The following is a 56,341-nucleotide window of genomic DNA, read 5'->3' on the forward strand; positions in this document are numbered from 1 at the left end:
CGCCCAAGACCGGACCGAACAGCGAACCCATGCCGCCGAGGATGACCATGACCATCAGGTCGCCGGAACGGGTCCAGTACATCACCGCCGGGCTGATGAAGTCGGTGTTGTTGGCCAACAGCGCACCGGCCAGGCCGCACATCGTGCCCGCGACGACGAAGCACACCAGCCGGTAGCGCGTGACCGGAAAGCCGATCGCCTGCATGCGCTGCTCATTGGAGCGCAGGCCCTGCACCACCAGGCCGAAGCGCGAATTGACGATGCGCCAGACCAGATAGATCCCGCCGAACAAACAACCCGTACAGAGGTAATAGAACTGCACGCGGCTCGACAGATTGATCAGGCCGCTAAAATCGCTGCGCTTGTAGATGGTGAGACCATCGTCGCCGCCGTAGCGCGCCAATCCGGCTGCGACGTAATAGGCCATCTGCGCGAAGGCGAGCGTGATCATGATGAAATAGACGCCGCGGGTGCGCAGCGACAACGCTCCGATCACGAGCGCGAACAGCGCCGAGGCCAAGAGCGCCACCGGCCACTGGATGAAACCGGAGCCGATCCCCTCGGCGGCGAGAATGCCGACGGCATAGCCGCCGATGCCGAGATAGGCGGCGTGGCCGAAACTCATCATGCCGCCATAGCCCATGATGAGATTGAGGCTGACCGCCGCCAGCGCGAAGATGACGATGCGGGTGAACAAGGTCAGCACGAACATGTTTCCGCTGAACTGCGCATAGAGCGGCAGCAACAGCAGGCCGGCGACGATCAGCGCCGCGACCACATTGCGGGCATTGAGCGAAGCGGTCATCGACGGTTGGCTGGAAACAGCCCCTCCGGTCTTACCACCAGCACGATCGCCATCAACAGATAGATCAGCATCGAGGACAGTGCCGGCGCTGCGGTCGACGCCGCCGCCGAACTCAGGATCTTTCGCAACAGGTCAGGCAGGAAGGCGCGGCCGAGCGTGTCGATCATCCCGACCAGGATCGAGGCAACGAACGCGCCGCGGATCGAACCGATGCCTCCGATCACGATGATGACGAAGGCGAGTATCAGGATGTTCTCGCCCATCCCGATCTGGACCGTCAAAATCGGCGCCTGCATCAGCCCGGCGAGGCCGGCCAGCGCCGCCCCGAGCCCGAACACCAGCGTATAGAGCAGCTTGATGTTGATGCCGAGCGCCCCGATCATTTCCCGGTTGGAGGCGCCGGCGCGGATCAGCATGCCGAGCCGGGTTCGCATCACGACGACGTACAACATCAGGGCGACCGCGAGCGCGACCACAATGATCGCCAGCCGGTAGGCGGGATAGAACACGCCGGGCACGATCTGGATCGGCACTGTCAGCCAGGCCGGCAGCGGCAGCGCGAGGCCCGCCGGACCCCAGATCAACCGCACCGCGTCATTGAAAAACAGGATCAGCCCGAACGTCGCCAGCACGTGATCGAGATGATCGCGGCCGTAGAGATGCCGAAGCGCGATGAATTCCAGCGCGATCCCGAGCAGCAGCGTGGCGCCGAGCGCCAGGACGATGCCGCCGATGAAACTCCCGGTCCACGCCACGAAGGTCGCCGCGAAATAGGCGCCCATCATGTAGAGCGAACCATGCGCGAGATTGACGAGGTCCATGATGCCGAATACCAGCGTCAATCCCGCCGCCAGCAGAAACAGCAGCAGGCCGAGCTGCAGACCATTGAGGAATTGTTCGACGACAAGCAGCATGGACTAGGTCGTTTTCCGGTTAGGACGCGTCATCAACCTGCGCACCAGGAATTATTTTAAGCATAAAGCAATTTGCCGACAAGTATTATCGCAGCATAGGGGATGGGATAGCCTTGTGGCTCGATACGGGCGTCGTTGCCGCGCTCCTCACCATGAGGGTTTGGAGCACTTCATCCTGAGACGACGCGCAACGCCGTGCCGAGGGATGAAGCCAATAGACTGCAAGACATGTGCCGACAGGAAAACAGCGGCAGCGCGAACGCCGCCGCTGTTTTGGGCAGGGTTGATAATCATTTCATCGGGCATTTGTCGTGGAAGCGATCCTGGTCGTCCTTGACGATGGTGGCGACGGTTTTCAGCGACAATACGCCGTCCGCATCCTTGACCACGTCCTGCAGATAGAAATTCTGGACCGGGATGTGGTTGCTGCCGTATTTGAACGGGCCGCGCAGCGATTTGAAATTCGCTTTCTCCATCTCCGCCTTCATCGCGTCCTTCTTGCTGGTGTCGCCCTTGACCGCGACCACGGCGCTGTTGATCAGCTGCGCTGCGTCATAGGCCTGCGCGCCGTAATAGGTCGGGCGCAGCCCCGGGTATTTCTTGCGGTAGTCGGCGACGAACCGCTTGTTCTCGTCATTGGGCAGATCGTTCACCCACTCCTGGGCGCCGGGAACGCCGAGCGCATTGTCCTTCTGCAACGGCAGGGACAGCTCATCGATGGTGAAAGCCGTATAAAGCGGGATCTGCTGCTTGATGCCGGCCTGCACATATTGATTGAGGAACTGCACCCCGGCGGCGCCCGGATAGAACACGAAGATCGACTCGGCTTTTGAGGCGCGCGCCTTGGAGAGCTCGGCCGAGAAGTCGAGCTGGCTCGGCCACACCGTGTATTCCTCGCCCAGCACCTCGCCCTTGAACGTGCTCTTGACGCCGGCCAGCATGTCCTTGCCGGCGGCATAGTTCGGGCCGATCAGGAACACCGACTTGACGCCCTTCTGATTCATGTACAGGCCCATGGCCGCCGGGGTCTGGTCGTTTTGCCAGGAGGTCGAAAACACATAAGGCGAGCACAGATCACCGGCGAGTTGCGACGGTCCGGCGTTGGCCGAGATCAGGAAGGTCTGCGAATCCACCGCGGTCTTGAGCGAAGCCAGCAGCACGTTCGACCAGATATAACCGGCGATGAAGTCGACCTTGTCGGACTGCACCAGCTTCTCGGTCTTCTGCTTGCCGACGTCGGGTTTCTGCTGGTCGTCCTCATAGATCACCTCGACCGGCAGTCCGCCCATCTTGCGGCCCAGATGATCGAGCGCCAGCTCGAACGAATTGCGCATGTCGTTGCCGATCACGGCGGTCGGCCCGCTGAACGTCGAGACAAAGCCGATCTTGATGGTGTCAGCCGCATCAGCGGGATTTGCCAGCGCCAGAACCGTCGCGCCCGCCAGCCAGAATGCCGATTTCATGTCCGTTCTACTCCCCTTATGACGCCAGCCCATGCCCGTGCGCAATTACCAGTCCAGTTCTCATCGCGCGGGCTTTAACGGTATTCGACACTGTAGTGTGATCCTGCGCGGTCTTAAAGACCGTTGCAACGGCTTTTGGCATGCGACTTCCGTCCAATTCAGATTCGGGGCAATCTGGTCGCCGCATATTGCTGCGGCGACGGCGATATCCATTCCTAGAGGATGATGCTGGGATTGCGGATAGATTGGTCGCATACCAGCAAATTCACCTGCTTGGCAGATATTTTCCAATCCCCGCCGATCCTCCGGAACCGGTGTCCGGCCCAGCCGGCCAGCGTGCGGGTTTCGTCGTCCCAGAACTCGCTGATCAGAAAGTTCGAGCGCACCAGGCGCTGGTCGCGATTTTCGGATGCTAAAACCTCGACGTTGGAAACAAGCCGTACCGTGCGGGACGACGGCGCTTGCGACCACGCAAAGCCGGTCGATAGACGAAACACCCGATCTTCGAGCCTTCGGCGATCATCGAACATCACCGCGATCTCGCGCCGCGGATCGCCGCCATTGGGCGTGCTCGGTACCCAGTAAAGGCACTCATCGGCGTAAAACTTAAGCCACTGCTTGAACTGAAGCCGGTCGAGCAGGCGGGCTTCGCGCTCGACAAGGCCGCGAAACAAATCGCGCTCCGCGCTGTCCTCGACGGTCGGGCCATCCTGTCGCAATGTTTCGAAATCGGCGATCAATTCAGAATAGAGCGCGTCATCGACATAATACGAGTAGCGCGATGGATCGTGGGCCGGCTGTGCCATGGTCATGGCTCCCGCCGGATCGTCAACGCAGGCTCGGCTTTCATCAACCGCTTCCATTCCTTGATGTACTCCCGCATGAACATTTCATCGGTCGCCGGGGCCTTGATGGTGCCGTCCTCCAGGGTACGAATACGTCCGGGAATGCCGAGACCCCTGTTCATGTAGATCCACTCGTCCTCCTGGCAGCGCAGTCCGCGCTGGATTTGCTCGAAGTTCGTCACGTCGTCGACCTCGCCGAAGTTCGGAAACCCCTCCTGGGTTCGCATCCGCAATGTGTTGATGTCGTTCAACACCTCTTCGCCGATCGTACCGTCGATGTCTTCGATTTTGGTGCCGTACCAGATCGTATCGGTCTCTTCGAACGACAGCGGCTGAAACACCTGGATGTGGTTTCCGAGCAGCGACAGATTCGGAAACACGTTGATGTTGACGGGCTCCGAGCCTGCCAGATCGAGCAGTGCTTCGGCACCATCGCCGAACCTGGTCCGCAGCTTGTGCGCGACGTGCTCCATCCCGGGGTGCAGCGATTCGATCGACCACAAGCCGCCGTTGCGTGGTTGCAGGTTGGGCCGCTTGTCCTTGAAATGGTGGCCGTTGCCCATGTATTGCATGTACATCGGCTGCTCATCGGGCGCGACCTTGTAATAAGACATGCCTTTTTCGGCAGTTTCGTCGGCGAAGCGATTTTCCGTTTCCAGCAGCGAACGGTGCGAATACAGCACATGGTAACCGTCACCGGAATTATCGTAAGCGAGCTTCCAGTTGCCCTTGTATTTGATCCGGTTGGCCTCGCAGACCACGACCTTGCCGCCGGGATTGCGGTCCAGCCACTCGTCGATCGGCTTTCTGATCGGACCGAGGTGATCGCCGATCGAGGCAGCATCGGCGTTCAGCGTTCCGAATATGAAGCCGCGATACGATTCCACGCGCGGCACCTGCGCGAGGTTGAACTTGGGATCCTTTGCCGGATTTTGCCCATAGCCGTCGGCCCATGGCACCCCGCGCAACTGGCCATTGTTGAGAAAATTCCAACCGTGATAGGGGCATTGAAATGAGCGCTTGTTGCCCTTTTCAAACCGGCACAACGTCGTCCCACGATGGCTGCAGCGGTTGTAGAGCGCACGAATAATCCCGTCGCCGTCGCGCGTCATGATCAGCGGACGCAGGCCGAGCTTGGCGGTAATGTAATCATCGACATCGGGAATCTGGCTTTCGTGGGCGAGATAGACCCAGGTGCCGCCAAAAACGTTGCGCATCTCGGCGTCGAAGATCGCCGCGTCGGTATAGAGCCGTTGATGAACGCGATCTTCCTGAACCAGGTGGTCCCAGTCGAATGCGCCGCCGAAATTGCCCAGCCGCGCGGCTTGCGCGCTTTCAATTTGCGTCATCGTGGTCCCCATTCCGGCAATTTCCGCGCTGCCAGTTGCGGCATGTCAGAAGAAATCGAAATATTCATCCTGTTCCCAATCGGTAACTTCATCGTTCGACGGATCGAGATTGTTGTTGTTCACGTACCGCGTGAAGCGGCCTGCTTCGACCCGCTTGAAGGCCAGGTAGTAGTCAATGAAGCGGTCACCCAGTTCGCGGCGAAACAGCGGATCCTGCTCCAGCATTTCAAGCGCGACGAGGAGGCGGTTCGGAAGCCTCGATCCGCCGGCGCTGTAGGGATCGGTGTCCGGCGCGCCGGGATCGCGCGCATTGTCGATGCCATCAAGGCCGCTGATGATCTGCGAGGCAATATAAAGATAGGGATTGGCGGCCGGCTCGCCGATCCGGTTCTCGATGCGCGTGGCGGGACTGCCGACCTCACCGAGAACGCGCAGCAGCACGCCGCGGTGGTCGATACCCCACGCCAACCGATCCGGCGCAAGGGAGTTGGCGCGAAACCGGCGATAGGCGTTCACCGTTGGGTTCGCCAATACGGCTGCCGCAAGTGCATGCTGCAACAGGCCTCCCAGATATGCCTTGCCGACCGGCGACAGGCTCTCGCCCGGGTTGCTCGGCGTGAAAATGTTGGCGCCGCCGCTGGTCTCGACGACGGATTGGTGCAGATGCCAGCCGCTTGGATAGGCCCCCTTCAGCTTGGGGCGGCACATGAAGCTCGCGAGATATCCCATCCGGCGACAAAGTTGCCGGGTCGCGGTCCGAAACAGCACCATATTATCGGCGGCCTGCAGGGCCTCGGCCGGCGCGAAGGTGCATTCGACCTGACCGGGTCCCCATTCGTTTTCGAACGACCTTACCGGCAGATCCAGCTTCTGGTAGGCGCGCGCCAACTCCGAGAGCGGACCGTGCATCAAGTCGAGGCCAGTTTCGGAATGCAATGAATATCCGGCCTCGACGGGATGGGCGCGCAGCGCGCGCCCTTTGATGCCGGGAGCGCCGATATGCTGGTCGGCCAGGCGCTCTTCGGACAGACGAAGCAAGTACCATTCGACCTCAAGTCCCACGACAAGACGCAGCGATCGCTCTCGTAATCGCTGCAGCTGGTTGCGAAGCAAATGCCGGGGCGAGAAGTAAAATGGCTGGCCGGAGCTGAAATAGTCATCGCACAATATCCAGCCGACGTCGGGCTCCCATGGCAGCACGCGAAATGTCGCTGGATCCGGCACGATAACAAGATTGGGCGACCCGGTCATTTCCTCGAGGCCCATGCCGCCACCGCGGGTAAACGACGAGAATATGCGGGCGCCCGAGCCGTCCAGCATGGCCGTCGCCACGTTGATATTGTAACCGCCGCTCAGCGCCGCCTTGAACGCCTGCGTCGTCACCATTTTTACCCGCGACGCGCCGTGCGGATCGGTCCAGGCCACCCGCACCAGGCGGATGCCATCGCTGTCGAGCCGCGCCATGACTTCCCGGGCCTGCCGGCGCTGATCATCAGCCCAAAGCCCGTGCTTCTCGATGAATTCGGCCGGATCGCCCATATGCTGCCCATGATCAGACCGGCTTGCCCGTCGATCGGTACAATGTTGTGGTTTTTAAGCTATCATATCCAATGAATTGTCAGCGACAACACATACCATTTTTGGAATGTCTCGATGAAGAGTCCCCGCAAACCGAAAGCCCGACTATTGAGCCGTCTTCGCATGTCACAGATCGAACTGCTCGCGGCAATGCAGCGGACCGAGACCTTGAGCGCGGCTGCCCGCGAGGTGAATCTCACCCAGCCGGCGGCATCGCGCCTGCTGAGGACACTGGCAGGCGACCTGAATATCGACCTGTTCGAGCGCGTTGGGCGGACGCTGAAGCCGACAACTGCCGGATGGACCCTGGTTCGCAGAGCCGCGGGGCTCATTGCCGATATCGATCGCACCCAGCAGGAGCTTGAGGCAATCGATGGCGGCTTGATCGGCACAGCGAGCATCGGCGCCGGTGTAAGCTCCTGTTACGTCATCGTGCCCCGCGCGCTGACACTGCTCTTGAACGAGGCGCCGCGCATTACCGTCACCGTCCGCGAAGGGCCGATGGATGAACTTCTCGGCAAATTGCATACCGGCCAGATTGACATCCTGGTCGGGCGCTTCAACAGCGGCGTCCAGAGTTCCGACATCACCGCTCGGGAATTGTACCGCCCTGCCGTCAGGGCGGTTTGCGGACCGCATCATCCCTTGGGCAGGAAGCGGGCGGTCACCTGGAACGACTTGATTGAACAACCCTGGATACTGCCGGAAAACGGTACCGCGATGCGCAGCGCCGCCGAGGCGGTTTTTCGAAAGCAGCGCCGCAGACCCGAGCGCTGCCTGGTGGAATCATCATCGATTCAAACCAATGTCGCGTTGATGAACAGTTCGGACCTGATCTGGATGTTGTCGGCCGATGTAGCGGAATACTTCCATAATCTCGGTGCCCTTCGCCTGCCCAATGTTCCCGAACTGGCCGCGCCCGGCGCTTTCGTTATGGCGCATCTTCGCGGACGAAGTCTCTCGCCCGCGGCGCAGCGATTGTCCGACTGCCTGATGAAAGCATCCAGACCGTAGATCTCCTCAGATCAGATATTCCGCGCCGTCGATGACATAGGCCGCGTGGCGGAAATCGCGGATGGCCAGGACCTTGTCGGCCGACCAGTTCAGCAACATGAAGTATTTCGGCCCGGCGCCGGGCTCATTGGGATCGAACACCAGGATGGCCGGATGTCCCTCGACCTGTCCCGGCACCAGATGCCAGTCGCTGAGCCTGGAATAGTTTCCGAAATATCGGGACACCTCGGCCTTGCCATTGACCCGCGCTTTGTTGACGAGATCGAGCCGCACATCGTCCGAGATCATGGCGCGGATGGCGTCGAAATCCCTTGCGTTGAAATGCGCGACATAGGCGCCGAGCCGGTCGCGTTCGGCGCTCGACAATTCCGGGCGCGGCGCGTCATCCGGCTCCTCCGCCAGTTCACGAAGCCGGGCGCGCCCGCGATGCAGCGCCGCCTTGACCGCCGGCAGGCTGTAATCCATGACGTCGCCGACTTCCTGCAACGAGCAGCCGAGCACGTCCATCAGGATGACGCTGGAGCGCTGGGCCACCGGCAGCCGCATGAAGGTGCGAAGGCTGGCACGCGCGATCTCGCGGCTGGCGACGGTATCGGCCGGGTCGGCAATCATGTCCACCTCCTCGCCCGATCGCAGCGCTTCCTGCCGGTTGCGGCGGCGCAGGAAGTCCAGCGCGGTGTTGTGCGCGATCCGGAACAGCCAGCCCTCGGGATTGCCGATCGGACCGGCCGACGCAAACGCTTCCACCGCCTTGATCAGCGTATCCTGCAGCACGTCTTCGCCGTCGATCACCGAGCCGACCATGCGCGCGCAATAGCGATGCAGCCTCGGCCGCAGCGCAATCAGCAAACCATCGATGCTATCGGTGGCCGACATTTCCGGAACCGGTTTCATTCTGCCTCAGGTTTCACCCATTGGTCCGATTCTAACGTGGCGGCATCTTGTCGAATTTCGGCAAGGCCGGATCGACATGGTCCCAGGCATGACCGCGCACAGTATACGTCACCGCCTGCGGTTTGTATCGGCCGGGGTCATCAAGGCTCGCCGCGTGCACGGTGAACAGGTCCGGCATCGCCGCGAACGTCATATACACCGGTGAACCGCAACTGGGGCAGAAGGCGCGGGTCTTCACATTCCCGGAATCGCCAACAATGTCCCAATGCGTCGCTTCGCCTGCGAGCTTCACGCGGCTCTTGCCGGGGAAGGACAAATAGGAGCCGTGCCCGGTGCCGCTCTTGCGCTGACAGTCGCGGCACTGGCACTCGTTCATGAACACCGGCTCGGCAGAGATTTCATAGCGGATCGCACCACAGGCGCATCCGCCGCTATAGGTCTCGCTCATGTCTTCTCTCCTGTCCTATTCCCAACTGTCGAGCTTGATCTCGTTTGGCCAGGGCGCACCCTTCCCGGTCTCGAGAAGCGACTTCAGGCTCAGCAGAAAGACGCCCCATTTGGTGCTGCAATGGTGCATGAACTCCACCGGCTCCTTCCAGCCCTGGTGCTTGAACAGGATGATGGTCCAGTCGCCGTCCTGCCTGAGCTCCCAATCTACCTTGGTGCCGATCCATTCCTGCGGCCCGTCGACCACTTGCCACAGCACGTGTCTGCCGGGATCAAGCTCGAGAACCTTCATGTCGAAACCGCCGGCGCCGAAGCGGAATTGCAGTACGCCACCGACTTTGCTTTCGCCTTGCGTGTCGCTGGTCCACCAGCCGGAAAGACCCTCGCGCGTGGTCAAGGCCTGATAAACATCCTTCAGCGACGACGATTTGATTCCGACCTTGTGTAAAATATCGACCATCTGCGATTTCTCCTTCCAATGTTGTCTCGCGTACAATCTCATGCATCGAGCGAAACGATGCCAAGGTCACCCTTCATGCCGAACGCCACGCCAGCCGCGTAGCGCGGATCGGTCAGGATCGACACCACATTGTCGCCGACCTTGCGCGGCGGCATCGGCGCGCCGAACCCTGCAAAGAAGGCCTCAACGCTGACGCCCTTGCTCCTCGCGTAAGCCTCGCCCGCTGCGCGCCCGAGTTCGGTGTCGCCGATGATCTGCTGGGGCAGGATCGCCTGGAAACGGATGCCGAGATCGAGCTGCCGGGCCACGTCGTTGGCATAGAGCGCCATCAGCCACAGCATCCGCTTGGCGCCGGCATAGCTGCCGGATAATGGCGAGCCGTTCAGCGCCGCCCCGCTCGATGCGATGATCACGCGGCTGTCGCGCGGCAAGGGAAGGCGTAACGCCTCCTGCACCCAGTGAAAGCCGGCCTTGACGTCGACGTTCCACACCCGGCTGAAGTCTTCCCAACTGAGCTCGTGCAGCGGACCCATCGGCGGCGTCGCGCCGGCATTGAGCACCAGCACCGACGGCCGAACGCCCGAAACAACGTCCCGTGCCAGCTTTTCGTCGGTGACATCGCCACCAACAACATCCACGCCGAGCCGTTGCGAGACTTCGGCGAGACGCACCGGATCGCGCGCGACGACCGTCACCTTTGCCTTCTGGGCCACCAGCGCCTCGACAATGCCGAGCCCGAGCCCGCGGCTTCCTCCGGTGACGACGACCTTCTGCCCTTCGAGGGTTTCCATGGCGCTTTTTCCTTCTTCAATGCGTCTCGATCCCAAGACGTTCGGCCACGGCAAAAGGATTCGGGCTGAACGAAAAAATTTCGACCGCATCCCTGGCCCGCTCCGGAGGCCGCCAGCCGCTTGTTTGCGGCCTATAGCTCACCGAGCATGCGATAATTGCCGACGACGGTCACACTGCCGACCTGCGGCGGCTCAGCACAGCGGTCGCGAATTCCGCTCTGAAATGTCTTGAAAGCGGCCAGAGTCGGGAGCGCGCTGGAGCCGTCGCTGGCTTCAGTCTCGACCAAATGAATAAAACTGTTGTCGTCGAGCCGCAGCGAAAGATAGCGAACGCCATCGGGCCTCGCGGTTTTCAGTTCCGCAAACACCCCGGCGATCAGTTCGGCGTTCTTGTCCGCCATTTCCGGCTTGGTCTTGTACCTGATCAAGGTTCGTTTCATCGTCCTCTCCATCGCAGGTTCCGCGAACCGGGATCGTCGCGTCTCGTGCCCATAGACGTTCGACCCTCACAAAAGGATTCGGCCGGAAAAAATATTTTTCATGTTGCGGAACGCCAGCCTTGTCGACCGGCGATACGTTTTCGCTATCGATCGATTGGGAAACCGGCCTTGGCCCTGAACCGTTAAACGTCTACATCCATGGAGCCTGAAGAAATCTCAACCGAAGGCGGCCTCACATGACCACCGAGCAGCCCCGTACCGAAAAGCTTCATCGCGTGATGATCGTCGGCGCCGGCTTTGGCGGCTTGGAAACGGCGCATCGGCTTGCCGGCGCGCCGGTCTCGATCACGCTGGTCGACCGCCGCAACCATCATCTGTTCCAGCCGCTTTTATATCAGGTCGCCACGGCCTCACTGGCGACTTCGGAGATCGCCTGGCCGATCCGCTATCTGTTGCGCGGCCGCCCCGAGGTCACGACCTTGTTCGCCACCGTGACCGGCGTCGATGCGGACGGCCATCGGGTGCTGCTCGATGACGGCGACGCCTTGCCCTATGACACACTGGTTCTCGCCACCGGCGCCCGTCACGCCTATTTCGGCCATGACGAATGGGAGCCGTTCGCGCCCGGCCTGAAAACGCTTGAGGACGCCACCACGCTGCGGCGGCGTATTCTGGTCGCCTTCGAGCGCGCCGAGCGCGAGACCGATCCGCAGCGGCGCGCGGCGCTTCTTACGTTTGTCATTGTCGGCGCCGGGCCGACCGGCGTCGAACTAGCCGGCACCATCGCCGAGCTGGCCCAGGACACGCTGCCGCCTGATTTCCGCAACATCGACACCCAGAAGGCGCGTGTCGTTCTGATCGAGGCCGGGCCCCGGGTATTGGCCGGCTTTGCCGACGACCTCTCCGCCTATGCCCAGCGCGCGCTGGAAAGCATCGGTGTCGAAGTGGTGCTGGGACAGCCCGTCACCGAATGCTCGGCCGACGGCGTCGTGTATGGCGGCCACAGCCTGCAGGCCAAGACGCTGATCTGGGCCGCCGGCGTGCGCGCGTCGCCCGCTGCCGAATGGCTCAATGCGGCGTCGGACCGCGCCGGCCGTTTGCAGGTGCAGCCTGATCTTACGGTCTCTGGCCATCCCGATATATTCGCGATCGGCGATACCGTTACTGTCGCGGACGCCGATGGAAAGCCGGTGCCCGGGATTGCCCCCGCCGCCAAGCAGCAGGGACGCTATGTCGCCAATTGCATCAAGGCGCGGCTGCGCGGCGAAACACCCGCGCCGTTTCGCTACCGGCACGCCGGCAGCCTGGCGCAGATCGGCAAGCGCAAGGCGGTGATCGATTTCGGATCGATCAAGCTGCGCGGCACCCTCGCCTGGTGGATATGGGGCATCGCCCACATCTACTTCCTGATCGGGCTGCGCAACCGGCTCAGCGTCGCCATCAGCTGGCTGTGGATCCACGCCCGCGATCAGCGCGCCGCGCGCCTGATCACGCAAGGCAGCAGCAAGGTGGTGCGGTGACGGGTAGGCCTGCGCTCAATCGCCGTTCACGCTCCTGCCGATCAGGCCATACAATTATAGATTGACATCATATATGACGCACCTTTAGCGTGGAAGGCCTTGAGGGAGGCCCGCGCCATGGCGAGAGCAGCAGCACCCAAAAAGAAAGCCGCAAAAAAGAAGGCTTCGAAAAAGAAGGCTTCGAAAAAGAAAGCACCGGCAAAAAAAAGAACGCCGGCCATGTCAGCGCCGGTGTCCACAGCGGTGTCCGCGCCGCAAGCCACTCCGGCGCCGGTAGCAGCGCCCGCCGCCGTGGCAACGTCAGATTCAACCACACCGCCCAAATCCACCGTCACCAACGTTATCGACGATCCGTCCATAAGTCTGCAGCGGTTCGACCTGCAGGACCTGCAGCCCTATACCCAGGAGAAGGTTTACGCGACCACGGCGAGCAAGGACTTTCATCTGTTTTATGTTGGGCGTGACGACGTCCACGCCATCCTCAAACACGTTCTGTCCCGCGTCAGCGTCTCGCTCTATCTGAACATGTTCGGGTTCGATGACGATGAACTCAACGAGATCCTGAAGAAAATCGCGGTCGACAAAACGATCACGATGCTGGTGACGCTGGACAAAAGCCAGGCCGGCGGAAAGCACGAGAAAGCCTTGCTGGACGCCGACAGAAGGGAGGACCTCGCGCTGTTCAACACCCACGTGGCCATTGGCCAGTCCCTCACACATCAGATCAGCCACACCAAGGGTTTTGTCGCCGACGGCAAGGTCGCCGGTGAGGGATCGACCAACTGGTCGGTCTCGGGCGAAGGCCAGGCCGTGGGCAGCACTTTCGACGTCAAGGCCGCGGGTTTCAAAGCGCAGAACAATACCCAGTCGATCATCACCGATCCCGACACGATCAGCCGCTTCACGGCCGAGTTGATCGCCGAACACATGGTTGCGCAGGATCAGGCTTCAAACGTCAGGACGGCGAAGGCCGTCCGGGCTGTCAAGGCGGCCGCCAGGAAATAGTCCAGCACGATCGCGCGCCGCCTGACCCTCGCGGCGCATCGATCACATCACTTCACGAGCGAACAACCGCCGTCGGCGATCGGCCGGAACGCCTGATCGGCTGATGTGGTCGAAACCAGTTTGTAATAGTCGTAGGGATATTTCGATTCCTCCGGCTTCTTGACCTCGAACAGATACATCGGATGGATGACGCGGCCATCCTGGCGGATGGTGACATCGCCGAACAATTTGTCCTTGCCCTTGAATTTTTTCATCTGCGGCACGACGTCCCTGGCGTCATCACTGCCGGTCGCCGCCGCCGCGTTGAGATACGCCAGCGTCGAGGCGTAGACGCCGGCCTGATTGCCGCTCGGCATCTTGCCGTTCATGCCCGGCCGGGCACTGAAACGTTTGGCGAAGGCCCGGGTGTCGTCGTTCATGTCCCAGTAGAAGGCTTCCAGCAGTTGCAGTCCCTGCGCGACCTTCAGTCCCATGCCGTGCACGTCGTTGATGAACAGCAGGAAGGCCACCAGGGTCTGGCCGCCTTCCTTGATGCCGAATTCACCGGCCTGCTTGACCGCATTGATGGTGTCGCCGCCGGCATTGGCGAGACCAATCACCTTGGCCCTGGAATTCTGGGCCTGCAGCAGCAGCGACGCGAAATCCGGCGTGTTGAGCGGATGCTTGGCCGAGCCCAGCACCTTGCCGCCGTGCTTCTCGATGTAGCTGGTGGCTTCGGCCTCGATACCCTGGCCGAGCGCGTAATTCACCGTGATGAAATACCAGTCCATGCCGCCGCGCTTCATCATCGCCGCCGCCGTGGTGTTGCCGGTCGCCCAGGCATCGTTGACCCATTGGATGGTGTTCGGCGAGCAGGCCTTTCCGGTCAGATCGGAGCTGGCGGTGGAAGAGGCCAGGAACGTCATCCGGGTGTCGCGCAACAGCGCGTTGACGGTGAGGCCGACGGCCGAATTCGGCACATCGACCACCGCGTCAACCTTGTCGACGTCGAGCCATTTGCGCACGATGGCCGAGCCAACATCCGCCTTGTTCTGGTGATCGGCGTAGACGATCTCGACCTTGATATTCTTGCCGCCGCCATCGAAATCTTCCGCGGCCATCCGCGCGGCCTCGACCGAGCCCATGCCGTTGGTGTCCTGGAAGATGCCGGAAATATCGTTGAGCACGCCGATCCGAACCACATTGTCGGAAATTTCCGCGCGCGCGGATCCCCCTGCGGCACACGACAACGCCAGTGCCAGACACCCAATCAGCCCCCTCATCGCGTCTCTCCCTCTTGATTTGTTTGTTTTGATTTTTGGCGTCTTGCCGCCGCAGCCGGGCATCCCTGGCTGCCCGGTCGACGCGTCGTTCTCGCCATCATGCGACGTTTTGCGCGACAGGAGAACCACGCGCGCCGGCAAGATCGCCGGTAAGATGTCGTCGCGCGCCAAAGGCAAAGCCCTCCGGCGGACGGGCCCGATGTCCGGAATAACCCTGCTCATAAGATAGGCAGCCGTGATCGCGCCGATTTCCCCCAAGGGCCCCAACGGCACCCCTAAAAATGGTACAAATAACTGATAACAAAGATTTATTTGTGGAATTAAGGTCAGCAATTCCGATGTACACAATGGCACACTGCTTGCTTCGACCGGGGAAGGATTCTAGTCCCGGAGCGTAGTCAGCAATGGCGAACCTCAACCCACCCTTCGTGTTTTGCATCCGGAGACACTCCTTGCCGTACCCGCCGACCAAGCTCATTCCCGATCGGGGCCGCGCGTGACTGAAACGGTCGCCGCAATCCTCGCCGCGCATCGCGCCGGCACCCTGTCGCCTGCGGAAACCGTCGCGCGCAGCTATCAGCGGATCCGCGAGCACAACGACCCTGCCATCTTCATCAGCCTGCGCGACGAAGCGGATGCGCTGGCGGAAGCGGAAGCCCTGACCGCAAAAAATGCCTCGCTGCTTCCGCTCTACGGCATTCCCGTCGCGGTGAAGGACAATATCGACGTCGCCGGATTGCCCACCACCGCCGCCTGCCCGGCGTTTTCCTACTTGCCCGCGCACGACGCGACCGCGGTGGCGCGGCTGCGCGCGGCCGGCGCCATCATGATCGGCAAGACCAATCTCGATCAGTTCGCCACCGGTCTCGTCGGCGTGCGCTCGCCCTACGGCATCCCCAACAATCCGATACGCGGCGACCTCATTCCGGGCGGTTCGAGTTCAGGATCGGCGGTGGCGGTGTCGACCGGGCTGGTGCCGCTCGCATTGGGCACCGATACCGCGGGCTCCGGCCGCGTGCCGGCGATGCTCAACAATATCGTCGGGCTGAAGCCGAGCCTCGGACTGGTCTCCACCGCCGGCATGGTGCCGGCGTGCCGGACGCTGGATTGCGTGTCGGTTTTTGCGCTCACCGTCGATGACGCGACGGCGGCGCTGGCCGCGATGGCCGGCCCCGATGGGGCCGACCCGTTTTCGCGCAACCGGCCGCTGGGGCAGGTCGCCTCGTTTCCCGCCAATCTGAAGCTGGGCGTGCCGCGCGACGGTCAGTTGATCTTTTTCGGCGACAAGGCCGCGGAAGCCGCTTACGCCGCGGCCCTCCAGCGCTGGACCGCGCTTGGTGCCACGCTGGTCGGGTTCGATCTCGAGCCGTTCTATGAAACCGCGCGGCTGCTCTATGAAGGGCCGTGGGTCGCGGAACGCTATCTGGTGATCCGCAATCTCCTGGCCTCATCGCCGGATGCGATCCATCCGATCACGCGCGAAATAGCCGCCGGCGGCGCGCGGCTCACCGCCGCCGATACCTTCGCCGCACTGTACCGGCTGCAGACGCTGCGCCGCATCGCCGAGCGCGCTTTTGCGAATATCGACGCGCTGGTGCTGCCGACGACGCCGACCGTGTACTCGACCGCGCAGGTGCTCGCCAATCCGATCGAACTCAACAGCCGGCTCGGCACCTACACCAATTTCGTCAACCTGCTCGACCTCTGCGGCCTCGCATTGCCGGCGTCGATCAGATCAGACGATATTCCGTTCGGCATCACGCTGTTGGCACCCGCCGGTCAGGACGCACAGCTCGCCGGCATCGGGCGGGTGTTTCACGCCGATACCAAACTGACCCTGGGCAGCCGCTGCGTGCCGCAGCCGCCGCTGGCGGCGCTGCCGGTCAGCGCCAGCGGCGACGAAATCGCGATCGCCGTGGTCGGCGCGCATCTCTCGGGCATGGTGCTCAACAGCGAATTGAAGGCGCTGGGCGGACGATTGCTGGAGGCCACCGCGACCGCGCCGGACTACAAGCTCTATGCCCTCGACACCACGCCGCCGAAACCCGGCCTGCTGCGGGTGGCCGCGGGAACGGGATCGTCCATCGCGCTGGAAGTCTGGGCGCTCTCAGCCGCGGCGTTCGGCAGGTTCGTCGCCGCCATCCCCTCGCCGATGGCGATCGGCACCATCGTTCTTGCCGACGGTCGCGGCGTCAAAGGCTTCATTGTCGAACCCGCCGCGATCGACGGCGCGCGCGATATCTCGGCTTTCAACGGCTGGCGCGCGTTCGTGGCAGCGGCGGGTTGATATCCCCGCACCTGACACGCTTGAACTACAGCGACACCGCGTAGAGTTCGTATTCGTCGCGCACCAGCTCGATATGCGCCCGCATCGCGGCCGCCGCGCCGACGCGGTCGCCGCGCACGATCGCCACCACCACGCGGTCGTGCTCGGCATGGGATTTCGCCAACCGCCCGAGATTACGGAACTGCGCGCGACGGAACGGCTGCACCCGCACCCGGGTCGCGAGCGTAATTTCGGCGATATAGCCGTTCTGCGAACCCGCATAGATCGTGTTGTGAAAGCGCTCATTGACCTCGTGAAACCGGTCCGGATTGCCGGCATAGCTCAACACCCGCAGTTCCTCGTGCACCGCCTCCAGCCGGTGCCGCTCCGCCGGCAGCATGCGTTCGGCGGCAAGGCCGGCGCACAGCGCTTCCAGCTCCGCCATGGCCTCGAACATGCCGGTCAGCCGTTCGACCGAGGGCCGCGCCACCACCGCGCCGCGATGCGCTCTCGCATCGATCAGGCCGCTGGCCGCCAACTGGCGCAGCGCTTCGCGGACCGGGGTACGCGAAACCTTGAAACGCGTCGCAATATCGGTCTCGTCGAGGGCTGATCCTGGCGCCAGCACACCGCGCACGATTTCATCGGCGAGTTGCAGGCGCAGTTCTTCCGCGCGCGTGATCTTGTCCGGAAGCGGCGACGCACGGCCGACACGCCGCACCACCGGCTCCGCTTCGATGCCGGAACGCTCGGGAGTGCTGGATGGAAGATCGTCAAGACTCATGTCGATTGATCCTGCGGTTCGTCGATGATGCTGACATGCGCGGCGACGATCTTCCAGCCTTCGGCGAATCGAACCCATGTCTGCATCTGCCGCCCCACTCTACCGGGCGAGGAATCACGATAAAACAGGGTCGAGGCCACCGCCGCGTCGCGGCCATAGGTCGTGATCACGGTCCCGGCGGTGCGGCGCATCAGGCCCGCCGGCGAGCGCGCGGCGCGAAACGCCATGATCGCATCATAGCCATAGAGATTTTCGCCGGTGCCATAGCGCAGCGTGCGGGAATCGGGGCGAAACAGGTCATCGAGAACGGCAACGTCATTCGTCACCAGGGCCTTCTCGTAACGGGCGAATTGCTCGGTCACCTCGGCGAGCACGTCGGGGAGATCGACCTGCATGGCTATAATCCTCCCGGTCGCGGCGCGGAAACCACGCCACTGCGTTCCAGCGCATGAGCCACGCGCAATGCGATATCTTCCCGCCAGGGCGCGGCAATGATCTGCACACCGATCGGCATCGGCTCGAGCGGAACCGGCACCGCGACCACCGGAAGTCCGATAAAGGAAATCGGCTGGGTATGGATGCCGATGTTGGCGCGCACCGGAAGTTCGACGCCGTCAAGCACGAAGGTCGCCTGCCCGAGCTTCGGCGCAACGCATGGCGTCGCCGGCGCGATGATCACGTCGACCGATGCAAACAGCTCCAAGACCCGGGCACGATACCAGCGGCGGAATTTCTGCGCGCGGTCGACCAGCGCCGCCGGAATCATCGCGCCCGCCAGCAAGCGGTCGCGCACCGCCGGATCGAAATCGTTCGGCCGCTGGCGCAGGCGATCGAGATGCAAGGACGCGCCTTCGCAGGCGGTGATGACATAGGCCGCGGCGCGGGCGCGCGCAGCCTCGGGAATTTCGACGGTTCGCGTGGCGCCGAGTCCTTTGGCGACGCGCGCGACGGCTTCGACCGCTTCAGAAAAGACGTTCTTCTGGAAATATCCACCGGCAATGGCAATCCGCAGATTGCCTATATCCTGCGTCAGCATCGACGCGACCGGCTCGGCCGGCCGGGTCGTACACGCCGCGTCATCCGGATCGGGTCCCTGCATCGCATCATAGGCGAGCGCGAGATCACCCACATTGCGCGCAAACGGACCGAGATGATCGAGGCTCGAGACGAACGGAAACGACCGCGCACGGGACAGGCGGCCGTAGGTCGGCTTCAATCCAAAAATTCCGCAAAACGAAGACGGCACCCGGATCGAGCCGTTGGTATCCGATCCCAGCGCCAGCGGCACCAGCCCGCCACCGACCGCGCCGCCGGAGCCACCCGACGAGCCGCCGGTCATCCGTGTCGGATCATGCGGATTGCGGGACGGTCCGTCGTGAATATTCTCGCCGGTGAAGTCGTAGGCATATTCGCCCATATTGAGCGCCCCGACCATCACCGCGCCGGCCGCTTCCATCCGTTCGATCAGGGTGGCATCGCGCGGCGATGGCGGAAAATCGCGATTGATCTTCGATCCGGCGCGCGTCGACAGGCCCTGCACGTCGAACAGGTTCTTGACCGCAAACGGCACGCCGGCGAGCGAGCCGGCATTTTTCCCCGCCGCGATCGCGGCATCGACCGCGCTCGCCTTGGCGCGCGCGCGATCGGCGGTCACGTCGGTGAACGAATTCAGGACGCGATCATGTTTGGCGATCCGCGCCAGCGCCGCGTCGGTGACGCCGAGAGCCGTGAGCTTTCGGCTCTTCACGGCTGAGGCGATTTCCGAGGCCGACAACCCGTCGCGATCGGGCGTTATGGCGGTATCAGGCTGCAAAGACACTGGCCGGCTCGGCTTCGTTGGATAGCGCAAATTCATCCACCAGCCGCGCCAGCTTCAGCGACACTTCGAGATTGGCCCGTACCGCCGGTCTCCAGGCGTCGTCAACCGGCAGCGCCAGCGCTTTCGAGACGGCGTCGATATAATCATCAAGAAAATCAGCAGCCATTACTGTCCCGCACTCTCCCGTCAATCTTCCCCATCCGCCGGTGGACTCAGTGAACCGGCAACGGCGGATGTGGAATAGCCGTCAACAGCTCCTTTGTATAGGCATCCTGCGGGTCACCCAAGACCCGCTCCGAAGGACCTTGCTCGACGATTCTCCCGGTCCGCATCACAATAACGCGATCACACAATAATCGTACCACATTCAAATCATGCGACACGAATAAATAGCTCATTCCCATCGACTGCTTGAGATCCTGCAGCAGATTCAGCACCACCGCCTGCACCGAGACATCGAGTGCGGCGGTCGGCTCGTCGAGGATCACCAGCTTCGGGTGCAACGCAATCGCGCGGGCGATGCCGACGCGGGCCTTCTGTCCACCCGACAATTGATGCGGGAATCGATCCAGCAGATTGACCGGCAGCCCGACCAGACCTGCCAATTCCTCGCAGCGGGCGCGCAACGCGTCACGCCCCTTGATATCGCCGAGTTGCATGATCGGATCGGCGATCGCGCGCACCGCGGTGAAGCGCGGATTGAGGCTGTCGGTCGGATCCTGAAACACCATCTGGATGCTCTTGCGCAGCGGCAACCGCGCGAAGGCACTGGGCATGATGCCGCCGATCTCGTCACCGTCGAACATGATGCGGCCGGAGGTCTGGTCCAAAAGCCGCATCACCATCATCGAGGTGGTGGATTTTCCGCAGCCGGATTCGCCGACCAGACCGACGCTCTCGCCATGTCCCACCGAAAAGCTGATGCCGTCAACCGCGCGGAATTTTTCGGGCTCCGCCGCCGGCTTGCGCGCGAACAGTTTGCTCAACGTCGCCGTGGCGCCCTGACGCGGATATTCCTTCACCAGCTTTTCGATCAGCAACAGCGGCTTTTTGCCGCTGTCCTCGCCTGCTGGGGGAGCGGCCACTGCGGATGCCGGGGTCGAGGGAAGTGCCGCGGCTTCTTCCTCCGGCAGCAGATCGCGCAAGGAGACACCGAGCCGCGGCGTCGCACGCATCAGCTTCTTGGTATAGGCGTGTTCGGGTTTGGTAAAAATATTGGCGGACAACGCGGTTTCGACCACGCGGCCCTTTTCCATCACCACCACGCGATCGCAATAGGCCGCGGCCAATCCAAGATCATGCGTGATCAGGATCGTCGACATGCTGCGGCGCTTGGTCAGTTCGACGATCAGGTCCATCACGGCTTTCTGTGTCGTGACGTCAAGGCCAGTGGTCGGCTCGTCGGCGATCAGAAGCTGCGGGTTGCAGGCCAGCGCCAGCGCGATCACCACGCGCTGGCACATGCCGCCCGACAATTCGAACGGATAGGCATGATAGCGCTCGCGCGGCCGCGCGATCTTGACCTGCTCCAGCGCCGCGATCGCTCGGTCCGTGACCTGCGACCGGTCGACCTGGACATGCTGCAACAGCACATCCTCGATCTGGCGACCGATCTTGCGGATCGGGTTGAGCGCCAGCCGGGGGCTCTGGAAAATCATCGACATTTCGCGGCCGCGCAGGTCGCGCATCTGGCTCTCGGTCGCAGCCTTGACGTCGACGCCGGAGAACATCACCGAGCCTTCGGCGATCTTGCCGGCGCGGTCGAGGATCCGCATCACCGCATAGGATGTCACCGACTTGCCGGAGCCGGATTCACCGACAATGCCCAGCGTCTCGCCCTTGCCGACCGCGATATTGACATGCTGCACCGCCTTGACGATGCCGCGCCGGGTCGCGAATTCGACGGTGAGATCGCTGACGTCGAGCAGCGGCTGCGCGGTCATGGCTTGCTCCCGAACTTCATGCCTCATGTCCTCCGCTGCGGATCGACCAGATCGCGTAATCCGTCGCCGAGCAGGTTGAAACAGAATACCGCGATCATCAGCGCGCCGCCGGGGAAGAACGCCACCCACCACTCGCCGGAAATGATGTTGGTCGCGCCTTCCGCGACCATGATGCCCCACTCCGGGGTCGGCGGCTTTACGCCAAGACCGATGAACGACAGTCCGGCCGCGTTCAGGATGGCATAGCCCATGGTCAGCGAAATCTGCACCATCATGATCGGCATGATGTTCGGCAAGATGTGCACCAGCAGAATGCGGAAATCGCCGTTGCCGGACAGCCGCGCCGCCTGCACGAAGCCGGCGTCACGCCGCACATTGGCCTCGGCGCGCGCGACGCGGACATAGAGCGGAAAATTGATGATCGCGGTCGCGATCACGATGTTGGTCACGGTATTGCCGAGCGCGGCGACGATGCCCATCGCCAGCACGAACAGCGGAAACGCCATGATGGTATCGGAGATGCGCCCGACGATGCGGTCGGTCCATCCGCCGAAGAAGCCGGCGGCGATGCCGGCAAGGCCGCCCAGGAACAGCACCAGCGCCACCGAAGCAACCGCGATCGTGAAGTCGAGACGGGTCGCGGCCAGCACGCGGCTGAAAATATCACGGCCCAAAAGGTCAGTGCCGAACCAATGGTGCAGCGACGGCGACTGCAGGGTTGCGGATGTGTCGCTGGCGAGCGGATCGTAGGGCACGATGTAGGGGCCGAACAGGGCACACAACGCGATCAGGACGAACAGCCCGAACGACAATCCGGTCACCGGATTGTCCGCTACCACGTAGACGGCATGGCGGAAGATGGAGTTGGTGGGAGGCTTGGGTTGCGCCTCCACCGCAGGAACGGCGGTCAGACTGGCTTCGGTCATGCTTCGAGCCTCACGCGCGGATCGATCACGCCGTAGAGCATGTCGATCATAAGGTTGAGTGCCACGTACAACACCGCCATCGTCAGCACGAAGCCCTGTACCGGCGCGAAGTCCGATTGCAGCAGCGCTTCGACCGCGTAGGAGCCAATGCCCGGCCAGGCGAATACTTTTTCCACCAGCACGTTGGCGCCGAGCAGGAACGAGAAAACCATGCCCAGCGTGGTCACCACCGGCAGCATCGCGTTACGAAACGCATAGGTGAGGATCACGGTGCGGTCGTTGAGACCGCTGGCACGCGCGGTCCGGATGAACTCAGAGGCCAGGATTGCCAGCATCGAGGCGCGGGTCATGCGCGTGATCGGCGCCAGCGAGAACACCGCGAGCGTCACCGCCGGAAGAATCAACTGGCTGAGCGAGGCACGGAAGGTTTCGAAATTGCCGGTGATCAGGCTGTCGATCAGATAAAAGCCGGTAATATCGGGCGGCGCCGTGGCAAAGGCATCGAGCCGGCCGATCGGTGCGGGCGACCAGCCGAGATTGAAGTAGAAGATGTATACCAATAGCAGGCCGGTGAAGAATACCGGCAACGAAACCCCGGCGGTGGCGATCACCCTGCATAGGTGATCGATCCAGGAGCCCTGCTTGACCGCCGCGAAAATGCCGAGCGGCACCGCGATGACGATCGCCAGAATTAATCCCGACAGCGTCAGCTCCGCTGACGCCGGCAAACGGCTGGAGATTTCGGTCGCGACCGGACGGCCGGTGGACAGCGAATTGCCGAAATTGCCGTGGACGAGATCATTGACATAATGCGCGAACTGGTCGGGCAGCGGCCGGTCGAGCCCCAGCGACTTGCGGATTTCGGCAATCGATTGCGGCGTGGCGGCCGGTCCGGCGAAATAAACCGCGGGATCGCCCGGCAATACACGGGTCAGCAGAAAGGTCACGATCACGACACCGATCAGGGTCGGGATCACAGTCACCAGACGCTTCACGATCGTCAACATGGTCTTCTGCCCCAAAATTTCCGAGCCGCGTTGAGAAACGATTGAGTTGCCGCGCCCGCATCTCAGATGCGGCGCGCGTCAGGCCTTGACGATTGAGCGGTAGTCGAGCTGCCGGTGGAACCAGTAAACGTAGCCTGAGATGTTCTTCTGCGTCGCGACGTTGAGAAACGGCTGGAACAGCGGAATGCGCGGCGCCTCATTGTAGGCCTTGGAAATGAAGCCCTCGACGTCCTTGGCGTATTTATCCTTGTCGCCGATGGCGGCGGCAGCGCGCGCGCCGTCGATCAGGGTGTCCATGTCCGCATTGACATAGCTCGGCGTATTGAAGATCGCGTTCTGGCCGGAATAGCACCAGAAAAAGAAATATTCGGGATAGTCGAGCCAGCCGGAGAAGAAATTGACCATCAGCGGCATCGACTTCTTCGCCATTTCGCTGCGCCAGTTGGCGCCGGGCACCTTGTTGATCGCGGTCTTGATGCCGATCTGGCCGAGGGCTTCCTGCACCAGCACGGCAATCGGTTCGCAGATGTCGCCGGCGCCGAGATCGAACGAGACCGTGGTGTCGATGTCCGAGACGCCGCTCTCCGCCATCAGCGCCTTGGCTTTGGCGATGTCGTTGACGTAGCCGCTTTTCGCCGGCCAGTTGATGTCAGTGACATTGTTGGACGGACCGCCGAACAAAGGATTGGCCAGACCGAACATCGCCGCATCCATGATCTTCTGGTAGGGCAGTGCATAGGCCACCGCCTGCCTGACTTTCGGATTATCGAACGGCGGGTTCTTCACGTTCAACTCGACGGAGTACATGCCGTTGCCGATCGGGTTGGAGATGATGACGAGCTTGCTCTCCTTCTTCATCTCCGAGGTGTCCTTGCTCGAGAGATCAAAGGAGATGTCGGCATCGCCGCGCTCCATCAAGGCACGGCGGTTGCCCTGCGAGGGAATCGTGCGCCAGATGATCTTCTTGAGCTGGGGCAGTTTGCCGCCCACCCAGCCGTCATGGCGCTCGTATACCGTCTCGACCCCGGGCTTCCAGCTCGTCACCTTGTAAGCGCCGCCGCCGGCGGTGTTGCTCTTGGTGTAATCGAGCGCCCAGGGATCCTTTTCCGTGGCCTTCTTCTTCAGGAGTTCGGAATTGTAGATGCTCGGCACGATCACCGCGAGATCGGGTATCGTCAGGCGATCCTTCTTGGTGAAGTCGATGCGCACAGTGCTGTCGTCAACGAGGACGAACTGTTCCTTGTCGACCAGCGAACCGGCCTTCATCTGCACCGTGGGGAAGCCGCCAACGGTCACCGAGCGATCCAGCGACCATTTGACGTCCTTGGCGGTGACCGGTGTGCCGTCGTGGAACGTCGCGTTCTTCTTCAGTTTGAAGGTGACCGACATGTCGCCGATATTCATGTCTTCGGCGAGTTCGGGTTTGAACTTGTCGCGATCGTAGGACAGCGTGCCATCCGGCAGCGTCTTGGTTTCATGGGTGATGAGCCGGTCGTAGCAATTCCACGAGGTCTCGTAGCCGGAACGGTTGGTGCCCACGCCATGGATGTCGAGATTGTTGGGGCCGTTCTCGGTCACGACCAATAGCGTCTCCGAGCGGCCATCGGCCTTCGCGGAGGACCAGATTGCGGGCGCCGGCACCATCGCGCCCGCGGCTGCGCCGGACACGGATTTGAGAAAATCGCGGCGCTTCATCTGACGCTCCAACGCACGAGGAAATCGGCTTTTGGACATAGACGTCGCAAGGTTTGTGCCAAATCTTGATGGACCCTTACACAGCGACTAAACCTCTGATTTAGCTTCGAATATGGATTCTCAAGAGGCGAATTCCGCGTCATTGGCGCGCAATCTCATTGCATACAAAGAAATGCCATTGCCCGTTTGGTAGGCAGATATTAAAATCGCTCTTTCCTTAGGCGATGCCGAATCGAGCCTGGCAATTGAGGCGACCGCTCTTGCGATCGCCCGGCCCGGACGCGATCGTGGAAACCTTCTGCTAAATTGCGTTGAACCTTTGGTTCCGATCACCGACCCCATTACAGGGGGATGAGTTGCCAGTGTACAACCGCGCCGGCCTTTCGCGGACCGCCGTCATGGTCGTTGGGCTGCTTCTGGCAGCGGTCACGACCAGCGCATGGGCGCGGGAATTTCGCGCCGCCGATACCCAGAGCGAAGACTACCCGACGGTCGAAGCGCTGCGTTACATGGGCCGCCTGATCGCGGAGCGCAGCGGCGACCGCCACCAGATCCGGGTGTTTCACTCGCGCCAGCTCGGCGAGGAAAAGGAAACCATCGAGCAGACCCGCGTCGGCGCGATCGATCTCAACCGCACCAACGTTGCGCTGATCGGAGCCTTTGTGCCGGCGACGAACGTGCTGGCGATGCCGTTTCTGTTTCGCTCCATCGAGCACATGCAGAGGGTGCTGGACGGACCGATCGGCACCGCCATTCTCGACAGCTTCGAGCCCTATGGATTTGTCGGTCTGACGTTCTACGATTCCGGCGCCCGATCGATCTACAACAGCGTCAGGCCGGTCCGCTCGATCGCGGACATGAAGGGGTTGCGACTGCGTGTACAGCAGTCCGAATTGATGTCCGACATGATCAAGGCGCTCGGCGCGGATCCGATCGAGCTGCCCTATGGACAGGTTCGCACCGGGCTCGCCACCAAACTGATCGACGGCGCGGAGAACAACTGGCCCTCCTTTGTCACCACCGACCACTACAAATATGCCGGCTATTATACCCTCACCGAACACACGATGAGTCCGGAAGTGCTGGTGATGTCGCAAAAGGCCTGGGACAGCCTCTCGGCCGAGGACCGCAAGATCTTTCGCGAGGCGGCAATCGAATCCAGCCACTTCATGCGCGAGCGATGGAAGGCGCTTGAGGAGCGATCGCGCCGGCAGGCGGAAAGCGCCGGCGTGACGATCATCACCGACTTCGACCGCAAGCCGTTCGAGGCGGCGATGGATGGAATCTATGCCAAAGCGCGACGCGATCCCGCGGCCGCGGAATTGATTGAACGAATTCGCCGGGTGGACTGAAAAGGTGGACTGAATTGGTGTTTGGAACGCTTCAGCATGACGAAGCCGAGGAACGGCCGGCGAGCCTCGCCGCGCGGGGCCGCTCCCGCATCGTCGGGCTGCTCCGCGCGGTACCGATACGCTGGCGCATCCTGTCGATCGCGGCGCTGAACTCGGCGGTCGTCGTGGTGCTGGTCGCGATGATCTGGAACGGCGTCCAGGTGCTCGGTTCGGCTTGGGAGGACGTGCGGCAGGTGCGGGAATCCGACACCATCCTGGCGCGGCTGGAGAGTGAAACCGGCCATCTGCAGAACCTGATCCATCGCTACATCACCCAGCCGAGCCCCGAATTGTTCGAGGAAATATCGCATCTGCACGAGACGGTTCTCGGCACTCTCACCACGCGCGCCTCGACCGACCCGATGCTGTCAGGGTCGGTCCAGCAGCTCGAGCACGTCACCGAACGCTTCCTCGGCGGCTTCAGTGAATTGCGCGACCTCCAGGCGACCATTTCGAACACCTACGAGGACGAGGTGCTGACCCCGGCACGGGACATGGCCGGGCTCTACTCGATCATCGAGGGCGCGACAGGACACCGCGATGCCCTGATCTGGCCGTCGCTTGGAAAATCCCGCGAGGCCTTTACCGCGATGCTGGTCGCCGCCAACGCCTATTATCTTTCGCTGGCGACCGCTTCCGCCGAAGAGGCCCGCCGCAATACCGAGACCATCGAACAGACGATCCCGGTGATGAGCGACCTTGCGGATAACGATCTGCAGCGGATGGCGCTGCAGCGGTTGAATGCGCGAGCGGTGGCGCTGCGCCAGGGCCTTGCGAAATTGTCGGAGCAGCTCACGACCCGGACCGAGCTGTTGCGCGACGCGATCGACGCCAGCCAGGCCGAAGCCAGCAGCACCATCGATGAATTGTCGGTCAAGATGCGCCAGCGCGAGCAGAAAGCGCAGGAGACATTCGACCGGACGCTGGCCGACATATCGCGCAAAGTGCTTTCGATCGCGGTGATCTTTCTCGGCATCATCATCACCGCGGGCGTGCTGATCGCGCTGAGCGTCCGCCTGCCCTTGCAGCAGATCATGACGGCGATGCAGGCGATCACGTCGGGCGATTACAATCGGCGCGTCCAGGGAACGGACGCCAAGGACGAGGTCGGCGCGATGGCACGCGCGGTCGAGGTTTTCCGCGAGAACGCCATTGCCAAGCGCACGACCGAAGACGAGTTGCGCGCCTCAAAAGAGAAGGCCGAGAGCGCTCTGCTTGAGCTGAATGCCGCCCAGCAGAATCTGATCGACGCCGAGCGCCTGGCCGCGCTCGGTGGCCTGGTCGCCGGGGTCGCCCATGAGGTGAACAACCCGATCGGTATCAGCCTGACGGTCGCCTCCAGTTTTGCGCGCCGCGCCGAAATGTTCGAGACCGAATTGAATTCCGGAACCGGGCTGCGGCGATCCCAACTCGAGGAATTCGTCAAAACCTCGCGCGATGCCGCCCAACAACTGGTCGGAAATCTGCATCGCGCCGGCGAACTGATTCAATCCTTCAAGCAGGTCGCGGTCGACCGCTCGCATGCGGAACGCCGGCAATTCAGCCTGGGCGAGGCGACCGACCAGATCATCGCCAGCCTGCGGCCGGCGCTGAAGAAGGCGTCGATCGCCCTGTCGGTCGAGGTACCGGAGGGCCTCATGATCGACGGGTACCCGGGCGCATATGGCCAGATTCTGACCAACCTGTTCCTCAACGCCGCCAACCATGCCTTTGCCGACGGGCGCTCCGGGGCGATCACGATTTCAGCAAGGCCCCGCGGCAGCGACGACGTCGAGATCATTTTTGCCGATAATGGAGCCGGAATGACGCCGGACGTGCAGCGGCAGGCGTTCGACCCGTTCTTTACCACCCGCCGCAACGAGGGCGGGACCGGACTTGGCCTGCACATCGTCTATAATCTCGTCACCCAGCAGCTCGGTGGCCGGATGATGCTGGATTCAAGACTGGGACAAGGCACCACATTTCGCATTATCATACCGAGGGTCGCCAAAGGGGGCCCCGCAACACAAGACCCAGCCAATAACGGGACGCCTCAATGGCCGAACAGGACGATGTCCTCCACCTGATCGACGATACCGGAACGGCTCCGGAGACCTCGACCGCACGCAAGTGGAAGGTCGCGGTCATCGACGACGATCAGGCCGTGCACGAAGGCACCCGCTTTGCGCTGAGCGACTACAATCTCAATGGCCAGACGCTCGAGATCCTTTCGGCCTATTCAGCCGCCGAGGGCCGGACCTTGATGCGCGCCCATCCCGATATCGCGGCCGTGCTGCTCGACGTCATCATGGAAACCGACGCCGCCGGCCTCGATCTCGTCGAATACATCCGCAATGAACTTGGGAACGAGACCGTTCGCATCATCCTGCGCACCGGGCAGCCCGGACAGGCGCCGGAACGCCGCGTGATCGTCCAATACGACATCAACGACTACAAGGCGAAGACCGAACTCACCGCCGACAAGCTGTTTACCTCGCTGACCGCGGCGTTGCGGAGCTATCAGCAGCTCGAGCGCATGGTCCAGACCCGGCGCGGGCTCGAAATCATCATCGACGCCGCCTCGACCTTGTACGACTTCAAATCGATGCAGCGCCTCGCCGAAGGCGTGCTGACCCAGATCGCCTCGCTGTTGAACGTCGATTGTGCCGGCATTCTGGTGCTGCGCGATAACGGCGTGGTCGGCGACGACTTTTCCGTGCTGGCCGGGTCCGGCTGCTATAGCCGCTTCATCGGCACCGCCGGATCCAAATCGCTCGACCCCGATTTGCGGTCGATGGTGGAGGCCGCCTTCAAGCGGCGCAAGCATGAATTCGTCGACCACCGTACCGTTCTCTACATTCGCACCGGCAGCGGACGCGAAGTGGTGGTGCTGCTGCAGGCCGAGCGTCCGCTATCCGAAACCGACCGCTCGCTGGTCGAGATTTTCGGCAGCCGGCTTTCGATCGCGTTCGACAATGTCATTCTTTATCAACAGCTGCATGAAGCCAACACGCAGCTCGAGGACCGCGTCGCCCAGCGCACCCGCGCGCTGATGCAGGCCAACCGCAGACTGTCGGCGCAATGGCTGCGGCTGCAGCGCGCCAACGGCTTCAAGAACGAAATTCTCGGCACCGTCGCCCATGATTTGAAGAATCCGCTCGGCGTCATCCTCGGCCGCACCGAGATGCTGACGGAATTGATCGGCACCGGCGCGTCCAAAGAGAGCGTCACGTCCCAGGTCGAACACATCCGCGACGCCACCAAGCGGCTGACCTCGATGGTCGATCACCTGATCTCGGACGCGATGGCCGATGCCTTCGACATCACCATTCGCCGCGAACCGGTCGATGTCGCGGGCCTGGTCAGGGAAGTCGCCGATGCCAATCAGCCCTTGGCCGTCAACAAGCAGCAGGCCATCACGGTATCGGCGCCGCCGAATTTCGTCACCATGTGCGACGCCGACCGGATCCGGGAAGCCATCGACAATCTCGTCAGCAACGCCATCAAATACAGCCCGATCGGCGGCAAGATCACGATGCTGGTGAGCCATGAAAAGAACAACACCATCATCCGCATCGCCGATGAAGGCGCCGGCCTGTCGCCCGAGGATCTGGGACGGCTGTTCGGCCGCTTCCAGCGGCTTTCCGCCAAACCCACGGCCGGCGAAAGCTCGACTGGCCTCGGCCTGTCGATCGTCAAGCGCATCATCGACATGCATGGCGGCGAAATAACCGCTGTCAGCGCCGGGCCCGGCCAGGGATCCACCTTCACCGTCACATTGCCGGCGACAGACACATGATCGCATCATGACATGACCCAAAGTCAGCACATCATCATTGTTGATGACGAGGCGCCGGCCCGCGAGATGGTCGGCGACTATCTCAAGATGCACGGCTTCACGGTGACGCTGTGCGACGGCGGCAAGAGCCTGCGCGGGGCGATCGAGGTCACGGTGCCCGATCTCGTGGTGCTCGATCTGAATATGCCGGAGGAAGACGGGCTTTCCATCATTCGCGACCTGAAAAGCCGTACCAACGTCCCCGTCATCATGTTGACGGCGACGGCGAGCCCGATCGACCGCGTGGTCGGACTGGAACTCGGTGCCGACGATTACGTCGCAAAGCCCTGCGAATTGCGTGAATTGATGGCGCGAATCCGCTCGGTATTGCGGCGCAGCTCCCCGGTTCGGGCGCAGGCCGCGGCGGCTGACGCGGCCGGAGCGAAAGCGGCGAAAGACCAGCTGGTACGGTTTGGCACCAAATGGCTCGACCTCGAGGCGCAGGCGCTGCGCGACGACGAGGGCAACGAGCATCCGCTGACGGCCTCTGAATTCGGGCTGCTCAAGGTGTTCGCGGCAAATCCGAAGCGGGTGCTGTCGCGCGAGCGCCTGCTGGAATTGGCCAATGCGCGCGACAGCGAAGCCTTCGATCGCGCCGTCGACCTGCGCATCATGCGAATCCGGCGCAAGATCGAACCGGACCCAACCAAACCCGCGGTCATTCGCACCATCCGGGGCGGCGGGTATCTGTTCTCGCCGGCCGGCGACAAGGCGTGACGGCAAACCCGAAGGGATGATAGAAACGCACGCGCCAAGGTCCGCTCACGACGTGCGGCCGGTGAGTGCACGGATGCGAACGGCTACGATATCGAACAGAACAACCTTGTTGCTCTGCGCAATTGCGGGCACCTCCATCATCGCGTCGTCCACCATCGCCGAGGAGGCGAAATTTCAAAGCAGGCAGGTCACGCCCGCCGGGGAATACACTTTTGGCATCGAAGGACCGGCCGTCGACCAGGGAGGAAACCTGTACGTCGTCAATTTCGGCAAACCCGGCACGATCGGAAAACTGGCGGCGGGCGCTTCGCAATCGGAGCTGTTCGCGGTCCTGCCCGAAGGAAGCATTGGAAATGCGATACGCTTCGATCCGGAAGGCCGCATGTTCGTCGCCGACTACAAGAAGCATAATATCTTTCTGGTCAGTCCGGACGGCAAAGACGTCGAAACATATTTCCATTCTGACGACTTCAACCAGCCCAACGACATGACGATCGCAATGGATGGCACGATCTACGCGAGCGACCCGCATTGGAAGCGACACGATGGGCAGGTCTGGCGGATCCGGAAATCGGCCGACGGCAGCGTCGCCGGTGAAAGGATGACCGCCGATCGCCGAATGAGCACGACCAACGGTATCGATCTCAGCCCCGACGGCAAGACACTCTATGTCGGTGAATCCGACACGCGGGAGATATGGTCGTACCGGATCGACGGCACCCATCTTCTCTCGCCCAGGCTCGTGAAGCGGTTCGACGATTTCGACATCGACGGCCTGCGTACCGATACCGGGGGGAACCTGTTCGTGGCGCGGATACTGAAAGGCACCATCGCCGTGCTGAGCCCACAGGGGAAACTGAAACGGGAGATCGCGCTCAAGGCAAAGGAGCCGACGAACCTGGCCTTTGGCGGCAATGACGGAAAGACCGTTTACGTGACGCAGCGGCAGGGCGGGTTTATCGAAGCGTTTCGCACCGATCGTCCGGGCCGCGAAGCCTGTTTTCAGGCCTGTGCCGGGCACAAATAGGCCGGCCCACGCTCCCGGCCGTCCGGGCCACGAGAGCCGCGAAACCCCAACTGCCGAAAGGTTCCCCCTTCCCGATCGGGAGGACCGTTTCCCGGACCGCACCACAACCTAAAATTTATCTAATTCAAATTGCTGGCATTTCCTGTCTGAATGTTTCGTCGCCGAAGCCGCGACGAAACAATTCTCCTGGGCATGAAACCATTTTCCGCTTGGCGTGCAGACGTCCCGAAACGTTCGCTGACTATCAATTTAGGCAACGAAGCGCCGCCAAGCGGCGACACTGGGAGCCTGTCATGCCGATGCCGAACGTCATTGCCATCAATGCAGCAGCCCGCCAGGGCATCATCGCCGCCCAGGCGACCACGGATGAAATGCTGCTGGAAAGCATTGCCGATGGCGGCCGGACTGCGATGCACATCCTCTATTCCCGCCACAATGTACGGGTTTACCGCTTCATCCTTCGCATGGTGCGCGATGCCACCATGGCGGAAGACCTCGTCAGTCAGGTTTTCCTGGACGTCTGGCGGACCGCCAGCCAGTTCGAGGGCCGTTCCCAGGTTTCCACCTGGCTGTTGTCGATTGCCCGCTTCAAGGCGCTGACCGCGCTGCGCCAGCGCCGGCATGAGGACATCGACCAGGAAGACGTGCTCGAAATCGCCGACGAGGCCGACACACCGGAAGCTTCGCTCGATCGCAGCGACACCAGCGCCATCCTGCGCGCCTGCGTCGCGAAATTGTCGCCGGCGCACCGCGAGATCATCAACCTCGTCTATTATCACGAGAAATCGGTGGAAGAGGTTGGCCGGATTATCGGGATCCCCCAGAGCACGGTGAAAACCCGGATGTTTTATGCCCGCAAACAGCTCGCCGATCTGCTCAGAGTGGCCGGCATCGACAGTTTGGCCGCTTGAGACGAGCCTTTGGGTCGTAAGACGGGCTTTGCCCGCTTCGCGGCGGCGACCGCGAACGTAGCGGTTCGGCCGCACACAATCTCGCGCGTTTGCGATCAGCCCGATACCTTCGGCTGATCGCGCATGATAAGGTCCGTATCGCAATAGCGACGACGGATGGATGTCATGTTCGAGGGCTGGGATGCAGTGGTGTTGGCCCGGGCACAATTCGCATTCACGATGTCGTTCCACATCGTATTCCCGGCCTTCTCGATCGGGCTTGCAAGCTATCTCGCGGTGCTTGAAGCGCTCTGGCTGTGGACCGGACGCGAGGTCTTCATCAACCTGTTCAATTACTGGCTGAAGATCTTCGCCATCGCCTTCGGCATGGGCGTGGTGTCGGGCATCGTGATGTCCTACCAGTTCGGCACCAACTGGTCGGCTTTTTCAGACAAGACCGGTCCCGTGATCGGTCCCTTGATGGCCTATGAGGTGCTGACCGCGTTTTTCCTCGAAGCGGGCTTCCTCGGCGTGATGCTGTTCGGCCTGGAGCGGGTCGGCCACAGGCTGCATTTTCTCGCCACCTTGATGGTCGCGATCGGCACGTTGATCTCGGCGTTCTGGATCCTGTCCGCCAATTCCTGGATGCAAACGCCGACCGGGTACGCCATCAACGCCGACGGACAGTTCGTCGCCGCCGACTGGCTCAAACTCATCTTCAACCCCTCGTTTCCCTACCGCCTGGTCCACATGGTGCTGGCGGCCTATCTCACGACCGCGCTGGTGGTCGGCGCCGTCGGCGCGTTTCACCTGTGGCGCGATCAGCATCTTCCGGGACCGCGGGTGATGTTTTCGATGGCGATGTGGATGGCCACGCTGGTGGCGCCGATCCAGATTCTCGCGGGCGACCAGCACGGCCTCAACACCCTGGAACATCAGCCCACCAAGATCATGGCGATGGAAGGCCATTACGAGAGCCACAAGAACGGTGCGCCGCTGATCTTGTTCGGCTGGCCCGACCAGGCCGCGGGCGAAGTCAAATACGCGGTTGAGGTTCCGAAACTGGGTTCGCTGATTCTGAAACACTCTTTCGATGCGCCGCTGGCGGGCCTCGACACCGTGCCGCGCGAGAACTGGCCGCCGGTGCCGATCACTTTCTGGTCGTTCCGGATCATGGTCGGATTGGGATTCCTGATGATGGGGCTCGGCCTGTTCAGCCTGTGGAATCGCTGGCGCGGCACGCTGTATCAATCCCGCCTGCTGCATATGTTTGCGATGGCGATGGGGCCGGCGGGCTTCCTGGCCGTGCTCGCGGGCTGGATCACCACCGAGACCGGGCGGCAGCCGTTCACGGTGTATGGGCTGTTGCGGACGGTTGAATCGGCCTCACCCCTCGCATCACCCGCGGTGGCCTCGTCGCTGATCGCGTTTATCATCGTCTATTTCGCGGTGTTCTCCGCCGGCGTGATCTATATTCTGCGGCTGATGGCGCAGCCGCCGCATCACGGCGAGCAAGGGCCGCAGGGCGACATGCCGGCGCGTGCCGCAGGCATCACACCCGCGGCCGGCACGGCCGCGAGGGGAGCCGCGTGATGACCGGCGCCGTCGACATTGCCACCATCTGGGCCTTCATCATCGCCTTCGCCGTCTTTGTCTATGTGGTGATGGACGGATTCGATCTCGGCCTTGGCATCCTGTTTCCCTTGTTTCCGGACAAGGCCGACCGCGACGTAATCATGAACAGTGTCGCGCCGGTCTGGGACGGCAACGAAACCTGGCTGGTACTCGGCGGCGGCGGAATGATGGCTGCGTTTCCGCTGGCTTACGCGGTGCTGATGCCGGCGCTGTACACGCCGATGATCGCGATGCTGATCGGCCTGATCTTTCGCGGCGTCGCCTTTGAATTCCGCTGGCGCACCACGCAGGGCGGGCGAAACCGCTGGGATATCGCCTTCGCCGGCGGATCGCTGCTGGCGGCGCTGGCGCAGGGGATCGCGCTCGGCGCCATCCTGCAGGGCGTCCATGTCGAGGGGCGGCATTATGCCGGCGGCTGGTGGGACTGGCTGACGCCGTTCAGCATCCTGACCGGCCTTGCGCTGGCGGTCGGCTATGCGCTCCTGGGCGCGACGTGGCTGGTGCTCAAGACCGAGGGCGCGCTTCGCGACAGGGCCTATGTCCTGAGCTGGTCCTTGCTGTTCGCGATGTTGGGCGCCATCGGCGCGGTCAGCATCGCCACGCCGTTCCTCCACGTCCAATATGCGCAGCGCTGGTTTACCTGGCCGAACCTGGTGCTGACCGCGCCGGTACCGGTTGCGGTCGCCGCCGTCGCCGTGATGTTGCTGCGCAGCCTCGCCGGCAAGCGGGATTACCAGCCGTTCTTTCTGTCGCTGGCGCTGTTCGCGCTGTCCTATGCCGGGCTCGGCATCAGCATGTGGCCCTATATCGTGCCGCAGAGCATCACCATCTGGCAGGCGGCATCGCCGCAGAACAGCCAGGTCTTCATGCTGTTCGGCGTGGCCGTGCTGGTGCCGCTGATCCTCGGTTATACCGCATGGGCCTATTGGGTGTTTCGCGGCAAGGTCAAGCACGGGAGTGGCTATCATTGATGGCTTCGCCGCCCAAAGCACGACCGCTGGCGCAGCGCCTGTTGTGGTTCGCCGCCCTTTGGCTGGGCGGCGTCGGCGCTGTCGCCATCGTGTCGTTCGGGCTGCGGTTATGGATCGCGCCGAAATGAAGTTTTTGCGACGGCCTGATGCGCCCTGCCCAGCAAAAATCGCAATTATCCCAGCTAGATATCCGGATTGCTTGCCATCGCGCCATCCCTGAGATTTGATGGTTCCGGTGATTTGGCAAACAATGACAGATACCCGGAAGCGGCCAACGAGGAGTCCATCGATGACGAAGTTTCGGCACCTGATCTGGATGATGATCTCAGCTGTTGGCCTGACGCTTTCAGTCACGCAGAGCCATGCACAGCAGCCCGACGTCGGCGACCAGCCCGGGCTTCTGGCGGATGACTCCGTGGAACTGGATCCGGAATACCGCAAGCAGATGGTTTACTACCGCTCCACCGAGGCGCCGGGTACCATCATCATCTCAACCGCGGAGCGCCATCTCTATCTGATCCAGGGCAATGGCCGCGCGCTGCGCTATGGCATCGGCGTCGGCCGCGACGGATTTCAGTGGCAGGGATTGCTGAACATTAGCCGCAAGGCGGAATGGCCGGACTGGACGCCGCCGCCGGAGATGATCGCGCGCCAGCCTTATCTGCCCCGCTTTATGGCCGGCGGCCCGGGCAACCCGCTCGGCGCGCGCGCGATGTATCTTGGCACCACCGTCTATCGCATCCACGGCACCAACCGGCCGGATACGATCGGCACGGCGGTTTCGTCCGGCTGTTTCCGGCTGGTCAATGCCGACGTCGCCGACCTCTATGAACGTGTCCCGGTCGGCACCAAGGTTATCGTGCGGCAGAAGCCGGAATTGTAACCGCGACGGCTGCGTTTTCCGCAGCCGCTCCCTATTCCCGACATTGCGAGAGATAAATCATGCGCACATTCCGAGGCGGCCTCCTGATTGGGCTGGCGGTCGCAGTCGCGGTCGCGGCGGCGGCTATCACCTACGAACGCTATGACACGCGGACCCTGAAACGGACGATCCGTCGCGGCGAGGTGCTGTGCGGCGTCAATACCGGCCTGCCCGGTTTCTCGATCCCCGACGACAAGGGCAACTGGACCGGCTTCGATGTGGATTTCTGCCGCGCGGTCGCCGCGGCGATCTTTGACGATCCGAAGAAGGCGAAATTTGTTCCGCTCGACGCTAATGAGCGCTTCAAGGAGTTGCAGAACCGCAAGGTCGATATTCTCTCCCGCAATTCGACCTGGAGCATGTCGCGCGAGACGTCCTATGACCTCTATTTCCCGGCCGTGGCCTATTATGACGGCGAAGGATTCATGATTCCGAGGTCACGAAACATCGATTCCGCGCTCGATCTCAACGGCAGCAAGGTCTGCGTGCAATCGGAAACCACGACCCAGCTCAACCTCGCCGATTATTTCCGCGCCAACAACATCAAATACCAGGAGATGAAATTCGGCAAACTGGAAGAGGTCATCAAGGCCTATGATGCCGGGCAGTGCGACACGCTCACCGCCGATGTCTCCCAGCTGTATGCGTTGCGGTTGAACCTTGGCAAGCCGGGCGATCACGTCATCCTCCCCGACGTCATTTCAAAGGAACCGCTGGCACCTGTGGTGCGGGAGCGGGACGATGACTGGATGCTGATCGTGAAGTGGACCTTGTATGCGATGATCAATGCCGAAGAACTCGGCATTACCTCCAAAAACATCGACGAGGCGCTGAACTCGAAGAAGCCCGACGTGATGCGGCTGGTCGGAACCGAGGGGAATTATGGCGAGGAGCTGGGGCTGACCAGGGACTGGGCCGTCCGCATCATCCGCCATGTCGGCAATTACGGCGAGGTCTACGAGCGCAATGTCGGCTCGGGATCGAAACTCGGCATCCCCAGAGGCCTCAACCAGCTCTGGAGCGCCGGCGGCATCCAGTACGCGCCGCCGATCAGGTAAGGCTTCTGGCTTAACCCGTAAGCTCGCCACACAACCGCTCGTCATCACCCGCGAAAGCGGGTGATCCAGTACGCCGCAGCCTTTGTGTTTTATCACGAACGCTGCGGGGTACTGGGTCGCCCGGTCAAGCCGGGCGATGACGAGTTATTATGACGCGACGCCCGTGCGCATGGCCTCAATAGCTCTTCATCCTCGCCAATTGATCGGCATGAAAGTTGGTATCGCCGAACAATTCCTGGCAGACCCGCGCGCGTTTCATGAAGAAGCCGATGTCGAACTGGTCGGTCATGCCCATGCCGCCATGCATCTGCACGCCTTCCTGAACCGCAAGCGTCGCGGTTGAGCCCGCCCGAGCCTTGGCGACCGCGACCGCCGCCCCCGCATTCTCAAAATTGCCGTCGAGCGTCTGCAACGCCTTTAGCACCGCGGCGCGGGTGATCTCGATCTCGATATAGAGCTGCGCGGCGCGGTGCTGCAGCGCCTGGAATTCGCCGATCAATTTGCCGAATTGCTTGCGCTCCCTCAGATAACCGACGGTGCGGCCGAATACTTCCTCGCTGACCCCGACCATTTCCGAGGCGACCGCGCCGCGGCCGATATTGAGCACGCCTTCCAGCAATGCGCCGCCCTGATCGACCTCGCCGAGCACGCCATCGGCATTGACCTCGACATTATCAAATTTGATGCGCGCGGCATTGTGCGAGTCGACCATCGCGGTGCGCTCGGTCTCGATGCCCTTGGTCCTGGGGTCGACCAAAAACAGCGTCAGACCGTCGCGCTCGCCGGGGGCACCCGCGGTGCGGGCCGCCACGATCAAAAGATCGGCGGTGTGGCCATCGACCACAAAGGCCTTGTCGCCCTGAAGCCTGAATCCATTGCCGGAACGCACCGCCTGCATTCGGGTCTGCAGCGGGCGGTGCTTTGACCCTTCATCGACGGCGAGCGCGGCCAGCAGCGAGCCATCGGCGATCTTCGGCAGGTGCTCGGACTTCTGCGCCGCGCTGCCGCCGCGCGACAATGCGGAAGCCGCCAGCACCGCGGTGGCCAGAAACGGCGACGGCATCAGCGTGCGGCCGATTTCCTCCATCACCACGCCGGCCTCGACGCAGCCCAGACCGCTGCCGCCGAAATCCTCCGGCACCAGCAGGCCGGAAAATCCCATCTCGGCGAAACTCTTCCACAGGTCGCGGGAAAATCCGGTCGCATCCTTGGCATCGCGCAGCTGCCGCAAATGCGACACCGGCGCCTTGTCGCTGATGAGCCCGCGCGCGCTGTCGCGCAACATCGACTGTTCTTCGCTGAGGACGAGTGCCATTTGTGTTTCCGGTTTGGTGGTGTTTCGAATTACGTGCTTTTAGTTTTGTCATTCCGGGGCGGCGCGAAGCGTCGAACCCGGAATCCAGAGGTTGTGGCGCGAGATTCCCCGATGTGCGATTGCACATCTGAGGTTCACGCTTCGCGGGCCCCGGAATGACGTGCCTCAGGCCCCCGGCAAATCGAGAATTCGTTTTGCCACGATGCCGAGCATCACCTCCGAGGTGCCGCCTTCGATCGAGTTGGCCTTGGTGCGCAGCCAGGCGCGCGGCCGTGCGCCGCCTTTCGAGCGCTCGCTCTCCCATTCCAGCGCGTCGACACCGCCCGCGGACATCAGGATTTCGTAGCGGCGCTTGTTGAGCTCAGTGCCGTAATATTTCATCGCCGAGGAAAACGCCGGATGCGCCTGACCGGCTTTTGCGAGGTCGACCGCGCGTTCGGCGGCGCAGGCCAGCGCCGCCTCGTCGATCTCGAAGGTGGCGATTTGTCCGCGCAGCATCGGATCTTCCAGACGGCCCTGCTCGTCGGTCCCCACCGAGTCCGCGGCGACCTGCCCCAGCGGCCGGCCGACGCCGCGCTCGCCCATGCCCGAGATCATCGCGCGCTCGTGCTGCAGCAGATATTTGGCGACGTCCCAGCCGCGATTGACCGTGCCGACCACATTGGCCTTCGGTACCCGGACATCGTCGAAGAAGGTTTCGCAGAACGGCGAGCGGCCCGAGATCAACAGAATGGGCTTGGTCGAGACACCTTTGGACGCCATGTCGAACAGAATGAAACTGATACCGTCATGTTTCTTGCCGGTCGCATCGGTGCGCACCAGACAAAAAATCCAGTCGGCGAAATTGGCATAAGAGGTCCAGATCTTCTGGCCGTTGATGATGAAGTCGTCGCCATCGCTCTCGGCGCGGGTCTGCAGTGACGCAAGGTCCGATCCCGCATTCGGTTCGGAATAGCCCTGGCACCAGCGGATCAGGCCGGCCGCGATCCTGGGCAGATGCTCCTGCTTCTGCGCTTCGGTGCCGTATTTCAGCAGCGCAGGCCCGAGCATGGAAATACCGAACGAGGTCAGCGGCTGGCGCGCGCCGAGCGCGGCCATCTCCTGGCGCAGAATTTTGGTCTGCTCCGGGTCGAGGCCGCCACCGCCATATTCTTTTGGCCAGTGCGGCACGGTCCAGCCCTTGTCGCGCATCCGCTCGAACCAGACGCGCTGCGGTTCGGAGGAGAATTTGGTGTTGCGGCCGCCCCAGAACGTATCTTCGTCCGAGGTCATCGGCCGCCGCATCTCCGGCGGACAATTGGCCTCCAGCCAGGCGCGGGTCTCACGGCGAAAATTTTCCAGATCGGACATGGGAGCGTTTCCATCAGCTGTTGTTGGATCGACCTTAGCCGCCGCATCGCGGAATTCAATATGTCTGTGGCTCTCCCATGCGGCCACGGATGTGGCCTTGACCCCCGATCGGGTGTATTCGCAAAGCCGCAGCGATTGAAAAACAAGAGGAAATGCAGATGCGGCTAAAGTTGCTTTCGCCAGGCGAAATGAGCGCGGAGCAGAAAGAAACCTACGACGAATCGATCGCCGGCAAGCGCGGCGCTCCGCCGGCGCCGATGATGGCCTGGCTCAACAGCCCGGAGATGGCACGCCATGCCACACGCCTGGGCGGTGTGCTGCGGTTCGACACCATGTTTCCGGCCAAGCTGTCGGAGATCGCGATCCTGGTCACGGCGCGGCACTGGACCTCGCATTACGAATGGTTCGCCCACAAGCGGCTTGCGCTCAAGGGCGGCATGGACCCCGGCATCATCGAGGACATCCGGCATCGCCGCACGCCCCGTTTCGACGATCCAAAGGGCCAGATGATCTACGATGTCGCGAGATCACTGCACGAAGGTCACGGTCTCACCCAGGGTCTTTACGACGAGGCCGTGAAGGTGCTGAGCGAACGCGGACTGGTCGAAGTCGTCGGCCTGTGCGGCTATTACACCATGGTTTCGATGACGCTGAACACGTTCGAATTCGGCCTGCCGGAGGGCGAGGTGTCCGATCTTGCCTAACGGACGACCGCTGCATAGATCGTCACGGAAGCAACGACTGCAAACGGAGAAACCATGCCCGAAAACCCGACACCCATCATCGCGGGAACGCGGATCGGACATGTTCACCTCAAGGTGGCAGATCTCGATCGCGCGCTGGGATTTTACAGCGGCGTGCTGGGCTTCGAGGTGATGCAACGGATCGGCTCCGACGCGGCGTTCATTTCCGCCGGCGGCTATCATCATCATATCGGCCTGAACACCTGGGAAAGCAAAGGCGGCCACCCGCCGGCACCGGGAACGACGGGGCTGTTTCACACCGCGATTCTTTACCCGACGCGGCCTGCGCTGGCCGACGCGCTGCATCGCGTGATCCAGGCTGGAATTCAACTCGACGGAGCCAGCGATCACGGCGTCAGCGAAGCGCTTTATCTTCGCGACCCCGACGAGAACGGCGTCGAGCTGTATTGGGACCGGCCCGAGGCGCAATGGCCGCGCCGGCCCGACGGGTCGCTGGCGATGTTCACGCACCGGCTCGATCTGGAAGATCTATTGCGGCAACGGGTGGCGTGATTCGTCCGCCCTTTCCGCGCACCATGATCAGCATGGCCGCGATCAGCTCAAGGCCAATGCAGCCGTAAAACGGCAAGCTGTAACTTCCGGACGCGTCGCGCAGCAGGCCAATGATTCCGGGACCGAACGCATAGGTAACCTGGTTGATCGCCGTGATCAGGCTGATCAGCACGCCAAACGAACGTGAGTCGAATTCGCGCTGGATGATCAGGGAAGGCAGTGTAATAAGGTTTCCGACCGAGAATCCGAACAGCGCGCAGGCCGCAACCAGCAGCGCCTCGTTGCGTGAATTGATGACGACCGCCAGCGCCACGGCCTGGCTGGTGAACGACAACGCCGACGCCAGCCTTTGGTTGAGCCGGTCGATCACGGCAGAGAACAGCACGCGACCGACCACGGCCATTGCCGTCAATAGCGCGACCGCGATCGCGGCGTGCTCGCGCCCAATCACCGGATCGAGAAAGGTGATCAGGTGGACGATGAACCCGACCTGCGCGCATAACACCAGCGCGAACGCGACGGCTACCGTCAGGAATGCAGTATCCCGCAGCGCCATTGCGCGTATCCGCGGCGCGGATCGAATTTCCGTGCCAGGCCATTGCGTTTCAACGCGACCGGCCGGCGGCGGCCCAACAAAGGTCAGGATGATCGGAATCATCAGCGCGAGCATCGCGACTGCGGCCAGCGTCATCGCACCGGAAAACCCGAGACGGCCGATCGCGACCACCAGCAACGGCACGCCGATGATGCCGCCGAAGCTCGCGCCGTTCAGCGCCAGGCTGATCGCCATGCCGCGCTTTGTGTCGAACCACAGCCCGAGCGTGTTGGTGATGACGCCGAGGCTGGTTCCCGCCCATCCGAAGGCAAACACGGCATCGGCAAGGTAAAGCTGCCACGGCTCCGCCGCCCGGCCCATCAGCACAGCGGCGGCGGCCATCGCACATGTACCCGCCAGCAGGCAGTTGCGTGGACCGAAACTGCGGATCGCCTCGCTGACGAAGACGATCAGTAACGCGCCGAACAAATAGAAGAAGGTCGTGCCGGACGAGATCAGCGAAGCCGGCCAGCCATGCAGACGGTGCAACTCGGCGACATAAACGGTTTGGCCGTAAAAACCAAAGCCCCAGCCGAAGATGGCGACCAGAAAACATACCGCAACGATCCGCCAACCCTCGTAGCGGATGGATCGTTCGTCGACCGTAACGGAACTGAACGCCTGCACCGAGCTCTTATCCTGAGTTAGATAATCCACGCTAGCCGACCGCAGGCCACAATGCTTCGGCCAGTGCCGAAGTGTGGGATCATGAATCTACGTCACGACCTTGGTCGGATCGTAGAAAAATCGCTCGCGGAATATCCTGTCGCCACGCCATTCCTGTAGCGCGACCTCGTCGAACCGGCGCAACTTGCCGGTCTTGTCGGTCATCTCGAAGATCCAGTGAATGGCGACGTGATCGCCTTCGACCACCGACGACATCGCCTTGGAATAGACGTGCGACATCAACGCCAGCACACCACGCTCGTGAGCGACCAGCAGGTCGCGACCGGCACGCGGTGGCGCCGCATTCTCCTGCATGCTGGAATCTTCGGTGTAATAGCGCTCGATCGCGCCGGCATGATCGCCGGATTCGACGAAAGCGATGAACTCATCGAGACGGGCTCGCGACGGCATCAAGACCTCCAACAGTTCAGGCAGGAAAAAGGCTGGCCAACTACATGCCGGAATCGGGAAATTCCGGAATCGGTTGCGATGCCGCCCGCCGCTTTGCCAACGAAGTCACCGCCAGTACCAGGAGTCCCAGCAAGACGGGCGGAAACACCACCATGTTGACCGCCGACCAGCCGAAATTGGCCAACAGCTGCCCCGAAGAGAACGAACCCAACGCCATCATCCCGAACACCAGAAAATCGTTGAAGGCCTGAACCTTGTTGCGCTCCTGCGGCCGGTGCGTCTCCAGCACCAGCGCCGAAGCGCCGACAAAGGCAAAATTCCAGCCGATGCCGAGCACGATCAGCGTGGCCCAGAAATGCATCGCCGTCATGCCGGACAGGCCGATCGTGGCGCCGACGGCTTCGAGCGACAGGCCGAGCGCGACAATCCTCGGCGCACCGAAGCGGGCGATAAGGGCTCCCGTGAAGAAGCTCGGGCCGTACATCGCAACGATGTGCCACTGGATGCCGAAATTCGAATCGCTGAGACTTAAGCCGCACATTTTCATCGCCAGCGGCGCCGACGTCATGACCAGATTCATCATCGGATAGGCGATGACGCCGCACAGTGCGGCTGCGATAAACCGCGGCTGCCGCGCGATCTCGAACAGCCGACGGCCGCCATGCAGATCTGCCGGTGCGGGCTTCGGCGCATCGACGCCGACGAGAACGGCCATCGCGATCAGCGCCACCATCGCCTGCACCATAAAACTGAAGGCGAACAAATAAGGCTGCCAGACATCCATCGTCCATTGCACGAGCTGCGGACCGAGCACGCCCGCGAACACGCCGCCGGCCATCACCCACGACACTGCTTTCGGTCGAAAGGCGGCGCTGGCGCCATCGGCGGCGGCGAAACGATAGGATTGCGACACCGCGCCATAGAGGCCGCCGAGGAACGTCGCACAGCAAAACAGCGGGAACGACGCATGGAGGATGGCGAAGGCCCCGAGCAGGCCGGTCAGCATGCCGCAGAAGGTGCCGATGATGAAAGCGACGCGGCGGCCATAGGCGCGCGAGATGGCGCCGGTCGGCAGCGTGCCGGCGGCGAGCCCAACCACATACATCGAGATCGGCACGGTCGCCAGCGAGACGTCCGGCGCCAGCAATGCCCCGACAATCGAGCCGGTCGCGAAAATGACGGCCGAGTTCGCGCCGGTCAGCGCCTGCGCCGCCGCCAGGCGCATGACATTGGATCGCGCGCGGGCGTCATCGGAAATCTCGTCGGCTGCCGTCATGTCGATCATCTGATATTTCCACCCACACGCGGCCAGGTTCAATCGACAAGTTCACTCGACAAGTACAGTCGAGGTGCCGTCGAGCCCGCACTATTCGTCTTACTATGAAGGGCGGTATCGGCCCAATCAACCGATGCAAACGGGCGCGCGCTATGCGTCGTTGCTTAGGTCGCTTTTGGGCGCCCGAACACCAATGTGAGATTATTGGACGGCATTTCGACAATCTCGACCAGCACCAGACCGGCCGCCGTCGCCAGTCTTTCCAACGCCTCGATATCGCGCACGCCCCATTCGGGATTGCCTTCGCGCAGGCTCGTGTCGAACACGGCATTGCTGATGGCGGTGTGCTTGCCGTCACGCTTGAACGGACCGTAGAGAAACAGCTGCCCGTCCGCCCGCAGGTAACGGCCGGCGCCGGCAAACAGCCCCTCGGCGACGCGCCACGGCGCGATATGGACGACGTTGGCGCAGAACACCGCCAGCAATTCGCCGGGGCCGCCGTCCTGCATCTCGGGACACCAGGCCGGATCGGACAAGTCGATCCGCAGCGGCAGGCGGATATTCGAAAGCTGCGCCTGCGCCCGCCACGCAACAATGCTTTTGAGATGCTGATCGTTAAGATCGCTCGGCCACCAGGTGATGTCAGGAATATGGCGGGCGAAATCCACCACATGCTGGCCGGTGCCGCTGCCGGCCTCCATCGCGTCCCCGGATTTTCCGGCAAGGAAGCGCTGCAACACCGCCCGGATCGCCTGGTGGTTGCGGTGAAATGCCGGTGCGTCGAGCCGGCCATCGGGCTCGACTGGCCGACCGTCCTTGCCGAATTCGACGACATATTCAGCCACGACATGCTCCCGGATTTGCTGGCGGGCCCCGGAAAGGTCGCCTCCCCGACGAGCCGTGTGCGTTGTCAGCCGATAGCGTATATGCTTTGACCACCCACATTCTAGGCCAATCATCGCTGGAAATGCACCTTGACCGACCATTCCTCGACGGCGCTGTTTCGGACGCTCGCTCTGGCGCTGATAACCGGTGCGGCTATGTCGATATCGACGGCCGGTGCGCAATCGGGCGCCGCCGAAGGTCAACGGCTGGCCTTCGATCGCGGCAAGGGCAATTGCCTGAGCTGTCACGAGATCAAGGGCGGCGATCTCCCCGGGACCATCGGGCCTGCGTTGAAAGACATCAAAAGCAGATATCCCGATCGTAACGATCTCGTCGCTATCCTCACCGATGAAACCAAACGCAATCCGCAAACCGCGATGCCGCCGTTTGGACGGAATCGCATTTTGACCGAGCCGGAGATCAACGCGATCGTGGATTTCCTGCAGACCTTATGACGACAGCAGCGTGATGATAGCGGCGCGCGCCGCGGGAGACTTGAGATGACGACCACTGACAACGGTTTCCCGGCGACGCGGCGCCTGATCCTGCAGGGTGCGGGCGTGGTGTTGCTGACAGGTCTCGGCATCCATTCGTTCAGCCCGGCTGCCGTCCTCGCCGCCGCCAACGACAAATATCCGGAAGACGCGTTCAAGCAGAAGGGTGCTGCGGACGCGATCAAATCGCTCTATGGCCGGGCCGCCGAACCCTCGGACAAGGTCAAGCTCGACGCGCCGGAAATCGCGGAAAACGGCGCGGTGGTTCCGATATCCGTCAGTACGACCCTGACTGAAGTGACCTCGATCTCATTTCTGGCCTCGGAAAACCCGAACGCGCTGGCGGCGGTATACCGGATTCCGCCGGGTACGCTGCCGAACGTGGCCAATCGCCTCAAAATGGCCAAAACCTGCAACGTGATCGTGATCGTGGAAGCGGGCGGCAAGCTTTATAGCGCCACCAAGGAAGTCAAGGTGACCGTCGGCGGCTGCGGCGGCTGACGCGCGATAGAAGGAGCATCCTGATGGCATCGACTATTCGCGTGCGGGCGATCTCGGGCGGAGAGACCACTGAAGTCCAGGTGCTGATCCAGCATCCGATGGATTCCGGCTTCGTCAAGGACGCCGGGGGCGAGATCATTCCGCCGCATTTCATCCAGGAACTGACCTTCGAATATGACGGCAGATACGTGTTCATTGCGGATTGGGGTGCTGCGGTCTCCAAGGATCCCTATGTCAAATTCAGCTTCAAGGGCGGCCGCAAGGGCGACGATTTGAAAATCAGCTGGGTCGACAACAAGGGCGAGACCGACACCACAACGGCGAAGATTCAGTGAAGGCGCCATTAGCGATCCATCTCGCCTCGGCCGCTCTCGCGCTGGCAGCCACAGCTTTTGCAGCCATGCCGTCTGCCGTCGCCGCCGACACGCCTGATCCGGTCGCCGACGCCAAAGCGTTCAGGAATTATTTCGTCACAAAATTTCCCAACGTTCCGCTCGACGATTTCGCCAACGGTCCGTACTCCCTGAATGAGGACATGCGCCGGCAATGGGAAGAGAAAGAGCAATTCCCGCCTTATGAGTTCTCGCTCGAGATGGGCAAGGAGATGTTCGCCAAGCCGTTCAAGAACGGCAAAAGTTATGGCGACTGTTTTCCAAACCAGGGCATCGGCATTCGTCAAAACTATCCTTATTTCGACCCTGGGGAAGGCAAGGTCATCACGCTCGAACTGGCGTTGAACCGATGCCGCGGGGCCAATGGCGAGCCGCCGCTCTCCTATGTGGAGGACGAGATGGCCGCACTGACCGCCTATATGGCGTTCACCTCCCGCGGCAAGCCATTCGATATCAAGATCCCCGACGACCCGCGCGCGCTCGAGGCCTACCAGAACGGCAAGCGCTACTTCTATACGCGGCGCGGCCAGCTCAATTTCTCCTGCGCCACCTGCCATGTGCAGAACCCCGGCGAGCGGATGCGCGCCGAAATCCTCGCGCCGGCGCTCGGGATTCTGAATGCGATGCCGATCTACCGTTCCGAATGGGGCGGCATGGGCACGATCAGCCGACGCATGATCACCTGCAACAGCCAGATACGCGGCGTGCCGCTTGAACCCCAGGCCGACGAATACCGCGATCTCGAATATTATCTGTCCTATGTCAGCAACGGACTGCCGATTGCCGGCCCGGGCGCGCGGCCATGAGCATGACAAGACCCAACACGCGGATAGTCTTGCTGGCCTTCGCGCTGACGACTATAGGCTCGACGTCGGCGATGGCTGCAAGTACCGAGACTGATTTCAAGGCCGCCTATGCGGCGGCCGAAGCCGCCAACAACGAAGCCGGCCGCCTGCGCAATCAATGGACCGTGACGGCGGAGGCCCTGGCCGATGCCAAAAAAGCCGCCGAAAAAGGCGACTTCGACCACGCCATGGCTTCGGCCAGGGATGCCGAAGCGCTGGCCAAGGCCTCGATCTTCCAGGCGACAAGCGAAAAAGAAGCCTGGAAGAATCTCGAAATACGATAGGTCCGACATCGCATGACCATCCGCCGACGGGATTTGCTCAAACTCGCGGGCGCGGCCGCGCTCTCCGGCGGAGCATCGCGGCTCGCGCGCAGCGCCGACAGCACCGGCGTTTACGATCTCGAGCACTTCGGCAATGCGCGCATCCTGCATATCACCGACACGCACGCTCAATTGCTGCCGGGATATTTTCGCGAACCGAGCGTCAATCTCGGGCTCGGCGCGATGCGGGGACAGCCGCCGCATCTGGTCGGCCGCGCCTTTCTCGATCGATTCGGGATCAAGCCCGACAGCGCCGACGCCTATGCATTCACCTCGCTCGATTTCGAGAAATCCGCGGCTCGCTTCGGCAAGCTCGGCGGCTTCGCGCATCTGAAGACGCTGATCGATCGGCTGCGCAGTGACGCGGGGCCCGGTCGTTCGCTGCTGCTTGACGGCGGCGATCTGTGGCAGGGCACGGGCCTAACCAATACCCTGCAGGGCGCCGAGATGGTCGAGGCCGCCAACCTGCTTGGCATTGAGGCCATGACCGGCCACTGGGAATTCACCTATGGCGAAGAGGTTCTGCGCAGCAATCTCGAACGGTTCAAGGGCGAATTTCTGGCCCAGAATGTCTACCTCACCGAGGAAGCCGCGTTTAACGACGCCAGGGCATTCGACCCCGCGACAAAGCGGGTGTTCAAGCCGGCCACGATCAAGGAGATCGGCGGGCATCGTATCGCGGTGATCGGCCAGGCCTTTCCCTATGTTCCGATCGCGCATCCCAAGCGGTTCACACCGGACTGGACGTTTGGAATTCGCGACGAAGAATTGCAAGGACTGGTCGATGCGCTGCGCGACACCGACAAGGCCGACGCCGTGGTGCTGCTGTCGCATAACGGCATGGACGTCGATCTCAAGCTCGCCAGCCGCGTGCGCGGCATCGACGTCATTCTTGGCGGCCATACCCATGACGCCGTTCCGCAACCCGTTCCGGTAGCCAATGCCGGCGGCATCACACTCGTCACCAATGCCGGCTCGAACGGAAAATTCCTCGGCGTGCTCGATCTCGAACTCGCGCGCGGCCGGGTCAGCGACATCAGATACCGGCTGCTGCCGGTGTTCTCGGAACTGCTGAAGCCCGATGCGGCGATGCAGGCGCTGATCGATCAGACGCGCGCGCCCCATGCCTCCGCCTATGCCGACAAGATCGCAACCGCCGATCGCCTGCTCTATCGCCGCGGCAATTTCTTTGGCACCGTGGATCGATTGATCTGCGACGCGTTGCGCGCTCAATTCGACGCCGAGATTGCACTGTCGCCGGGCTTCCGCTGGGGCTCGACCGTTCTGCCGGGCCAACCCCTGACGATGGAAGACGTGCTGGCCGAGACTGCCATCAGCTATCCGCAAACCTACGCCCAGAGCATGACCGGCAGCCAGATCAAGGAGGCGCTCGAAGACGTCTGCGACAATCTCTTCAATCCCGACCCCTATCATCAGCAGGGCGGCGACATGGTCCGGGTCGGCGGCTTCACCTATACGTGTACGCCCGCGGAAAGCATCGGACGCCGGATCTCCGACCTGAAACTCGATAATGGCCGCGCGCTCGATGCCGGCAAAAGCTACCGGGTGGCCGGATGGGCTTCGGTCAATGAGCAGATGGGAGTACCGGTGTGGGATGTCCTGGCCAGGCATCTCGGCGCGGGCAAAATGCCGGATGCACGCGGTCCCGGCGTCACGCTGAGCGGCGTCGACGACAATCCGGGGATCGCCGGATGAGGCATTTGGCACCGCAACAAGCGCGCCGGAGTTATGTCCGGCTTTTTTGCGTGGTAGTATCGGGAATCAAATCGCAGGCGCACCAGCCATGATCTTTCGCCAGTTGTTCGACAGCGTATCGGGGACTTACAGCTATTTGCTGGCCAGCCGCGCCGGCGGCGAGGCACTGATCCTCGATCCGGTGCTGGAGAAGGTGGATCGCTACTGCCAGTTGCTGCGCGAGCTCGATCTCAGGCTGGTCAAGGCCGTCGATACGCATCTGCACGCCGACCATGTCACCGGGCTCGGCGAACTGCGCGACCGGACGCATTGCGTCACCATCATGGGCGAGCAGAGCAAGGCCGACGTGGTTGCGATGCGGGTCGCCGACGGCGACAAGGTCATGATCGAGGGCCTCGGCCTCGACGTCATGTATACGCCGGGCCATACTGACGATTCTTACAGTTACCTAATGGGCGATCGCGTGTTCACCGGCGATACGCTCCTGATCCGCGGCACCGGCCGCACCGATTTCCAGAACGGCAGCGCCCGGGCGCAGTACGATTCCATCTTCGGCCGGCTGCTCAAATTGCCCGATGAGACGATGGTATTTCCCGCCCACGACTACAAGGGCGATACCGTCTCCACCATCGGCGAGGAGAAACGCTACAATCCGCGGCTGCAGGTGCGCTCGGTCGATGAATATGTCGAGCTGATGAATAATCTGAAACTACCAAATCCCCAGATGATGGATGTCGCGGTGCCGGCCAACATGCAGGTCGGCCTGCATCAGGACGACCTCGCCCGACAGGGCCAGGCATTAAGCGCCCGCGATGCCATCGAAAGCCTCGGCCGTCCCGATATCCTTCTGGTGGACCTTCGTGAAAGCAGCGAACGCGCCAAGCATGGCACGCTGTCGGGCGCGCTTCACGCGCCGTATCCCGGAATCAGCGAAAGCCTGCGATCCGGCGGGATGTTGCGCGAAGTCGCCGCGGCGACCGGTCGGCGCATCGTGTTTTTCTGTGCCTTCGGCGAACGCTCGGCGATGGCGGTGACCGCCGCCAAAGCGGCGGGCCTCACCAACACTGCGCACATCGCCGGCGGCATCGACGCCTGGAAGAAGGCTGGCGGCCCGGTGCAGACGGGTTGAGTACGCGGGCACGCTAGATCTGCGCCCAGGGCACGATCACGGTCTCGCGCTGATATTCCGCGCGATAGGCGCTGACCCGGAACACATCCGCCATCACCCGTTCCGACAGGGCTTCGGCGGGAGCGCCTTGCGACACCAGGCGGCCGTCCGAGAGCACCAGCACCCTGTCCGCAAATCGTGCGGCGAGCCCGAGATCATGCGTCACCACGATCACCAATGTGCCTTTGTCGGCAGCCGCGCGCAGGCTCTTCATCACGTCGATCTGGTGACGCGGATCGAGCGAGGATGTCGGCTCATCCGCCAGGATCACCGGCGCCTCGATGGCGAACACGCGCGCCAGCGCGACGCGGCTGCGCTCGCCGCCGGACAATTCCGTCACGCGACGCTCGCCGAATGCGACGACATCGGCGACCTGCATCGCCCGCCATACAGCTTCGGAATCTCTCGGCGTCAATCGCGCGGGGTCGGTCGCGCCATGCGGATAGCGGCCGAGCGCCACGATATCCCGCGCCGGCAGCGGCCAGTGCACGATGTGGCCCTGCGCCAGATAGGCGAATCGCCGCGCGCGCTCGCGTAGCGGCAACGACGACAGCGCGTCGCCGCCGACGTGGACGGCGCCGCTGGAAGGCACCAGTCCGGCCAAAGCGCGCAGCAGCGTCGTCTTGCCGGCGCCGTTCGGCCCCACCAGCGCAACTAGATGGCCTGACACCAGTGAAAGGGAAATATCGTTCAGCACAGCGCGGCCGGCCAGCGTCACGCCCAGGGCTTGCGCGGTGAGAAAGGAAGACGCGGTCATGCGACGCCTCCGGCGAGCGCGCGCCGTTCGCGCATGATGAGATAGAGGAAGAACGGCACCCCGATGATCGAGGTCAGCACGCCGACCTTGATGTCGCTGGTCGATGGAATGATGCGCACCGCGATATCAGCCGCCAGCAGCAGTGCCGCGCCGGTGAGCGCGCTCGGAAACAATAGCCGCGCCGGATCGTGACCGATCAGCGGCCGCATCAAATGCGGTGCGACCAGGCCGATAAAACCGATGGTGCCCGACACCGCCACCGCGCCGCCAACGCCGAGCGCGACGCCCGCAATCACCAGGAGCCGCAGCCGGTCGACATCGACGCCGAGGCTTTGCGCCGTCTCCTCGCCGAGGCTGAGCGCGCGGAAGGCGTTGCGCTGGTTGAACAGGATGATCGCGCCCGCGACAATGAACGGCAGCGCCAGCACGACGTGACGAAAACTGCGATCCTCCAGCGAGCCGAGCAGCCAGAACGCGATCTCGAGCACCACGAAGGGATTGCTCGACAGATTCATCACCAGCGCGGTCGCGGCACCAGCGAGGCTGGATATGGCAAGGCCGGCCAGAATGAGAATCAATAGCCCGGCGTTGCGGCCCGCGATCGCCAGCAGCACGAATACCGAGACGAACGCGGCAGCGATTGCCGCCACCGGAAGCGCGTAGGACCGAACATCGGCCAGACCCAACGCGATCACCAGCACCGCGCCGAAGGCGGCCGATTGCGGCGCGCCGAACAGCGAAGGCGACGCCAGTGGATTGCGCAGCAAACCCTGCAGCGCGGCGCCGGAGAGGCCGAGTATGGCGCCAATCGCGCATCCCAGAATCGTGCGGGGCAGCCGGATTTCCCTGGTGATCACCTGCTGCACGTCGCTGCCGCCACCGAACAGGGCATCGATCACCGTCAGCGGCGACAATCGCACCGGTCCCACTCCGAGCGAGACCAGGGCCAGCAGCACGACAAGCCCAACAAGTGCGCCGATCACCCCGGCGCGTCGGCGCACCGTGACATCAGCCGTCACCATGACGTTCTGGGCACTCATCGATCGTCCTCAGCTTGAGCCGGCGCCAACCCGCGATTCAGCCCGCAACAGAACTCATGCGACGAAAAAGGCGCACCGGTCCAGTCAGGATTACACCTCCGCAGGCAGCGCCCCGCGCCCGGCTGTCGGGCATGGGACCGGCGCCAAGCCAGCGACGAAGGCTTCTTCACCAAGATCGCCGATTTGACCCGAAAAATGCCGTTTTACGGCCTATCGGGCGCTAAAGATGCCCCTTTCGCAGCGCAATGCATGATAGGATTGTGTCAAAGATCATCGCACGACGGTGCGCGCCGTGAATTTGAGGCCTACGATGAATGACGAACCGAAAAGTGCTGCCGAACTGAAAGAGATCAGGCTGAATCGGAAGCTCGCCCAGGATGCCGAAGGCATCAAGGCCATGGCCGATATCGCGGCTGCCGATATCGCGATCCGAAAGCGGACGGCGGATCTGCGTGCGATCCGATTGGCGAAAGAAGCCGCCGACCGCGCCAAGCCGGCAGAACCCAAAACCAAGTCCAAGAAGAAGAAAACAGTTTAAATGACAAAAGAAGATCGCAACCGCGCCGATGCGCGTTTCAACAAGGCTGCCCATGCGGCGCACGAAGCCAAAAATGGCAAGACCGAGCGCGACGCCGCGTTGAAGGCCGTGACCGACAACATGGCGAAGCTCAAAGCATTGCGGCTGGCCCGCGAGGCCGCCGAACCCCCTCGCCCGGCCACAGCGACCAAAAAGGCGCGCGCCAAGTCGAAGACGTCAGGAGAAAAGAGCCCGGCGCTGTCTGATTGGCTGGCGGGACAGCAAAGCGGCGGGCGCCGCACTTAAGGCCGGTATCACACCGGCGCGGGCCATTCGACCATTGATCGGGTCTTGGTCGCAGCGTCGTAGACCTGCACCTGAAGCATCTGGAATTGATTCTTCAACGCCATGCCCGCCTCTTCGGCGGCTTCAACCGTCTCGTGGTGCGATTTGAAGTGTCCATCCACCACCAGCGAGTAGCCGTCGGTCGGCGCCTTGTCGGCGCGAATGATTTTGCGCGGTTGCTGTTCTTCTGCTTCGATCTTCGGCTTCTTCATGCGAGGCTCCCAGATGATGATCCGGTCAAGCCGGATCTCATCTGTTTGTTGTGAACATGATCTTTGGGCAAACGCTTTCGTTGAAAACCGGTTCCCGTTTTCCAGATCATGCCCTTTGTGGCGAGCATGATTTTTTCGGAAAACCGGCACCCACTTTTCCGGATCATGCTCTGGTTGCGCCTCCCTTTACACCGAATGTCGGAAAAAGGCAGGAAAGATTGTCGGATTGCCGCTAAGATTGCAGCTAATATGCCGCACCAGCAGCGGTGAGATTGAGGTCGCGGACGTGACCGGGTGGTCGGGCAAGACACCGATCCACCCGACCGGAGGGAGTGACATGGGTGGAACCGGCAAAAACAACGAGCTTCCCAGAAACGCACCCTCCAAGAAGGACGACCGCGAATCAAAGAAATCGTCGCCTGCAACCACCGAAGACGACGACGGCGAAGATGGCGACATCGCCACCCCGAAGCGCGATCGCTACGGCGACGATGATCAGCCACTTTGAGAGCTTGAAATATCCTGCGTCTCGCTCGCGGGAGCCCATCACTCTCGATCTGCACCCTCGATCCGCCAGATGCTTTCTTTGGTTGGTTTGATGTCCCGCGGCGGCCACGTTTTTGAGGGCTGCCATGCAGCCATATTCATAGACAAATAACCGGCCTGGCCGATAGTTTCCGCGCCGAAACCGGGTCTGAATCGGAAATGGTCGACATTCTCGCCGCATCGCAACAAGCCGCATCGCAACAAGTCAAGTCTAACGAAAAGACTGACGAATCGCTGCGCACCCTGGCCGCGATTTCGACGGCGCATTGGGTCAGCCATTTCCATATCTTCGTGCTTCCGATGCTGTTCCCGTTTTTGAAAGTACAGCTCGGCGTCGGCTACATCGAACTCGGCTTTGCGCTGACCGTCTTCGCCGTGACATCCGGCCTGACACAAGCGCCGATCGGCTATCTGGCCGATCGTATCGGCGCCCGCAAAATCCTGTTGATGGGCCTCACACTGGGCGGCTTCGCGCTGATCATGCTCGGCCTGCATCTGAGCTATCCCTGGCTGATCGCCAGCGCCGTACTGCTGGGGCTTGCCAACAGCGTTTATCATCCGGCCGATTATGCAATCCTTTCGGCCCACATGAATGAGGCGCGCATGGGCCGCGCCTTTTCGATCCATACCTTCGCCGGTTTTCTCGGTGGCGCGGTCGCGCCCGCCATCGTGGCAGCCTTGGTGGCAATGGTCGGAGGCCATGGCACGCTGATCGCAGCCGGCGCGGTGGGCCCGATTGTCGCGCTGGCGTTACTCGTCGTCGGCATTCCCGATGCGAGTGCCGCGGACCGCCAGAATTCGGGCGAAGAAACCCCGCAGCAAAAGGTCGTCACGCCTGCCCTCATCGTGCTGACGATCTTTTTCATGCTGCTCAGCCTGTCCAATGCCGGCATCGGCAATTTCGGCGTTGTTGCGCTGATCAGCGGCTATGGCGCGTCATTCTCAAGCGCCAATATCGCGCTGACGGCGTTTCTCGGCGCCAGCGCCATTGGCGTGCTGGCGGGCGGCTTTCTCGCCGACCACACGAGGCGCCACGGGCAGGTGGCCGCCGCCTGCTTTGCGATCAATGCAGCGATCGTATTCATGATCGCGACGATCAATTTGCCGTCGCCGCTACTGATGGCCGCGATGGCGTCAGCGGGTTTCCTCGGCGGCGTGATAGCCCCCTCGCGCGATATGCTGGTGCGCAACGCAGCGCCACCGGGCGCGGCCGGCCGGGCTTTCGGGATTGTCTCCACCGGCTTCAATATCGGCGGCATCATCAGCCCGTTGCTGTTTGGCTGGATCATGGACCAGAATTTGCCGCATTGGGTGTTCGGCGCGTCGGTCGTGTTCATGATCCTGACGGTGTTACTCGCCCTTGTCACCGAGCGGGGTCCACACGACAGTTCGGCCACCCCTGACGCAAGATCCCGGAGCCTGATTCCGGACAGTCAGTAAAGACCCGGTCGTCGGGTCCGGGATCGTCAGGCGAATTTCGGCTGAGGAGCTTCGCCCGCCAAGCGCGCGCGCTCGGTATCGGGCCAGAGCAGCAGCAGGCCGAGCAGGCCGGACACGATCAAAATGACGGCGTTGATGCTGAAACCGGTCATGAAGCCATCCAGTATTCCTGCTGCGCGCTGGATTACGCCGCCCATCACCGACGGGGCCAAAATGCCGGCGAGTGTGTAGATCGCGCCATAGATCGCGATCACGGCACCGCGCTGGGACACCGGCGTGAATTCCCCAAGCATCGGCGCACAGACCACATAGATCGATCCGCAAAGCCCGGAGCCGATCACCAACAAGGCGATCTGGAGTCCCGCACCCTCGATATACGGAATAGCCGCGAAGAAGAGCCCCGCGATGATCAACGGGACTGCGCCAAGCACACCACGCGCACCGCGGGTGGAAATGCCGCGCGCCATCAGTACCTGCGAAACCCATCCCGTCAGCAGCAACATAACGGCACCGGACACCCATGGCAGGATCGAGATCCATCCCGCATCCGTTTGCGAGAAGCCTAGTCCCTTCACGACGAACGGCGTGAACCAGGTGAGACCCAGCGACAGCGCCCAATAGGCGCCGAAGGTCGCG

The 56,341-nt window shown here is 62.3% G+C and carries 59 protein-coding genes (1 of these 59 cut by a window edge); 28 read left to right on the plus strand and 31 right to left on the minus strand.

Annotated elements, in window-relative coordinates:
* The 6 genes from ABR948_RS01165 to ABR948_RS01190 form a co-directional block, all read right to left on the minus strand.
* The coding region (locus ABR948_RS01165; RefSeq protein ID WP_428113410.1) for a branched-chain amino acid ABC transporter permease at positions 1-805 on the minus strand (805 nt) is incomplete at its 3' end.
* Complete coding sequence (locus ABR948_RS01170; RefSeq protein ID WP_428113411.1) at positions 802-1,719, minus strand: branched-chain amino acid ABC transporter permease; 918 nt, start codon at positions 1,717-1,719, stop codon at positions 802-804. The genes ABR948_RS01165 and ABR948_RS01170, both read right to left, overlap by 4 nt.
* Before the next feature lie 290 nt (positions 1,720-2,009).
* Positions 2,010-3,182 (minus strand): ABC transporter substrate-binding protein, encoded by a 1,173-nt coding sequence (locus ABR948_RS01175; RefSeq protein ID WP_428113412.1) that lies wholly within the window; start codon positions 3,180-3,182, stop codon positions 2,010-2,012.
* Positions 3,183-3,397: 215 nt separating this feature from the next.
* Positions 3,398-3,988, minus strand: coding sequence for an aromatic-ring-hydroxylating dioxygenase subunit beta (locus ABR948_RS01180; RefSeq protein WP_428113413.1), 591 nt, complete (start codon positions 3,986-3,988; stop codon positions 3,398-3,400).
* A 2-nt stretch (positions 3,989-3,990) separates the two neighbouring features.
* Complete coding sequence (locus ABR948_RS01185) at positions 3,991-5,376, minus strand: aromatic ring-hydroxylating oxygenase subunit alpha (protein WP_428113415.1); 1,386 nt, start codon at positions 5,374-5,376, stop codon at positions 3,991-3,993.
* Positions 5,377-5,421: 45 nt separating this feature from the next.
* Complete coding sequence (locus ABR948_RS01190) at positions 5,422-6,915, minus strand: glutamine synthetase family protein (protein ID WP_428113416.1); 1,494 nt, start codon at positions 6,913-6,915, stop codon at positions 5,422-5,424.
* Between the two features lie 162 nt (positions 6,916-7,077).
* Here ABR948_RS01190 and ABR948_RS01195 point away from each other — a divergent pair, with 162 nt between their 5' ends.
* Complete coding sequence (locus tag ABR948_RS01195; protein ID WP_428113418.1) at positions 7,078-7,968, plus strand: LysR family transcriptional regulator; 891 nt, start codon at positions 7,078-7,080, stop codon at positions 7,966-7,968.
* 6 nt (positions 7,969-7,974) lie between these two features.
* Here the strand turns inward: ABR948_RS01195 and ABR948_RS01200 are convergent, their stop codons facing one another.
* From ABR948_RS01200 to ABR948_RS01220, 5 genes are all read right to left on the minus strand, one after another.
* Positions 7,975-8,844, minus strand: a complete 870-nt coding sequence (locus ABR948_RS01200) for a sigma-70 family RNA polymerase sigma factor (protein ID WP_428113420.1) — start codon at positions 8,842-8,844, stop codon at positions 7,975-7,977.
* 49 nt (positions 8,845-8,893) lie between these two features.
* Positions 8,894-9,310 carry a GFA family protein gene (locus ABR948_RS01205; protein ID WP_428113422.1) on the minus strand — a complete coding sequence of 139 codons (417 nt, stop codon included), beginning with the start codon at positions 9,308-9,310 and terminating at the stop codon, positions 8,894-8,896.
* Between the two features lie 15 nt (positions 9,311-9,325).
* Entirely contained in the window at positions 9,326-9,769 is a 444-nt protein-coding gene (locus ABR948_RS01210; RefSeq protein WP_428113424.1) for an SRPBCC family protein, read from the minus strand.
* A 38-nt stretch (positions 9,770-9,807) separates the two neighbouring features.
* A complete protein-coding gene (locus ABR948_RS01215) occupies positions 9,808-10,560 on the minus strand; it encodes an SDR family NAD(P)-dependent oxidoreductase (protein WP_428113426.1) in 753 nt (250 codons plus the stop codon).
* A gap of 131 nt (positions 10,561-10,691) precedes the next feature.
* Complete coding sequence (locus tag ABR948_RS01220; protein WP_428113427.1) at positions 10,692-11,000, minus strand: hypothetical protein; 309 nt, start codon at positions 10,998-11,000, stop codon at positions 10,692-10,694.
* A 236-nt stretch (positions 11,001-11,236) separates the two neighbouring features.
* Between ABR948_RS01220 and ABR948_RS01225 the strand changes: the two genes are divergently transcribed.
* Positions 11,237-12,520 (plus strand): NAD(P)/FAD-dependent oxidoreductase, encoded by a 1,284-nt coding sequence (locus ABR948_RS01225; RefSeq protein ID WP_428113429.1) that lies wholly within the window; start codon positions 11,237-11,239, stop codon positions 12,518-12,520.
* A gap of 41 nt (positions 12,521-12,561) precedes the next feature.
* Here ABR948_RS01225 and ABR948_RS01230 read toward each other — a convergent pair whose 3' ends face one another.
* Entirely contained in the window at positions 12,562-12,741 is a 180-nt protein-coding gene (locus tag ABR948_RS01230; protein ID WP_428113431.1) for a hypothetical protein, read from the minus strand.
* Here ABR948_RS01230 and ABR948_RS01235 point away from each other — a divergent pair.
* Positions 12,740-13,525, plus strand: coding sequence for a phospholipase D-like domain-containing protein (locus ABR948_RS01235; RefSeq protein WP_428113433.1), 786 nt, complete (start codon positions 12,740-12,742; stop codon positions 13,523-13,525). The two genes, ABR948_RS01230 and ABR948_RS01235, sit on opposite strands and share 2 nt — an antisense overlap.
* A gap of 47 nt (positions 13,526-13,572) precedes the next feature.
* Here the strand turns inward: ABR948_RS01235 and ABR948_RS01240 are convergent, their stop codons facing one another.
* Complete coding sequence (locus ABR948_RS01240; RefSeq protein ID WP_428113435.1) at positions 13,573-14,787, minus strand: ABC transporter substrate-binding protein; 1,215 nt, start codon at positions 14,785-14,787, stop codon at positions 13,573-13,575.
* Positions 14,788-15,283: 496 nt separating this feature from the next.
* Here ABR948_RS01240 and atzF point away from each other — a divergent pair, with 496 nt between their 5' ends.
* Entirely contained in the window at positions 15,284-17,074 is a 1,791-nt protein-coding gene (atzF, locus tag ABR948_RS01245) for an allophanate hydrolase (protein ID WP_428113436.1), read from the plus strand.
* A 25-nt stretch (positions 17,075-17,099) separates the two neighbouring features.
* Here atzF and ABR948_RS01250 read toward each other — a convergent pair whose 3' ends face one another.
* From ABR948_RS01250 to ABR948_RS01285, 8 genes are all read right to left on the minus strand, one after another.
* The gene (locus ABR948_RS01250; RefSeq protein ID WP_428113437.1) at positions 17,100-17,837 is read right to left on the minus strand and encodes a GntR family transcriptional regulator; all 738 of its coding nucleotides are present in this window, start codon (positions 17,835-17,837) and stop codon (positions 17,100-17,102) included.
* Positions 17,834-18,232, minus strand: a complete 399-nt coding sequence (gene hpxZ, locus ABR948_RS01255; protein ID WP_428113439.1) for an oxalurate catabolism protein HpxZ — start codon at positions 18,230-18,232, stop codon at positions 17,834-17,836. Before hpxZ ends, ABR948_RS01250 begins: the two co-directional genes overlap by 4 nt.
* Positions 18,233-18,234: 2 nt before the next feature.
* Positions 18,235-19,611: an AtzE family amidohydrolase gene (locus ABR948_RS01260; RefSeq protein WP_428113499.1), complete on the minus strand. Its 1,377-nt coding sequence runs from the start codon at positions 19,609-19,611 to the stop codon at positions 18,235-18,237.
* A gap of 28 nt (positions 19,612-19,639) precedes the next feature.
* Entirely contained in the window at positions 19,640-19,822 is a 183-nt protein-coding gene (locus tag ABR948_RS01265) for a DUF4089 domain-containing protein (RefSeq protein WP_428113441.1), read from the minus strand.
* A gap of 46 nt (positions 19,823-19,868) precedes the next feature.
* Entirely contained in the window at positions 19,869-21,599 is a 1,731-nt protein-coding gene (locus ABR948_RS01270; RefSeq protein WP_428113443.1) for a dipeptide ABC transporter ATP-binding protein, read from the minus strand.
* Between the two features lie 23 nt (positions 21,600-21,622).
* A complete protein-coding gene (locus tag ABR948_RS01275) occupies positions 21,623-22,525 on the minus strand; it encodes an ABC transporter permease (protein WP_428113444.1) in 903 nt (300 codons plus the stop codon).
* Positions 22,522-23,532 (minus strand): ABC transporter permease, encoded by a 1,011-nt coding sequence (locus ABR948_RS01280; protein ID WP_428113445.1) that lies wholly within the window; start codon positions 23,530-23,532, stop codon positions 22,522-22,524. The genes ABR948_RS01275 and ABR948_RS01280 overlap by 4 nt, the downstream gene beginning before the upstream one ends.
* Before the next feature lie 78 nt (positions 23,533-23,610).
* Positions 23,611-25,227, minus strand: a complete 1,617-nt coding sequence (locus ABR948_RS01285) for an ABC transporter substrate-binding protein (RefSeq protein ID WP_428113447.1) — start codon at positions 25,225-25,227, stop codon at positions 23,611-23,613.
* Between the two features lie 356 nt (positions 25,228-25,583).
* Between ABR948_RS01285 and ABR948_RS01290 the strand changes: the two genes are divergently transcribed.
* The 11 genes from ABR948_RS01290 to ABR948_RS01340 all read left to right on the plus strand — a co-directional run bounded on the left by ABR948_RS01290 (position 25,584) and on the right by ABR948_RS01340 (position 37,655).
* Complete coding sequence (locus tag ABR948_RS01290) at positions 25,584-26,579, plus strand: TRAP transporter substrate-binding protein (RefSeq protein ID WP_428113449.1); 996 nt, start codon at positions 25,584-25,586, stop codon at positions 26,577-26,579.
* A gap of 98 nt (positions 26,580-26,677) precedes the next feature.
* The gene (locus tag ABR948_RS01295; protein ID WP_428113500.1) at positions 26,678-28,684 is read left to right on the plus strand and encodes a sensor histidine kinase; all 2,007 of its coding nucleotides are present in this window, start codon (positions 26,678-26,680) and stop codon (positions 28,682-28,684) included.
* On the plus strand, positions 28,654-30,396 hold the full coding sequence (locus ABR948_RS01300; protein WP_428113450.1) for an ATP-binding response regulator: 1,743 nt from the start codon (positions 28,654-28,656) through the stop codon (positions 30,394-30,396). The genes ABR948_RS01295 and ABR948_RS01300 overlap by 31 nt, the downstream gene beginning before the upstream one ends.
* Positions 30,397-30,408: 12 nt before the next feature.
* Positions 30,409-31,152 carry a response regulator gene (locus ABR948_RS01305; protein WP_428113451.1) on the plus strand — a complete coding sequence of 248 codons (744 nt, stop codon included), beginning with the start codon at positions 30,409-30,411 and terminating at the stop codon, positions 31,150-31,152.
* Between the two features lie 73 nt (positions 31,153-31,225).
* Complete coding sequence (locus ABR948_RS01310) at positions 31,226-32,179, plus strand: SMP-30/gluconolactonase/LRE family protein (RefSeq protein WP_428113453.1); 954 nt, start codon at positions 31,226-31,228, stop codon at positions 32,177-32,179.
* 299 nt (positions 32,180-32,478) lie between these two features.
* Complete coding sequence (locus tag ABR948_RS01315; protein WP_428113502.1) at positions 32,479-33,090, plus strand: sigma-70 family RNA polymerase sigma factor; 612 nt, start codon at positions 32,479-32,481, stop codon at positions 33,088-33,090.
* Positions 33,091-33,255: 165 nt separating this feature from the next.
* Positions 33,256-34,662, plus strand: a complete 1,407-nt coding sequence (locus ABR948_RS01320; protein ID WP_428113455.1) for a cytochrome ubiquinol oxidase subunit I — start codon at positions 33,256-33,258, stop codon at positions 34,660-34,662.
* Positions 34,662-35,675: a cytochrome d ubiquinol oxidase subunit II gene (gene cydB / locus ABR948_RS01325; protein ID WP_428113456.1), complete on the plus strand. Its 1,014-nt coding sequence runs from the start codon at positions 34,662-34,664 to the stop codon at positions 35,673-35,675. The genes ABR948_RS01320 and cydB overlap by 1 nt, the downstream gene beginning before the upstream one ends.
* The gene (locus ABR948_RS01330) at positions 35,675-35,803 is read left to right on the plus strand and encodes a DUF2474 domain-containing protein (RefSeq protein ID WP_428113458.1); all 129 of its coding nucleotides are present in this window, start codon (positions 35,675-35,677) and stop codon (positions 35,801-35,803) included. Before cydB ends, ABR948_RS01330 begins: the two co-directional genes overlap by 1 nt.
* Positions 35,804-35,964: 161 nt before the next feature.
* Positions 35,965-36,558: a L,D-transpeptidase gene (locus ABR948_RS01335; protein ID WP_428113459.1), complete on the plus strand. Its 594-nt coding sequence runs from the start codon at positions 35,965-35,967 to the stop codon at positions 36,556-36,558.
* Positions 36,559-36,617: 59 nt separating this feature from the next.
* Entirely contained in the window at positions 36,618-37,655 is a 1,038-nt protein-coding gene (locus ABR948_RS01340) for an amino acid ABC transporter substrate-binding protein (RefSeq protein WP_428113460.1), read from the plus strand.
* Between the two features lie 175 nt (positions 37,656-37,830).
* Here ABR948_RS01340 and ABR948_RS01345 read toward each other — a convergent pair whose 3' ends face one another.
* Both ABR948_RS01345 and ABR948_RS01350 read right to left on the minus strand, forming a co-directional pair.
* Positions 37,831-38,970, minus strand: coding sequence for an acyl-CoA dehydrogenase family protein (locus ABR948_RS01345; protein ID WP_428113462.1), 1,140 nt, complete (start codon positions 38,968-38,970; stop codon positions 37,831-37,833).
* 165 nt (positions 38,971-39,135) lie between these two features.
* On the minus strand, positions 39,136-40,320 hold the full coding sequence (locus tag ABR948_RS01350) for an acyl-CoA dehydrogenase family protein (RefSeq protein ID WP_428113463.1): 1,185 nt from the start codon (positions 40,318-40,320) through the stop codon (positions 39,136-39,138).
* Positions 40,321-40,478: 158 nt separating this feature from the next.
* Here ABR948_RS01350 and ABR948_RS01355 point away from each other — a divergent pair, with 158 nt between their 5' ends.
* Positions 40,479-41,024 (plus strand): carboxymuconolactone decarboxylase family protein, encoded by a 546-nt coding sequence (locus ABR948_RS01355; protein ID WP_428113465.1) that lies wholly within the window; start codon positions 40,479-40,481, stop codon positions 41,022-41,024.
* Positions 41,025-41,078: 54 nt separating this feature from the next.
* Positions 41,079-41,576, plus strand: a complete 498-nt coding sequence (locus ABR948_RS01360; RefSeq protein ID WP_428113467.1) for a VOC family protein — start codon at positions 41,079-41,081, stop codon at positions 41,574-41,576.
* On the opposite strand, the gene ABR948_RS01365 is transcribed toward ABR948_RS01360, so the two are convergent.
* The 4 genes from ABR948_RS01365 to ABR948_RS01380 all read right to left on the minus strand — a co-directional run bounded on the left by ABR948_RS01365 (position 41,527) and on the right by ABR948_RS01380 (position 45,369).
* The gene (locus ABR948_RS01365) at positions 41,527-42,798 is read right to left on the minus strand and encodes an MFS transporter (protein WP_428113469.1); all 1,272 of its coding nucleotides are present in this window, start codon (positions 42,796-42,798) and stop codon (positions 41,527-41,529) included. The genes ABR948_RS01360 and ABR948_RS01365 overlap by 50 nt on opposite strands.
* Positions 42,799-42,885: 87 nt before the next feature.
* Positions 42,886-43,248 (minus strand): nuclear transport factor 2 family protein, encoded by a 363-nt coding sequence (locus ABR948_RS01370; protein WP_428113471.1) that lies wholly within the window; start codon positions 43,246-43,248, stop codon positions 42,886-42,888.
* A 40-nt stretch (positions 43,249-43,288) separates the two neighbouring features.
* Positions 43,289-44,533 (minus strand): MFS transporter, encoded by a 1,245-nt coding sequence (locus tag ABR948_RS01375; RefSeq protein WP_428113472.1) that lies wholly within the window; start codon positions 44,531-44,533, stop codon positions 43,289-43,291.
* Positions 44,534-44,688: 155 nt separating this feature from the next.
* A complete protein-coding gene (locus ABR948_RS01380) occupies positions 44,689-45,369 on the minus strand; it encodes a DUF938 domain-containing protein (RefSeq protein ID WP_428113473.1) in 681 nt (226 codons plus the stop codon).
* Positions 45,370-45,564: 195 nt separating this feature from the next.
* On the opposite strand from ABR948_RS01380, the gene soxX reads away from it, so the two are divergent.
* From soxX to ABR948_RS01415, 7 genes are all read left to right on the plus strand, one after another.
* Positions 45,565-45,864 (plus strand): sulfur oxidation c-type cytochrome SoxX, encoded by a 300-nt coding sequence (gene soxX, locus ABR948_RS01385; protein WP_428113504.1) that lies wholly within the window; start codon positions 45,565-45,567, stop codon positions 45,862-45,864.
* A gap of 45 nt (positions 45,865-45,909) precedes the next feature.
* On the plus strand, positions 45,910-46,404 hold the full coding sequence (soxY, locus tag ABR948_RS01390; RefSeq protein WP_428113474.1) for a thiosulfate oxidation carrier protein SoxY: 495 nt from the start codon (positions 45,910-45,912) through the stop codon (positions 46,402-46,404).
* 23 nt (positions 46,405-46,427) lie between these two features.
* Positions 46,428-46,739, plus strand: a complete 312-nt coding sequence (gene soxZ / locus ABR948_RS01395; RefSeq protein WP_428113476.1) for a thiosulfate oxidation carrier complex protein SoxZ — start codon at positions 46,428-46,430, stop codon at positions 46,737-46,739.
* A 65-nt stretch (positions 46,740-46,804) separates the two neighbouring features.
* On the plus strand, positions 46,805-47,602 hold the full coding sequence (gene soxA, locus ABR948_RS01400; protein ID WP_428113506.1) for a sulfur oxidation c-type cytochrome SoxA: 798 nt from the start codon (positions 46,805-46,807) through the stop codon (positions 47,600-47,602).
* 2 nt (positions 47,603-47,604) lie between these two features.
* A complete protein-coding gene (locus tag ABR948_RS01405) occupies positions 47,605-47,925 on the plus strand; it encodes a hypothetical protein (protein ID WP_428113507.1) in 321 nt (106 codons plus the stop codon).
* 12 nt (positions 47,926-47,937) lie between these two features.
* Complete coding sequence (soxB, locus tag ABR948_RS01410; RefSeq protein WP_428113477.1) at positions 47,938-49,680, plus strand: thiosulfohydrolase SoxB; 1,743 nt, start codon at positions 47,938-47,940, stop codon at positions 49,678-49,680.
* Positions 49,681-49,768: 88 nt separating this feature from the next.
* A complete protein-coding gene (locus ABR948_RS01415) occupies positions 49,769-50,809 on the plus strand; it encodes an MBL fold metallo-hydrolase (RefSeq protein ID WP_428113479.1) in 1,041 nt (346 codons plus the stop codon).
* A 13-nt stretch (positions 50,810-50,822) separates the two neighbouring features.
* Here the strand turns inward: ABR948_RS01415 and ABR948_RS01420 are convergent, their stop codons facing one another.
* Positions 50,823-51,605, minus strand: coding sequence for an ABC transporter ATP-binding protein (locus ABR948_RS01420; RefSeq protein WP_428113481.1), 783 nt, complete (start codon positions 51,603-51,605; stop codon positions 50,823-50,825).
* Complete coding sequence (locus ABR948_RS01425; RefSeq protein ID WP_428113509.1) at positions 51,602-52,627, minus strand: FecCD family ABC transporter permease; 1,026 nt, start codon at positions 52,625-52,627, stop codon at positions 51,602-51,604. The genes ABR948_RS01420 and ABR948_RS01425 overlap by 4 nt, the downstream gene beginning before the upstream one ends.
* A 328-nt stretch (positions 52,628-52,955) precedes the next feature.
* Between ABR948_RS01425 and ABR948_RS01430 the strand changes: the two genes are divergently transcribed.
* Both ABR948_RS01430 and ABR948_RS01435 read left to right on the plus strand, forming a co-directional pair.
* Positions 52,956-53,183 carry a transcriptional regulator gene (locus tag ABR948_RS01430; RefSeq protein WP_428113483.1) on the plus strand — a complete coding sequence of 76 codons (228 nt, stop codon included), beginning with the start codon at positions 52,956-52,958 and terminating at the stop codon, positions 53,181-53,183.
* Positions 53,184-53,468, plus strand: a complete 285-nt coding sequence (locus tag ABR948_RS01435) for a hypothetical protein (RefSeq protein WP_428113484.1) — start codon at positions 53,184-53,186, stop codon at positions 53,466-53,468. It begins immediately after the preceding gene.
* An 8-nt stretch (positions 53,469-53,476) separates the two neighbouring features.
* Here the strand turns inward: ABR948_RS01435 and ABR948_RS01440 are convergent, their stop codons facing one another.
* Positions 53,477-53,719 carry a hypothetical protein gene (locus ABR948_RS01440; protein WP_428113486.1) on the minus strand — a complete coding sequence of 81 codons (243 nt, stop codon included), beginning with the start codon at positions 53,717-53,719 and terminating at the stop codon, positions 53,477-53,479.
* Between the two features lie 337 nt (positions 53,720-54,056).
* Between ABR948_RS01440 and ABR948_RS01445 the strand changes: the two genes are divergently transcribed.
* Positions 54,057-54,227, plus strand: coding sequence for a hypothetical protein (locus tag ABR948_RS01445; RefSeq protein ID WP_428113487.1), 171 nt, complete (start codon positions 54,057-54,059; stop codon positions 54,225-54,227).
* A gap of 197 nt (positions 54,228-54,424) precedes the next feature.
* Positions 54,425-55,705, plus strand: a complete 1,281-nt coding sequence (locus tag ABR948_RS01450; protein WP_428113489.1) for an MFS transporter — start codon at positions 54,425-54,427, stop codon at positions 55,703-55,705.
* Between the two features lie 26 nt (positions 55,706-55,731).
* On the opposite strand, the gene ABR948_RS01455 is transcribed toward ABR948_RS01450, so the two are convergent.
* On the minus strand, positions 55,732-56,341 hold the final stretch of the coding sequence (locus ABR948_RS01455) for an MFS transporter (RefSeq protein ID WP_428113490.1). It continues 662 nt past the right edge of the window; the window shows 610 of its 1,272 coding nt (coding positions 663-1,272); its start codon lies beyond the right edge, outside the window — the gene reads right to left on this strand; it ends in the stop codon at positions 55,732-55,734.

This window comes from Bradyrhizobium sp., assembly GCF_050014615.1.
Classification (GTDB): domain Bacteria; phylum Pseudomonadota; class Alphaproteobacteria; order Rhizobiales; family Xanthobacteraceae; genus Bradyrhizobium.

Excerpts from the sequence above, each read along its gene's own strand:
- ABR948_RS01440 (WP_428113486.1), bottom strand. The coding sequence starts at position 53,719 with ATGAAGAAGCCGAAGATCGAAGCAGAAGAACAGCAACCGCGCAAAATC.
- ABR948_RS01270 (WP_428113443.1), bottom strand. The coding sequence starts at position 21,599 with ATGACCGCGCAGCCGCTGCTCGACGTCAGCGATCTCACCGTCGAATTC.
- ABR948_RS01340 (WP_428113460.1), top strand. The coding sequence starts at position 36,618 with ATGCGCACATTCCGAGGCGGCCTCCTGATTGGGCTGGCGGTCGCAGTC.
- ABR948_RS01405 (WP_428113507.1), top strand. The coding sequence starts at position 47,605 with ATGACAAGACCCAACACGCGGATAGTCTTGCTGGCCTTCGCGCTGACG.
- ABR948_RS01300 (WP_428113450.1), top strand. The coding sequence starts at position 28,654 with ATGGCCGAACAGGACGATGTCCTCCACCTGATCGACGATACCGGAACG.
- soxY (WP_428113474.1), top strand. The coding sequence starts at position 45,910 with ATGACGACCACTGACAACGGTTTCCCGGCGACGCGGCGCCTGATCCTG.
- ABR948_RS01430 (WP_428113483.1), top strand. The coding sequence starts at position 52,956 with ATGAATGACGAACCGAAAAGTGCTGCCGAACTGAAAGAGATCAGGCTG.
- hpxZ (WP_428113439.1), bottom strand. The coding sequence starts at position 18,232 with ATGCAGGTCGATCTCCCCGACGTGCTCGCCGAGGTGACCGAGCAATTC.
- ABR948_RS01370 (WP_428113471.1), bottom strand. The coding sequence starts at position 43,248 with ATGCCGTCGCGAGCCCGTCTCGATGAGTTCATCGCTTTCGTCGAATCC.
- ABR948_RS01205 (WP_428113422.1), bottom strand. The coding sequence starts at position 9,310 with ATGAGCGAGACCTATAGCGGCGGATGCGCCTGTGGTGCGATCCGCTAT.
- ABR948_RS01230 (WP_428113431.1), bottom strand. The coding sequence starts at position 12,741 with ATGGCCGGCGTTCTTTTTTTTGCCGGTGCTTTCTTTTTCGAAGCCTTC.
- ABR948_RS01415 (WP_428113479.1), top strand. The coding sequence starts at position 49,769 with ATGATCTTTCGCCAGTTGTTCGACAGCGTATCGGGGACTTACAGCTAT.
- ABR948_RS01280 (WP_428113445.1), bottom strand. The coding sequence starts at position 23,532 with ATGTTGACGATCGTGAAGCGTCTGGTGACTGTGATCCCGACCCTGATC.
- ABR948_RS01235 (WP_428113433.1), top strand. The coding sequence starts at position 12,740 with ATGTCAGCGCCGGTGTCCACAGCGGTGTCCGCGCCGCAAGCCACTCCG.
- ABR948_RS01315 (WP_428113502.1), top strand. The coding sequence starts at position 32,479 with ATGCCGAACGTCATTGCCATCAATGCAGCAGCCCGCCAGGGCATCATC.
- ABR948_RS01445 (WP_428113487.1), top strand. The coding sequence starts at position 54,057 with ATGGGTGGAACCGGCAAAAACAACGAGCTTCCCAGAAACGCACCCTCC.
- ABR948_RS01305 (WP_428113451.1), top strand. The coding sequence starts at position 30,409 with ATGACCCAAAGTCAGCACATCATCATTGTTGATGACGAGGCGCCGGCC.
- ABR948_RS01170 (WP_428113411.1), bottom strand. The coding sequence starts at position 1,719 with ATGCTGCTTGTCGTCGAACAATTCCTCAATGGTCTGCAGCTCGGCCTG.
- ABR948_RS01350 (WP_428113463.1), bottom strand. The coding sequence starts at position 40,320 with ATGTCCGATCTGGAAAATTTTCGCCGTGAGACCCGCGCCTGGCTGGAG.
- ABR948_RS01335 (WP_428113459.1), top strand. The coding sequence starts at position 35,965 with ATGACGAAGTTTCGGCACCTGATCTGGATGATGATCTCAGCTGTTGGC.
- ABR948_RS01215 (WP_428113426.1), bottom strand. The coding sequence starts at position 10,560 with ATGGAAACCCTCGAAGGGCAGAAGGTCGTCGTCACCGGAGGAAGCCGC.
- ABR948_RS01425 (WP_428113509.1), bottom strand. The coding sequence starts at position 52,627 with ATGGTGACGGCTGATGTCACGGTGCGCCGACGCGCCGGGGTGATCGGC.
- ABR948_RS01195 (WP_428113418.1), top strand. The coding sequence starts at position 7,078 with ATGTCACAGATCGAACTGCTCGCGGCAATGCAGCGGACCGAGACCTTG.
- ABR948_RS01225 (WP_428113429.1), top strand. The coding sequence starts at position 11,237 with ATGACCACCGAGCAGCCCCGTACCGAAAAGCTTCATCGCGTGATGATC.
- ABR948_RS01320 (WP_428113455.1), top strand. The coding sequence starts at position 33,256 with ATGTTCGAGGGCTGGGATGCAGTGGTGTTGGCCCGGGCACAATTCGCA.
- ABR948_RS01275 (WP_428113444.1), bottom strand. The coding sequence starts at position 22,525 with ATGACCGAAGCCAGTCTGACCGCCGTTCCTGCGGTGGAGGCGCAACCC.
- soxB (WP_428113477.1), top strand. The coding sequence starts at position 47,938 with ATGACCATCCGCCGACGGGATTTGCTCAAACTCGCGGGCGCGGCCGCG.
- ABR948_RS01250 (WP_428113437.1), bottom strand. The coding sequence starts at position 17,837 with ATGAGTCTTGACGATCTTCCATCCAGCACTCCCGAGCGTTCCGGCATC.
- soxZ (WP_428113476.1), top strand. The coding sequence starts at position 46,428 with ATGGCATCGACTATTCGCGTGCGGGCGATCTCGGGCGGAGAGACCACT.
- ABR948_RS01175 (WP_428113412.1), bottom strand. The coding sequence starts at position 3,182 with ATGAAATCGGCATTCTGGCTGGCGGGCGCGACGGTTCTGGCGCTGGCA.
- soxA (WP_428113506.1), top strand. The coding sequence starts at position 46,805 with ATGCCGTCTGCCGTCGCCGCCGACACGCCTGATCCGGTCGCCGACGCC.
- ABR948_RS01185 (WP_428113415.1), bottom strand. The coding sequence starts at position 5,376 with ATGACGCAAATTGAAAGCGCGCAAGCCGCGCGGCTGGGCAATTTCGGC.
- ABR948_RS01310 (WP_428113453.1), top strand. The coding sequence starts at position 31,226 with ATGCGAACGGCTACGATATCGAACAGAACAACCTTGTTGCTCTGCGCA.
- ABR948_RS01360 (WP_428113467.1), top strand. The coding sequence starts at position 41,079 with ATGCCCGAAAACCCGACACCCATCATCGCGGGAACGCGGATCGGACAT.
- ABR948_RS01180 (WP_428113413.1), bottom strand. The coding sequence starts at position 3,988 with ATGGCACAGCCGGCCCACGATCCATCGCGCTACTCGTATTATGTCGAT.
- ABR948_RS01355 (WP_428113465.1), top strand. The coding sequence starts at position 40,479 with ATGCGGCTAAAGTTGCTTTCGCCAGGCGAAATGAGCGCGGAGCAGAAA.
- ABR948_RS01220 (WP_428113427.1), bottom strand. The coding sequence starts at position 11,000 with ATGAAACGAACCTTGATCAGGTACAAGACCAAGCCGGAAATGGCGGAC.
- ABR948_RS01210 (WP_428113424.1), bottom strand. The coding sequence starts at position 9,769 with ATGGTCGATATTTTACACAAGGTCGGAATCAAATCGTCGTCGCTGAAG.
- ABR948_RS01190 (WP_428113416.1), bottom strand. The coding sequence starts at position 6,915 with ATGGGCGATCCGGCCGAATTCATCGAGAAGCACGGGCTTTGGGCTGAT.
- ABR948_RS01420 (WP_428113481.1), bottom strand. The coding sequence starts at position 51,605 with ATGACCGCGTCTTCCTTTCTCACCGCGCAAGCCCTGGGCGTGACGCTG.
- ABR948_RS01240 (WP_428113435.1), bottom strand. The coding sequence starts at position 14,787 with ATGAGGGGGCTGATTGGGTGTCTGGCACTGGCGTTGTCGTGTGCCGCA.
- cydB (WP_428113456.1), top strand. The coding sequence starts at position 34,662 with ATGACCGGCGCCGTCGACATTGCCACCATCTGGGCCTTCATCATCGCC.
- soxX (WP_428113504.1), top strand. The coding sequence starts at position 45,565 with ATGTCGATATCGACGGCCGGTGCGCAATCGGGCGCCGCCGAAGGTCAA.
- ABR948_RS01435 (WP_428113484.1), top strand. The coding sequence starts at position 53,184 with ATGACAAAAGAAGATCGCAACCGCGCCGATGCGCGTTTCAACAAGGCT.
- ABR948_RS01265 (WP_428113441.1), bottom strand. The coding sequence starts at position 19,822 with ATGGCTGCTGATTTTCTTGATGATTATATCGACGCCGTCTCGAAAGCG.
- ABR948_RS01375 (WP_428113472.1), bottom strand. The coding sequence starts at position 44,533 with ATGATCGACATGACGGCAGCCGACGAGATTTCCGATGACGCCCGCGCG.
- ABR948_RS01200 (WP_428113420.1), bottom strand. The coding sequence starts at position 8,844 with ATGTCGGCCACCGATAGCATCGATGGTTTGCTGATTGCGCTGCGGCCG.
- ABR948_RS01285 (WP_428113447.1), bottom strand. The coding sequence starts at position 25,227 with ATGAAGCGCCGCGATTTTCTCAAATCCGTGTCCGGCGCAGCCGCGGGC.
- ABR948_RS01330 (WP_428113458.1), top strand. The coding sequence starts at position 35,675 with ATGGCTTCGCCGCCCAAAGCACGACCGCTGGCGCAGCGCCTGTTGTGG.
- ABR948_RS01345 (WP_428113462.1), bottom strand. The coding sequence starts at position 38,970 with ATGGCACTCGTCCTCAGCGAAGAACAGTCGATGTTGCGCGACAGCGCG.
- ABR948_RS01450 (WP_428113489.1), top strand. The coding sequence starts at position 54,425 with ATGGTCGACATTCTCGCCGCATCGCAACAAGCCGCATCGCAACAAGTC.